The sequence below is a fragment of the Streptomyces sp. NPDC045021 genome, from assembly GCF_056432645.1.
In genome coordinates this window covers 1-55,720 of the sequence record NZ_JBWKIQ010000015.1, presented here as the reverse complement: position 1 = coordinate 55,720, position 55,720 = coordinate 1, and the positions used below count along the sequence as shown (strand labels likewise).

49 protein-coding genes and 7 pseudogenes (1 of these 56 cut by a window edge) are annotated in these 55,720 nt (G+C 68.7%); 33 read left to right on the top strand and 23 right to left on the bottom strand.

Features of this window, described 5'->3' with window-relative positions:
- A protein-coding gene (locus tag AC07DC_RS34410) for a SpoIIE family protein phosphatase (protein ID WP_478918430.1) crosses the window boundary here: on the bottom strand, positions 1–704 show its 5' end (the start). Its footprint begins 1,474 nt before the window's first position; the window shows 704 of its 2,178 coding nt (coding positions 1–704); its start codon is at positions 702–704; its stop codon lies off the left edge, out of view.
- A 342-nt stretch (positions 705–1,046) separates the two neighbouring features.
- Between AC07DC_RS34410 and AC07DC_RS34405 the strand changes: the two genes are divergently transcribed.
- From AC07DC_RS34405 to AC07DC_RS34395, 3 genes are all read left to right on the top strand, one after another.
- Positions 1,047–1,325, top strand: a complete 279-nt coding sequence (locus tag AC07DC_RS34405; RefSeq protein ID WP_478918429.1) for a polyprenyl synthetase — start codon at positions 1,047–1,049, stop codon at positions 1,323–1,325.
- Positions 1,318–2,370, top strand: coding sequence for a polyprenyl synthetase family protein (locus AC07DC_RS34400; RefSeq protein WP_478918428.1), 1,053 nt, complete (start codon positions 1,318–1,320; stop codon positions 2,368–2,370). Before AC07DC_RS34405 ends, AC07DC_RS34400 begins: the two co-directional genes overlap by 8 nt.
- An 88-nt stretch (positions 2,371–2,458) precedes the next feature.
- Positions 2,459–3,625, top strand: a complete 1,167-nt coding sequence (locus tag AC07DC_RS34395; RefSeq protein ID WP_478918547.1) for an oxygenase MpaB family protein — start codon at positions 2,459–2,461, stop codon at positions 3,623–3,625.
- Positions 3,626–3,692: 67 nt separating this feature from the next.
- On the opposite strand, the gene AC07DC_RS34390 is transcribed toward AC07DC_RS34395, so the two are convergent.
- Both AC07DC_RS34390 and AC07DC_RS34385 read right to left on the bottom strand, forming a co-directional pair.
- The gene (locus tag AC07DC_RS34390; RefSeq protein ID WP_478918427.1) at positions 3,693–4,640 is read right to left on the bottom strand and encodes an FAD-dependent oxidoreductase; all 948 of its coding nucleotides are present in this window, start codon (positions 4,638–4,640) and stop codon (positions 3,693–3,695) included.
- Positions 4,641–4,982: 342 nt separating this feature from the next.
- The gene (locus tag AC07DC_RS34385) at positions 4,983–5,399 is read right to left on the bottom strand and encodes a transposase (protein ID WP_478918426.1); all 417 of its coding nucleotides are present in this window, start codon (positions 5,397–5,399) and stop codon (positions 4,983–4,985) included.
- Between the two features lie 109 nt (positions 5,400–5,508).
- Here AC07DC_RS34385 and AC07DC_RS34380 point away from each other — a divergent pair, with 109 nt between their 5' ends.
- Positions 5,509–6,723, top strand: coding sequence for an RNA-guided endonuclease InsQ/TnpB family protein (locus tag AC07DC_RS34380; RefSeq protein ID WP_478918425.1), 1,215 nt, complete (start codon positions 5,509–5,511; stop codon positions 6,721–6,723).
- A gap of 61 nt (positions 6,724–6,784) precedes the next feature.
- Here AC07DC_RS34380 and AC07DC_RS34375 read toward each other — a convergent pair whose 3' ends face one another.
- Positions 6,785–10,519, bottom strand: coding sequence for a SpoIIE family protein phosphatase (locus tag AC07DC_RS34375; protein WP_478918424.1), 3,735 nt, complete (start codon positions 10,517–10,519; stop codon positions 6,785–6,787).
- 217 nt (positions 10,520–10,736) lie between these two features.
- Complete coding sequence (locus tag AC07DC_RS34370; protein ID WP_478918423.1) at positions 10,737–11,369, bottom strand: peroxiredoxin-like family protein; 633 nt, start codon at positions 11,367–11,369, stop codon at positions 10,737–10,739.
- A 70-nt stretch (positions 11,370–11,439) separates the two neighbouring features.
- On the opposite strand from AC07DC_RS34370, the gene AC07DC_RS34365 reads away from it, so the two are divergent.
- A complete protein-coding gene (locus tag AC07DC_RS34365; RefSeq protein ID WP_478918422.1) occupies positions 11,440–12,054 on the top strand; it encodes a TetR/AcrR family transcriptional regulator in 615 nt (204 codons plus the stop codon).
- A 171-nt stretch (positions 12,055–12,225) separates the two neighbouring features.
- Here the strand turns inward: AC07DC_RS34365 and AC07DC_RS34360 are convergent, their stop codons facing one another.
- Both AC07DC_RS34360 and AC07DC_RS34355 read right to left on the bottom strand, forming a co-directional pair.
- A complete protein-coding gene (locus AC07DC_RS34360) occupies positions 12,226–12,426 on the bottom strand; it encodes a DUF5988 family protein (protein ID WP_478918546.1) in 201 nt (66 codons plus the stop codon).
- A 72-nt stretch (positions 12,427–12,498) separates the two neighbouring features.
- Positions 12,499–12,618, bottom strand: a pseudogene (locus AC07DC_RS34355) (transcriptional regulator); the annotation flags it as partial.
- Positions 12,619–12,736: 118 nt separating this feature from the next.
- On the opposite strand from AC07DC_RS34355, the gene AC07DC_RS34350 reads away from it, so the two are divergent.
- From AC07DC_RS34350 to AC07DC_RS34315, 8 genes and pseudogenes are all read left to right on the top strand, one after another.
- On the top strand, positions 12,737–13,771 hold the full coding sequence (locus AC07DC_RS34350; RefSeq protein WP_478918421.1) for an MDR family NADP-dependent oxidoreductase: 1,035 nt from the start codon (positions 12,737–12,739) through the stop codon (positions 13,769–13,771).
- A gap of 84 nt (positions 13,772–13,855) precedes the next feature.
- Positions 13,856–14,953: a winged helix DNA-binding domain-containing protein gene (locus AC07DC_RS34345; protein ID WP_478918420.1), complete on the top strand. Its 1,098-nt coding sequence runs from the start codon at positions 13,856–13,858 to the stop codon at positions 14,951–14,953.
- 97 nt (positions 14,954–15,050) lie between these two features.
- Complete coding sequence (locus tag AC07DC_RS34340; RefSeq protein WP_478918419.1) at positions 15,051–15,677, top strand: alpha-ketoglutarate-dependent dioxygenase AlkB; 627 nt, start codon at positions 15,051–15,053, stop codon at positions 15,675–15,677.
- A gap of 20 nt (positions 15,678–15,697) precedes the next feature.
- A pseudogene (locus tag AC07DC_RS34335) lies at positions 15,698–15,926 on the top strand (RNA-guided endonuclease TnpB family protein); the annotation flags it as partial.
- A gap of 107 nt (positions 15,927–16,033) precedes the next feature.
- Positions 16,034–18,811 carry a protein kinase domain-containing protein gene (locus AC07DC_RS34330; protein WP_478918418.1) on the top strand — a complete coding sequence of 926 codons (2,778 nt, stop codon included), beginning with the start codon at positions 16,034–16,036 and terminating at the stop codon, positions 18,809–18,811.
- 1,066 nt (positions 18,812–19,877) lie between these two features.
- On the top strand, positions 19,878–20,336 hold the full coding sequence (locus tag AC07DC_RS34325) for a lamin tail domain-containing protein (RefSeq protein WP_478918417.1): 459 nt from the start codon (positions 19,878–19,880) through the stop codon (positions 20,334–20,336).
- 496 nt (positions 20,337–20,832) lie between these two features.
- Positions 20,833–21,507: a hypothetical protein gene (locus AC07DC_RS34320; RefSeq protein ID WP_478918416.1), complete on the top strand. Its 675-nt coding sequence runs from the start codon at positions 20,833–20,835 to the stop codon at positions 21,505–21,507.
- Between the two features lie 188 nt (positions 21,508–21,695).
- On the top strand, positions 21,696–23,735 hold the full coding sequence (locus AC07DC_RS34315; RefSeq protein WP_478918415.1) for a M48 family metalloprotease: 2,040 nt from the start codon (positions 21,696–21,698) through the stop codon (positions 23,733–23,735).
- Positions 23,736–24,051: 316 nt separating this feature from the next.
- On the opposite strand, the gene AC07DC_RS34310 is transcribed toward AC07DC_RS34315, so the two are convergent.
- Both AC07DC_RS34310 and AC07DC_RS34305 read right to left on the bottom strand, forming a co-directional pair.
- Entirely contained in the window at positions 24,052–24,513 is a 462-nt protein-coding gene (locus tag AC07DC_RS34310; protein ID WP_478918414.1) for a DoxX family protein, read from the bottom strand.
- 89 nt (positions 24,514–24,602) lie between these two features.
- Positions 24,603–25,394: an SDR family NAD(P)-dependent oxidoreductase gene (locus tag AC07DC_RS34305; RefSeq protein ID WP_478918413.1), complete on the bottom strand. Its 792-nt coding sequence runs from the start codon at positions 25,392–25,394 to the stop codon at positions 24,603–24,605.
- A gap of 63 nt (positions 25,395–25,457) precedes the next feature.
- On the opposite strand from AC07DC_RS34305, the gene AC07DC_RS34300 reads away from it, so the two are divergent.
- From AC07DC_RS34300 to AC07DC_RS34290, 3 genes are all read left to right on the top strand, one after another.
- Positions 25,458–26,942, top strand: a complete 1,485-nt coding sequence (locus AC07DC_RS34300) for an amidase (protein WP_478918412.1) — start codon at positions 25,458–25,460, stop codon at positions 26,940–26,942.
- A 4-nt stretch (positions 26,943–26,946) separates the two neighbouring features.
- Complete coding sequence (locus tag AC07DC_RS34295; RefSeq protein ID WP_478918411.1) at positions 26,947–27,516, top strand: TetR/AcrR family transcriptional regulator; 570 nt, start codon at positions 26,947–26,949, stop codon at positions 27,514–27,516.
- A gap of 302 nt (positions 27,517–27,818) precedes the next feature.
- The gene (locus AC07DC_RS34290) at positions 27,819–28,034 is read left to right on the top strand and encodes an e9imm peptide (RefSeq protein ID WP_478918410.1); all 216 of its coding nucleotides are present in this window, start codon (positions 27,819–27,821) and stop codon (positions 28,032–28,034) included.
- Positions 28,035–28,195: 161 nt separating this feature from the next.
- Here the strand turns inward: AC07DC_RS34290 and AC07DC_RS34285 are convergent, their stop codons facing one another.
- Positions 28,196–28,894: an SDR family oxidoreductase gene (locus tag AC07DC_RS34285; protein WP_478918409.1), complete on the bottom strand. Its 699-nt coding sequence runs from the start codon at positions 28,892–28,894 to the stop codon at positions 28,196–28,198.
- 160 nt (positions 28,895–29,054) lie between these two features.
- On the opposite strand from AC07DC_RS34285, the pseudogene AC07DC_RS34280 reads away from it, so the two are divergent.
- Together AC07DC_RS34280 and AC07DC_RS34275 are read left to right on the top strand one after the other, a co-directional pair.
- Positions 29,055–29,327 (top strand): annotated as a pseudogene (locus AC07DC_RS34280) (IS5 family transposase); the annotation flags it as partial.
- A 69-nt stretch (positions 29,328–29,396) separates the two neighbouring features.
- Positions 29,397–29,648: pseudogene (locus AC07DC_RS34275) on the top strand (transposase); the annotation flags it as partial.
- Positions 29,649–29,873: 225 nt separating this feature from the next.
- On the opposite strand, the gene eno reads toward AC07DC_RS34275, so the two are convergent.
- The gene (eno, locus tag AC07DC_RS34270; protein ID WP_478918408.1) at positions 29,874–31,181 is read right to left on the bottom strand and encodes a phosphopyruvate hydratase; all 1,308 of its coding nucleotides are present in this window, start codon (positions 31,179–31,181) and stop codon (positions 29,874–29,876) included.
- Between the two features lie 161 nt (positions 31,182–31,342).
- Between eno and AC07DC_RS34265 the strand changes: the two genes are divergently transcribed.
- Positions 31,343–31,765 carry a MarR family winged helix-turn-helix transcriptional regulator gene (locus AC07DC_RS34265; RefSeq protein WP_478918407.1) on the top strand — a complete coding sequence of 141 codons (423 nt, stop codon included), beginning with the start codon at positions 31,343–31,345 and terminating at the stop codon, positions 31,763–31,765.
- A 116-nt stretch (positions 31,766–31,881) separates the two neighbouring features.
- The gene (locus tag AC07DC_RS34260; RefSeq protein WP_478918406.1) at positions 31,882–32,505 is read left to right on the top strand and encodes a hypothetical protein; all 624 of its coding nucleotides are present in this window, start codon (positions 31,882–31,884) and stop codon (positions 32,503–32,505) included.
- A gap of 136 nt (positions 32,506–32,641) precedes the next feature.
- On the opposite strand, the gene AC07DC_RS34255 is transcribed toward AC07DC_RS34260, so the two are convergent.
- Positions 32,642–32,947, bottom strand: coding sequence for a hypothetical protein (locus AC07DC_RS34255; RefSeq protein WP_478918405.1), 306 nt, complete (start codon positions 32,945–32,947; stop codon positions 32,642–32,644).
- Between the two features lie 372 nt (positions 32,948–33,319).
- On the opposite strand from AC07DC_RS34255, the gene nadE reads away from it, so the two are divergent.
- Complete coding sequence (gene nadE, locus AC07DC_RS34250; protein ID WP_478918404.1) at positions 33,320–34,159, top strand: ammonia-dependent NAD(+) synthetase; 840 nt, start codon at positions 33,320–33,322, stop codon at positions 34,157–34,159.
- A gap of 124 nt (positions 34,160–34,283) precedes the next feature.
- Here nadE and AC07DC_RS34245 read toward each other — a convergent pair whose 3' ends face one another.
- Positions 34,284–34,823, bottom strand: coding sequence for a hypothetical protein (locus tag AC07DC_RS34245; protein WP_478918403.1), 540 nt, complete (start codon positions 34,821–34,823; stop codon positions 34,284–34,286).
- A 151-nt stretch (positions 34,824–34,974) separates the two neighbouring features.
- Between AC07DC_RS34245 and AC07DC_RS34240 the strand changes: the two genes are divergently transcribed.
- Positions 34,975–36,696, top strand: a complete 1,722-nt coding sequence (locus tag AC07DC_RS34240) for an ABC transporter transmembrane domain-containing protein (RefSeq protein ID WP_478918402.1) — start codon at positions 34,975–34,977, stop codon at positions 36,694–36,696.
- Positions 36,693–38,441 carry an ABC transporter ATP-binding protein gene (locus AC07DC_RS34235; RefSeq protein ID WP_478918401.1) on the top strand — a complete coding sequence of 583 codons (1,749 nt, stop codon included), beginning with the start codon at positions 36,693–36,695 and terminating at the stop codon, positions 38,439–38,441. Before AC07DC_RS34240 ends, AC07DC_RS34235 begins: the two co-directional genes overlap by 4 nt.
- A gap of 210 nt (positions 38,442–38,651) precedes the next feature.
- Here the strand turns inward: AC07DC_RS34235 and AC07DC_RS34230 are convergent, their stop codons facing one another.
- The 3 genes and pseudogenes from AC07DC_RS34230 to AC07DC_RS34220 form a co-directional block, all read right to left on the bottom strand.
- Positions 38,652–39,272 carry an L-threonylcarbamoyladenylate synthase gene (locus AC07DC_RS34230; RefSeq protein WP_478918400.1) on the bottom strand — a complete coding sequence of 207 codons (621 nt, stop codon included), beginning with the start codon at positions 39,270–39,272 and terminating at the stop codon, positions 38,652–38,654.
- A 104-nt stretch (positions 39,273–39,376) separates the two neighbouring features.
- A pseudogene (locus AC07DC_RS34225) lies at positions 39,377–39,490 on the bottom strand (transposase); the annotation flags it as partial.
- A gap of 81 nt (positions 39,491–39,571) precedes the next feature.
- The gene (locus AC07DC_RS34220; RefSeq protein WP_478918545.1) at positions 39,572–40,552 is read right to left on the bottom strand and encodes a zinc-binding dehydrogenase; all 981 of its coding nucleotides are present in this window, start codon (positions 40,550–40,552) and stop codon (positions 39,572–39,574) included.
- Positions 40,553–40,961: 409 nt separating this feature from the next.
- Between AC07DC_RS34220 and AC07DC_RS34215 the strand changes: the two genes are divergently transcribed.
- Entirely contained in the window at positions 40,962–41,429 is a 468-nt protein-coding gene (locus AC07DC_RS34215; protein ID WP_478918399.1) for a hypothetical protein, read from the top strand.
- A pseudogene (locus tag AC07DC_RS34210) lies at positions 41,426–41,578 on the top strand (IS982 family transposase); the annotation flags it as partial. The gene AC07DC_RS34215 and the pseudogene AC07DC_RS34210, both read left to right, overlap by 4 nt.
- A 689-nt stretch (positions 41,579–42,267) precedes the next feature.
- Here the strand turns inward: AC07DC_RS34210 and AC07DC_RS34205 are convergent.
- The 4 genes from AC07DC_RS34205 to AC07DC_RS34190 all read right to left on the bottom strand — a co-directional run bounded on the left by AC07DC_RS34205 (position 42,268) and on the right by AC07DC_RS34190 (position 45,450).
- Positions 42,268–42,771, bottom strand: coding sequence for a DinB family protein (locus tag AC07DC_RS34205; RefSeq protein ID WP_478918544.1), 504 nt, complete (start codon positions 42,769–42,771; stop codon positions 42,268–42,270).
- Positions 42,772–42,773: 2 nt separating this feature from the next.
- On the bottom strand, positions 42,774–43,175 hold the full coding sequence (locus AC07DC_RS34200; protein WP_478918398.1) for a VOC family protein: 402 nt from the start codon (positions 43,173–43,175) through the stop codon (positions 42,774–42,776).
- A gap of 148 nt (positions 43,176–43,323) precedes the next feature.
- The gene (locus AC07DC_RS34195; RefSeq protein WP_478918397.1) at positions 43,324–44,274 is read right to left on the bottom strand and encodes a virginiamycin B lyase family protein; all 951 of its coding nucleotides are present in this window, start codon (positions 44,272–44,274) and stop codon (positions 43,324–43,326) included.
- Between the two features lie 360 nt (positions 44,275–44,634).
- Entirely contained in the window at positions 44,635–45,450 is an 816-nt protein-coding gene (locus tag AC07DC_RS34190; RefSeq protein ID WP_478918396.1) for a dienelactone hydrolase family protein, read from the bottom strand.
- Between the two features lie 97 nt (positions 45,451–45,547).
- Here AC07DC_RS34190 and AC07DC_RS34185 point away from each other — a divergent pair, with 97 nt between their 5' ends.
- Together AC07DC_RS34185 and AC07DC_RS34180 are read left to right on the top strand one after the other, a co-directional pair.
- A complete protein-coding gene (locus AC07DC_RS34185; RefSeq protein WP_478918395.1) occupies positions 45,548–46,558 on the top strand; it encodes a GlxA family transcriptional regulator in 1,011 nt (336 codons plus the stop codon).
- 205 nt (positions 46,559–46,763) lie between these two features.
- Entirely contained in the window at positions 46,764–47,426 is a 663-nt protein-coding gene (locus AC07DC_RS34180) for a maleylpyruvate isomerase N-terminal domain-containing protein (protein WP_478918394.1), read from the top strand.
- 122 nt (positions 47,427–47,548) lie between these two features.
- Here the strand turns inward: AC07DC_RS34180 and AC07DC_RS34175 are convergent, their stop codons facing one another.
- Positions 47,549–48,850: an alpha/beta hydrolase family protein gene (locus AC07DC_RS34175; RefSeq protein WP_478918393.1), complete on the bottom strand. Its 1,302-nt coding sequence runs from the start codon at positions 48,848–48,850 to the stop codon at positions 47,549–47,551.
- Positions 48,851–49,239: 389 nt separating this feature from the next.
- Here AC07DC_RS34175 and AC07DC_RS34170 point away from each other — a divergent pair, with 389 nt between their 5' ends.
- The gene (locus AC07DC_RS34170) at positions 49,240–49,974 is read left to right on the top strand and encodes a hypothetical protein (RefSeq protein WP_478918392.1); all 735 of its coding nucleotides are present in this window, start codon (positions 49,240–49,242) and stop codon (positions 49,972–49,974) included.
- Positions 49,975–50,197: 223 nt separating this feature from the next.
- Here AC07DC_RS34170 and AC07DC_RS34165 read toward each other — a convergent pair whose 3' ends face one another.
- Positions 50,198–51,322 carry an NADH:flavin oxidoreductase gene (locus AC07DC_RS34165; RefSeq protein WP_478918391.1) on the bottom strand — a complete coding sequence of 375 codons (1,125 nt, stop codon included), beginning with the start codon at positions 51,320–51,322 and terminating at the stop codon, positions 50,198–50,200.
- Between the two features lie 532 nt (positions 51,323–51,854).
- On the opposite strand from AC07DC_RS34165, the gene AC07DC_RS34160 reads away from it, so the two are divergent.
- The 5 genes and pseudogenes from AC07DC_RS34160 (at position 51,855) to AC07DC_RS34140 (ending at position 54,893) form a co-directional block, all read left to right on the top strand.
- On the top strand, positions 51,855–52,415 hold the full coding sequence (locus AC07DC_RS34160) for a dihydrofolate reductase family protein (RefSeq protein WP_478918390.1): 561 nt from the start codon (positions 51,855–51,857) through the stop codon (positions 52,413–52,415).
- Between the two features lie 257 nt (positions 52,416–52,672).
- Entirely contained in the window at positions 52,673–53,260 is a 588-nt protein-coding gene (locus tag AC07DC_RS34155) for a pyridoxamine 5'-phosphate oxidase family protein (RefSeq protein ID WP_478918389.1), read from the top strand.
- A gap of 132 nt (positions 53,261–53,392) precedes the next feature.
- On the top strand, positions 53,393–53,890 hold the full coding sequence (locus AC07DC_RS34150; protein WP_478918388.1) for an SRPBCC family protein: 498 nt from the start codon (positions 53,393–53,395) through the stop codon (positions 53,888–53,890).
- A gap of 241 nt (positions 53,891–54,131) precedes the next feature.
- Positions 54,132–54,275 (top strand): annotated as a pseudogene (locus tag AC07DC_RS34145) (IS1380 family transposase); the annotation flags it as partial.
- A gap of 189 nt (positions 54,276–54,464) precedes the next feature.
- Positions 54,465–54,893: a DUF4265 domain-containing protein gene (locus AC07DC_RS34140; protein ID WP_478918543.1), complete on the top strand. Its 429-nt coding sequence runs from the start codon at positions 54,465–54,467 to the stop codon at positions 54,891–54,893.
- A 147-nt stretch (positions 54,894–55,040) separates the two neighbouring features.
- Here AC07DC_RS34140 and AC07DC_RS34135 read toward each other — a convergent pair whose 3' ends face one another.
- A complete protein-coding gene (locus tag AC07DC_RS34135; RefSeq protein ID WP_478918387.1) occupies positions 55,041–55,502 on the bottom strand; it encodes an N-acetyltransferase family protein in 462 nt (153 codons plus the stop codon).
- Positions 55,503–55,720: the final 218 nt, after the last annotated feature.

The following is a 55,720-nucleotide window of genomic DNA, read 5'->3' as shown; positions in this document are numbered from 1 at the left end:
AGATAGCCCTCCGGCCACGCCCTGTCCGGCATCAGAGCCGCCCGCCGCAGCCGGATGCGCCCCTGCGCCTGGTCGGTCACGGCCTCGCCCGTCCACACGGCGTAATCGAGGTCGACGGCGGCCACGTCTCCCCAGACCAGCAAGGACTGGGCCAGGGACTGCGCCGTCTCGCCGATGTCCAGCGACGTCCCGATGGCGGTCTCGGAAGCGTACAGATGCAGCCTCTTGGCCATGGCGATCAAGGAGACGGTCAGGCCCTCCTGGGGCGCCGCGGCGGGCAGGATGCTCATGGAGACCACCAGCTCCGACCCGTCGTCCCGCCGCAGGCGCTGGACCCGGGCGACGTGCGCCTCCCCCGTCTCGATGACCTGCCGCAACCGCCTCGTGACCGTCGGTATGTCTCCGGGAGGCAACAGATCGGCGAACACCCCTCCGAGCGTGACCCTCAGCCCCTCGAAGGCGGGGGCGTCCAGATTGCAGCGAGTGATGCGCAGATCCCGGTCCAGGTTGACGGCGCCGAGGATCTGCTCCTGTCCGGTGGTCGCGCGGTCTCCGTTTTTGGACTGAGGAACGGAGCGGTCGCCCCCCTGCGGGGCGGCGGGATCGGCTGCCGCTGCCGGTCCGTCCCGCGGAATGTATTCCCCCAAGGCACGGCTGACCTGCTCGAACGGCGACGAGGGCAAGGGGGATGATGTGGAGTCCATGCGGCTCTCTCAGCTCGCTCGCCGACCCCGGCACATGACCGGAGGCGTACTCGAGTCTCTCGTGCGGTGAAGCCCCGAGATCCCCTACGCACACCCATTGAATAACACTCGCGCCCTCTTCGCCTGCAAGGGCTGATCGCGCGATGAGAGCGGACCGTCACAGAAAGTATCCGCACGCGTCCGCCATGGGCTTGCCGGACGAGGTCCGGCCGGAGACTCGGTGCGTCATGGGATCTGTCACTCGTTCGTGAGTTCCTCAGCCGCAGGGACCTCGAAAGCCCCACGCTCACACAGGGCGACATCGACCACACCGCCCGAGCACTGTGCCTACAGGGGGAGAGCATGGCCCAAGCTGGAAACGCCGTCGGCCCGGGGGAGCAGGCGGTTCTGCTGCTGGCGGGGCTGGCCGACCTGGCGGCGGAGACACTCGGTTCCGCCGCGAACACCCTCCGGACGCTGCTCGGCCGGTCGGACATGCCCGAACTTGCCGCTGACGCGAAACACGACCTCACAGCGCGCGGCCGACTGGTGGTCGACCGGTACGCGGCGGTGCCGCCCGCCTACTTGGAGGTGCTCGCGCAGCACGCCGTAGCGCGCCGGGCCGCCGGCATCGATGTCTGACCGGTACGAGGCGGCCGCGTTCAAGGCCCGCATCGACGAGGTACTGACGGGATTCGTGGCGCGAGAGGCCGACGAGCTGCTCACCATCGACTCTGATCTTCGCCCGATCGCAGACCAGTTGGAGGCGGCGGTGGCCGACGGCAAGCGGCTCCGGGCGGCGTTCTGTTACTGGGGCTGGCGGGCGGCGGGTCAGCCGGACAGCGACGCGCTCGTGCGGGCGGCGGCATCCATGGAATTGGTGCACGCGGCCGCAGTGGTGCACGACGACATCATCGACGACAGCCCGTTGAGGCACGGCAGACCCACCGCGCACGTCGCTCTGGGCACGGCACTGCGCTCCCGGCCCCAAGCGAGGAGCGCGGCTCGTTCGCTGGCGATGCTGGTGGGTGATCTGCTGATGTCGCTGGCCGGGCAGCTGTTCGTCACCAGCGGCCTGCCCGCCGCCTATCTTGCCCGGGCCCGTCCGCTGTGGGCGGCTCTCGCCCGTGAGCTGGTCGCCGGAGAGTGCCTGGAGATCCTGCGCACCGGCGCGGTCCCGGACACCGATGAGTCGCTGAAGGTGATCCGGTACAAGACCGCGAAGTACACCGTCGAGCAGCCGCTGCTCATCGGCGGTGTCCTGGCCGGCGCCGGCGAGCGACTGCGGGAGGGCTATTCGTCCTACGGGCTGCCGCTGGGCGAGGCGTTCCAGCTGCGTGACGACCTGCTCGGCCTGTACGGCGATCCGGCCCGCACCGGCAAGGACGGCCTGGACGATCTGCGCGCCCATCGGCCGACTGCCTTGCTCGCGGAGACCTGGCGGCTGGCCAACGACAGGGAACGGGAGCAGTTGAGCGGCCTGTTGGGGCGGCGGGACGTCGGCGCGGACGGCCTGGAGGCGGTGCGCGAGGTGATGAGCCGGCTGAAGGCGCCCGACCGGATCGAGCAGATGATCCGTATGCGCGTCGAGGAAGCCACGCGCGCCCTGCACGAGATGCACATCCCTGAGTACGCCCAGCGGGCCCTGGCCACCCTGGCGCGTTCCGCGAGCGCCCGCTGCCGCTGAACCCGCACCACGCCCGGCGGGCAGTAACGCGCTCTGCCGGGCCTGCGTGCGTCCCGTACCTGTTCCGCCATGAGACAAGGGGCCGATGATGATCCGCACAGAGTCGTCGATGAACGCGCTGCGGCAGGCGGGCGACGAACTCGCCGACGCCACCGTGGCCACGTTGTTCGAGCGTGGGGAGGTCGCCAAGTTCAACGCCCTCATGCGCTGCGTGTCCACCACGGGGAGCCCATTGCCCGACGGACTGCCCGAGGTGGCGCTGGAGTACCTGCACGTGACGAGCACGCCCCCCGCGTGGGTCGACTGGGGCGAGATGGAGAAGGCACGGCTGTTCTTCATCGACAACAACGTGCACATTTCCACCGCCCTGTCCTTCGCCTCCATGCCCGCCTGCTACGTCGTCCCGCACGTGGCAAAGCTGCTGTCGGCCACGCACTCGCTGCAGTACCCCTCCAAGCGCATGGCGGAGACCGGGCAGTTCACCGTCTACCTCATGCAGCCCGACGCGTTCGAGGCCGGCGGCCGCTTCATCCCCGCCGCCCAGAAGGTCCGCCTGCTGCACGCCTCCATCCGCCACCACCTGCGGCGGGAGGACCGCTGGGACACCGGGACGCTGGGGACGCCGATCTGCCAGGAAGACATGATCGGCGGGCAGATGTTCTTCTCCCTGCTCGTGCTGGACACCTTGCACCGGCTGAACATCCACATGAGTGTCGACGGCGCCGAAGCCTACTTCTACGCGTGGCGCGTGGTCGGCGCGATGCTCGGCGTCGATCAGGACCACGTGCCCGCGGATCTCGACTCCGCCCGGCAGTTCCTGGACCTGTACATGGCCCGGCACATGGGACCCAGCGAGGAGGGCGCCCACCTCACCCGGCAGCTGATCGACCTCTATGAAGAAGTGGTCCCCGGCACCTTCTTCGACCCGATCGTCTCGGCGCTGATCCGCCATCTCATCGGCGACACCTGCGCGGACTGGCTGGACGTGCCGCGCACCGCCTGGGACACCGTGGTCAAGACCGTGCCCCACCTGCTCGGTGCCCTGGAGTCCCTTGAGGACCGGTCCCCGGTCGGTGCGTGGGCACTGGACCGTCTCGGGCACCTCACGACCATCCTCGAACTGTCGTCCCTCACCCGCGGCCGGGTCATGCACTACTCCATCCCGGAGCAGCTCAAGAAGGACTTCGGCGTCTCCTCCACCCTTTCCCGCACTCGCCGCTGGACTCCTCCCGCCCCCACGGTCAACCCGGGCTGACCTCAGCGTCCGGGCGGTGGACTCTGCCGCCCCCGCGGACGAGGACGGGTGCGCGAGCAGGGTGAGTTCAGATCCGATCGGCGAGGTCCGCGACGGCCTCGGCGCAGCCCCACGACAGAGTGACACCCGCACCGCCATGGCCGTAACAGGCAATCACGGGGACGGGAAAACCATCGACGTGTTCCAGGCGAATGGTGTCCCGAGCCGGGCGGAGCCCAGTGGCGCGCGAGAGAACGGGCAGCCCGCCCAGCGCGGGCATGAGGGAGACCACGCGGCGAAGGATCGCCTGCTCGATCTCGGCCACGGGTTCCGTCGCCCATGAACCGACCTGCGCCACGCCGCCGCAGACGATGTCTTCACGACGGGGAACGATGTAGGTGAGGCCCTCGGGGTTTTCGGTGTCAGTGATCCACTCGGTGATTCCCGGGTTGGCAAGGCGGACGATCTGCCCTTGGACGGGATACATCGAATCGTCGTCGAGGAGGACACCGGAACCCATCCCGGCGGCGACGACAACCAGGTCAGCATCGCCGGCGACGTCTTCGACGGAAGTGACCTTGCGCTTGATGAACGTCACCCCGAGGCCCGTGCAGCGCTTCTCCAGCCACGGAAGGTAGTGCGGCATGGATACGACGGGCACGGTCGCCCGCACCCCCGCCACCGCCCCAGCGGGCAGCTCGTCCGCTGCGGCCTCGTGGTGGTGAGGGACCGCGTCGGTCCATGAGCGATCCGCCCCGACGTGTCGCTCGACCACGAGGCCGTCCCGGAGATCGACACCGGTGGCACGGTCGGTGGAAAGCTGCTCGAAACGCTCGCGGGCTCCCAGCAACCAGCCCATGAGCGACGGCGATGTCCCGCTCCGGTAGGGAAACCACACGGCCGCCGCGACGCTGGACACGCTCTCCTCCGCCCGCTGATGAGCGATCACCGTGACGGCATGGCCGCGCAGGGCCAGATCATGCGCGACGCTCAGACCGACGATCCCCGCTCCCACGACGCTGACACGTTTCGACACCACCGCAGCACCCCCCAATGCCTCGAATTCGCTACGGACTTCACCGCGCGATGCTCCTCGTCGCTGCACTCACGTCAATGCTGCTCTGCCACAACCAGTCGCGTGATCACCCAATGCGGGCGCAAACCCGGGCCTTCCCCCGTGAGGGTGGGCACGTGGTTATTGATCACGCGGCGGTTGTGAGTTTAGCGGTGTGGTGTTGGCGTTCGTATGCGTTGGGGCTGAGGTGGTCGTTGGTGGAGTGCCGGCAGTGGGTGTTGTGGCGGGTCAGCCAGGTGACGACGGTCCTGCGGCAGGTGTCGGCGTCGCCGTAGTCGTGGGCGCCCTGGAGGGTCTTGCGTTTCAGGGATGCGTGGAAGCTTTCGCAGGCCGCGCTGTCGGCGCTGGTGCCGCCGCGCCCATCGAGCGGGTGACGGTAGCCAGCTTGCACTCACTGGCCTCGAGCTCAGCCACCCGTCCCTCCAGCTGCCGGACCCGCTCGTCCGGATCAGCGGACGGCACCGCCGCCCGGTGTCGGGCGACCGGCTTCGCAGTCGCGGCGGGGACGCCACGGCGTTCGTGGTCCCGCAGCACCCACTCGCGCAGGGTCGCCCGGTTGATACCCAGGTCAGCGGCGATGCTCTTATATGTCGCACCGGGTGTGGACTCGTACAGGGCCACGGCATCGGCCTTGAACTCGTCCGAGTAGTCCTTCATCGCCATCGGCGGTCTTCTCGCTTCCTCCGGATCAAGCAGATCCAGTATCAGCGTGTCCACCACTCAGGGGGAGGCCCCCCGTCCTTCAGGGCGGGGATAGCCCGAACGGTCGGCACCGTTGTCAGTGGCGTGCACTACGTTGATCACACCAGTCGAAAGGGGGGTGTTTCGCATGCTGTCCGGACGGAAGTACCGCTTGGACCTGACCGGCGAACAAGCCGCGCAGGCACAGGGGTTCGCCGATATTTGCCGGTCGGTGTGGAACACCGGACTCGAACAGCGTCGTGCGTACCGCCGTCGCGGCGGGTGGATGAACTACGTGCCGCAGGCAGCCGAGTTGGCCGACGCCAAGGGTGAGCACGAGTGGCTCAAGGATGCACCGTCGCACGTGTTGCAGCAGACACTGAAGGATCTCGACACGGCGTGCCGGGAGCACGGCACGTTCACAGTGCGGTGGCGGTCGAAGGCCCGCTGGTCCCCGTCGTTCAGGTTTCCTGCCGGGAACATGATCACCGTGGAGCGGCTGGGACGTCGGTGGGGCCGGATGAAGCTTCCGAAACTGGGATGGGTTCGCTTCCGCTGGTCACGCCCCCTCGGTGGTGAGATCAGGTCCGCCACCCTCTCGCGTAAGGGCGGTCACTGGTTCGTGTCGATCCTCGTGGACGATCGGGCCGTCACGCCTGAGCGGCACGCCATGCCGTCCACGGCGGTCGGCATCGATCGGGGTGTGAAGGTCGCGGCCGTCACATCCGATGGAGAGTTCTTCGACCGGACGTTCATCACCGCCGGCGAGAGTGTCCGATACCGGCGGCTGCAACAGCAGCTCGCCCGCACCAAGAAGGGCAGCGCCAACCGGCGCAAGACGGTCACGGCCATGGGCCGGATCATGTCCCGGGTCAGCGACCGGCGCGCAGACTTCTGCGCACAGAGCGCGCGTCTCCTGGTGACGAAGAACGCCCTCGTCGTCCTCGAAGATCTCAAGACCCGGAACATGTCGAAGTCTGCTGCGGGCACCCCGGCTGCTCCGGGCGTGCGCGTCGCCCAGAAGCGTGGCCTGAACCGGGCGATCCTCGACAAGGGATGGCACCGCCTGGAACTCGCCCTCACCAACGCGGCCCGGTACACGGGCACCCGTGTTGTCAAGGTCAATCCCGCGTATACCTCGCAGCGCTGCCACGCCTGCGGGTTCATCACCGAAGACAACCGTGAGAGCCAAGCGGTCTTTAGGTGCAAGAACCCCGGATGCGACAACGCAGATCATGCGGACGTCAACGCGGCGAAGAACATCAAGGCGGCCGGACTGGCCGTCTCGGCCTGTGGAGACCTCGGCATCAGCCGGTCCGTGAAGCAGGAACCCGGCAGCCGGACGACCGGCCAAGCCACCTGAAAAGGAATCCCTGCCCTTTAGGGCGGGGAGGATGTCAACACGATATCTTCCGGAGCCGAGGTCAGGCGCCGCCAGGGGTGAAGGTGCCCAGGGGCAGTTCCAACTCGATCCAGACCACCTTGCCGTGGTGGGTGGCGCGGCTGCCCCAGCGGTGGGCGAGTTCATTGACCAGATGCATACCGCGGCCGCCCTCGTCCTCCTCGGAGACGCGGCGCACCCTGGGCACCTGGCTGTCGGTGTCGGCCACTTCGAGCGTGAGGACCCGGTCGCGGAAGAGCCGTAGCTCGGTGGGCATTCCGGTGTGCAGCAGGGCGTTGCTCACGAGCTCGCTGACCAGCAGCTCGGAGACCTCGGACAGCGACGGCAGCCCCCAGGAGAGCAGCTTCGTCCGGGTGAACTGGCGGGCCTCGCGCACCACGGACATGTCGCCGGACAGCGGCAGCATGGCGATCCAGTCGTCATGTACCGGCAGCGCCCGCGCCATGATGATGGCGATGTCGTCCTCGCTGTCCTTGGCCGACAGCGCGTCGAGCACCGCGTCGCAGCTCGCCTCCAGGGAGGGGCCGCGATTGGCCACCACCTGCGACAGCAGCAGCATCCCCTCGTCCAGGTCCCGGTCGCGCCGTTCGATCAGGCCGTCGGTGTAGAGCACCAGAACACCGTCCTCGGGGAGGGTGAACTCCATGTTCTCGAAGGCCACTCCGCCGACACCGAGCGGGACGCCGGGAGGAAGGTCGATCAGCCGCGTCGAACCGTTCGGGTCCTGCACCACGGGTGGCGGATGGCCGGCGCAGGCGATGATGCAGCTGCGGTCGACGGGATCGAACACCGCGCACACACAGGTGGTGAACTGCCCGTCCCCGATCGCCGACGCCGTCTCGTCCAGGCGCCGGAGCACCCGGTCCGGGGATATGTCCAAGGTGATCAGCGTGCGGGCCGCGGTGCGCAGTTGGCCCATGGTGGCGGCTGCGCGGATGCCGTGGCCCATCACGTCGCCGACGATGAGGGCGACCCGCCCGCAGGACAGCGGCACGACGTCGAACCAGTCGCCGCCGACCTCGCTGACGACGCTGCTCGGCAGGTAGCGGTAGGCGATCTCAAGGCCCGGTGTGAGGTGGACCTCCTGCGGCAGCAGGCTGCGCTGGAGGGTGAGCGCGGTGTCGCGTTCACGCCGGTAGAGCCGCGCGTTGTCGATGCACACCGCGGCGCGGGCCGCCAGCTCCTCGGCGAGCGCCACATCGGCCACCGTGAAGGGCTCCGGGTTGCGCAGCCGGATGAACTCGGCCCCGCCGAGCACCACACCGCGGGCGAGCAGCGGCACCATCAGATACGAGTGGACGCCCGCGTCGAGGCCCGGCTGGACGCGGTCGGGGTGCGCCACGATCCGGTGCAGGGCGGCCTCGTCCACCTGCGCCACCAGGATGGACCGACCGGTGCGCAGGCTCTCGGCGTAGAGCTTGGCCGACCGGGAGGTCCCGCCGACCTCGTCGGCCGCGCCGATCATGCCCGCCTCGTCGATCTCGCCGACCGCGACGGCACGCAGCAGGACCCTCCCGTCGGTCGGTGCCGGGGTCTGGTCGCCCTCCTCCTCTCCGCCCTGGACGACCGATTCCAGCAAATCGACCGTGGCGAAGTCCGCGAACCGCGGGATCACCAGTTCCACCAGTTCTTCCGCGGTCCGCTGCAGGTCGAGTGTGGTCCCGATCCGGGAGCTGGCGTCGTTGAGCAGTGCCAGCCGCTCCTGCGCGGTGTGGGCTTCCTCCAGCGCCTGCTGGCGGGCCTTGGACGCGTCGCGCTCACGGGTGTAGAGCAGGGCGTTGTCTATCGAGACCGCGGCCCGGGCCGCCAGCTCTCCGGCGAGTGCCAGATCTTCCTCGTCGTAGGGCCGGTCGGTGATATTGCGGTAGAACGAGACCACTCCGACCACGGCGCCGCGTGCGATCAGCGGCACGACCATGAAGCTGCGGACACCCTGCTCGCGCACCGCGACGCGCCTGGCCGGATCGTCGCTGAACCAGTTCAGGCCCTTGTCGTCCAGTTGCGGCACCAGCACGGGCCGACGGTGCGCCAGGCTCCAGGCGTACGGCGTGGTGGGATGGAACCGGTGGACGTCGCCGACCGGGGCCACCGGCACCATCCCCGTACCGGCGACGGTGTGGAAGGCCAGACGGCGCAGGAGCGCCGACCGGTCGGGCGGGCCGGGGGGCTCCTCACCGCGCAGCAGAGCGTCCACGACCTCGACCACGACCGTGTCGGCGAGTGTCGGAGTGGCGACTTCGGCCAGTTCGCGCGCTGTCTGCGTCAGGTCCAGCGTCGTGCCGATGCGGGCGGACGCCGCATTGATCAGCGCAACCCGCTCACGGGCGGCGTTGGCCTGGCGCAGGGCCTGTTGCCGGGACTCTCCGGTCTCGTGCTCCCGCCGGTAGAGCAGGGCGTTGTCGACGGCCACAGCGGCCCGAGAAGTCAACTCGTCACCCAGTGTGACATCCTCCGCGCCGAACGCGTCCGTGCCGCCGCGCCGCGAGTACACGACCATGCCCAATACCGCTCCGCGCACGACCAGCGGAGTCACCCGCACCGTCCGGGACACCTGGCTCTGGTAGGCGTGGACCCGTTCGGCGGCCTCCGTCGGGGCGAGCGGGGGGAGATCCACCGAGGGCACGATGACCGTCCGGCGCGTCTCCATCGCCTCGGCGTACGGCGAATCCCGCGGCACCCGGTGGACCGCGCCGACGGGCAGGTCCTGTACCGGATAGCCGGGGTCGGAGCTGGCGATCGCGAGGCGGCGGACCTCCTCCGTCCCGCCTGGTGCCGAGGATTCCGTCTCCTGCCCGGTGAGCAGGCGCTCAAGGACGAAGACGCCGCTCACATCGGCCAACCGGGGGACCATGGTGTCGGCCAGTTCCTGCGCGGTCCGACCGAGGTCGAGTGTGGTTCCGATCCGAGAGGTGGCGTCGACGAGCACTTCCAGCCGTTCGCGCGCTGTGGCGGCCCGCGACTCCGCCTGAAAGCGCTCGGTGACCTCAATGATCGTGGAGCTCACCCCGAGGATCCGGCCCGTCCGTTCCTCCAGCCGGAAGTAGGAGGCCGACCACGCGCGTTCCTTCGTGGGGTCCGCGGGGGTGATGCCGTGGGATCTGGCGTCGACGACCGGTTCCCCGGTCTCCAGCACATGCCGCATCACCGCCTCGATCTCCGCTCCGTTGAGCCCCGGCAGCACCTCGGTCATGCGCCGGCCCAGATGCTGCTCCGCGGGCAGGCCGTTGATCCGGGCGAGGGCGTCGTTGAGCCGTACGAAGCGCAGGTCCGTGTCGTAGACGGCCATGCCGACGGGTGACTGGGTGAAGAAGCTGTCCAGGACGGCCAGGTCGGACTCGATGCGGCGGATCTCCCTGACGTCCGATGCCACGGCGAGGACGAGGGGCCGACCGGACTCGGTCGGGATGGGATGGGTGCGGAACTCCAGGTTCACCGAATGGCCGTCGCGGTGCTTCACGGGGAAGACCCCGGACCACGCCTCGCCGCCCAGGATGCCGGCGAAGAGGTCCATGACGCGCTCTTGCTGTTCCACGTCCACGAGCAGATGAGAGGCGAAGGCGCCGACGGCCTCCTCGGCGGTGTAGCCGAGCAGCACCTCGGCGTCGGCGCTCCAGTGAATGATGCGTCCGTCGTCCTGAAGCAGCGCTGTGGCGATGGGAATGAACAGCAGGCCGCGTGACAGCGCCTCGCCGCCCGCCGCGTCGCGTCCCACGTCGGCACCAGTCGTCGGCCCGTCGCTGTGCCTCTCGATGTGCATGGTCAGGAGACCGCCCGGAGGTCGTTTTTCCGCTCTGCCATCTTCCCACGTCCGCCGCCGCTCGCTCGCGGAGGAGCGAAGACTACTCCTTGCTGGGCCTTTCACCCGGGTGGGTCATACGTGCCTGGATCGTCGCTGGTCAGCGGAGAGATTCTGCGGGCACAGGGCGACATCGCGCGGACAGTGTCACTGATGCGGCGTCCTGGGGGACGCCGCATCAGGGGTGTGAGTCGGAGGGCGGCCGTCGGGCGGGTGTCGGCGGATTCTGCTGGGTCACCAGGTCCAGCAGTTCGTCCACCGACCACTGGTCGTAGGCGTGCTCGCCGTACTTGGCCGCCAGGACGCGGCCGTCCGCCGCGATCAGAAAGTCGGCCGGTAGGCCGAGCCGGCCGCCGTCCTGCCGGGTTGCCGGTGTGTTTTCCCGCCTGCGGACCACCTCCCAAGTGCTGCGCAGGATCGCCCGGACGATCGGTCCCCAGGCACGCGGACTGAGCAGAGCACGGCGTGCGGACTCCACACCGAACTCGCCGTACAGCCGCTTGCCGGGGTCGGCGACGACGGCGAAGGGGAGGTCGGCCGTGTACTTCCGCAGTTCGTCCGCGGACGAGTGGAAAACCACGACCTCGCGGACGCCGGCCGCCTCGATCTCCTCGTGCCTGCGGACCACGGACCGAAGGTGCAGGTTGCAGACGGGGCAGCCGGCGAAGCGCCGGAACTGCAGATGGATCAGCCGATCGGGGCTGGGAACGGTGAGGGATGGACCGCTCACGGGCGTGAGGTCGCGGGCGGCGACGAGGGAGCCGGGCTCTATGGGCCTTCGGGTGTTGCGCGGCCTGCGGGTCTTGCGCATCTGAGAACCCTTCGTAGGCGTACGATGTACGCTCACTAGAGTAGGCGTATGCCGTACGCTGTCAATCGTCATGCCGCGCCCACGTTCACTCACCCAAACCGAGCCGGCCTCGGCCGCCCTCGCCGTCCTGGACCGCGACGGGCTCGCCGCCCTGTCGATGCGCGCGGTCGCCAAGGAACTCGGCATGAGCACGATGGCCCTCTATCGGTACGTGAGGGACCGCGAGGAACTCGAAGGGCTCGTCGTCGAACTCGTGCTGTCCTCCGTCGACCCCGAGGCGCCTGCTGCGGACACGTCATGGCAGCAGCGGATCGAGATCATGGTCGGGCGCCTGCGCGACAGCGTGGGCGCCCATCCATCGGTCATCCCGCTCACGCTCACCCACCGGCACCGGTCTCCCGCCGTGCTGCGGTGGTCGGAGGCGGTGCTCGGCATCCTCGCCGAGGCCGGTATCGACGGTGAGCGGCGGGTCATCGCATTGCGCGGTCTGCTCAGCTATGTCATCGGGGCTCTCCAGCTCGAACACCTCGGGTCCCTGGCCGGCGAGGGCACGGTCGCCATCTCGGAACTGCCCCCGACGGAGTTCCCGCACATGTCACAGGCCGCGCGGCTCGCGCGGAACATCGGTGCCGACCAGGAATTCCTCGGGGGGCTCGCCATGCTGCTGCGGGGCATGGAGGCATGATGCGTTCCCTGGCGTTGAGCAGTTCGGCCGCCTCATCGTGGCAGGGCTTCGTGAACTGCCCGTTGCCCATATCGTTCAACACGGCTGCCTGATGGGGGCGGCGGCCCGCTCGCGTGTGGCTCCGCTGGCGGCTCGGAGAAGACGGATCCACCAGGCCCTGCTCACCAGGTGCTACTCCGCGATCTCGGTCCGTTCCCACCATTCGTAGACAGGCAACTGTCCCTCAGCGCTGTCCTGATGCCGGGACGTGACCTTGAAGTGTTCGTATCCGCCGCGGTGCGGAATCTTCAGCTCTTGTCCCGGAGGGGTGATCGGAACGATCCGGTCGCGCAGATCATCCGGGCCGCCCTCGAGGAATGCCTTGCTAGTCATAGCTCCAGTCTTCCTACGCCTCTGGACATTCGCACGTTGGACAATCTGCGCCGGCCGCCCGCCACTGCGGGCATCGCGGTTCAGGGCGCGAGCGGAGACTCCGAGCCGGTCGGCCGGCTCGCCGCCCGGCCAGTGCCGGTGGGTCTGGAGCAGGGACAGCAGCCGCAGGGGCCGTGAGCTTGTGTTCGCCATGAACACTGGACGGCGGCAATTGAGGTCAGAAGGTGACCGCTATGACTCATAGCGTCGGTCTCACAAGAACGGCAGGTGCCCGGGCCCGCTGCGCCGACTGGTTGAACCGAGGAGAACCATGACCGACAGCACGATGTCGACGATCCCCGACACGATGTGGGAAGTGCGGCTGGCCAAGCACCTGAAGGGAGACCTCGCGCTCGACAACTTCGACCTCGTGCAGGTGCAGACGCCCGAACCGGGCCCGGGGGAAGTGCTCGTCCGCACGGACTACCTGGGGCTGTCGGTGGCCTACCTGGAGATGATGAGGGCCGACTCCCATCTGCCCATCCCGCCATGGGAGGTCGGCCGGCGCATCGGCGGCGGCGTGGTGGGCACAGTCGTGCACTCCAACAGTGCGTATCTGGCCGTCGGCGACCTGGTACGCACGATGGCCGGCTGGTGCGAGTACTCGGCCGGGCCTGCCGACCAGTACCCCAAGTTGGACCTCGACCTGTTCCCGAGCCCGGTCCACCACCTCAGCCAGGGGCCCACCGCCTACTACGGGATGGCCGAGATCGCCAAGGTCGGAACCGGCGATGTCGTCTTCGTCTCCGGAGCGGCGGGCGGCGTCGGATCGCTGGCCGGGCAGATTGCCAAGTGCCGCGGTGCCGCGAAGGTGATCGGCAGCGCGGGAAGCCAGGCGAAGATCGACTACCTCGTCGACGAACTCGGCTTTGACGCAGCATTCGACTACCACGACGGCCCCGTCCTCGCTCACTTGCGGGAACTCGCCCCCGGGGGCATCACCGTGTACTTCGACAACGTCGGCGGAGAGCAGTTCGAGGCGGCCGTCGAAGCGGCGGCGCCGGGTGCCCGCTTCGCGCTCTGCGGCGCGCTGGCCACCCAGATCGGCGACCACGAGGACCGGTTCCCCGAGCCGGACCTCACTGCGGCGACCGTGAAGGAGATCGAGGTCCTGCCGTTCTCCACCCACCACACTCCGGAGCAGATCGCGGCGTGGACCGAGCACTTCAGCACCTGGCTGAGCGAGGACCGCTTCGTGTTTCCCCACACCATCGTGGACGGCGGCATCACAGCAGCTCCCCAGGCGCTCGTCTCCCTATTGGGGGGCAGCTACCAGGGCAACGTCTCCGTAAAGGTCGCCGGCTGAGGCTCGAAGGGAGTCGCCCGTCACGCGCGGACGGGCGGCGCGCCCCGGCAACGTCCCTACCTATCCAAGGAGATTCGGCACCATATGACCGACGCCTCCGTGCTCTCCACCCGCACGCTGAACCGAACACTGCTCCAGCGTCAGTTCCTGGCCGCTCCAACCTCCCGCCCGGCGCTCGACGTCGTCGAACACCTCGTTGCTCTGCAGGGACAGGAGCCGAACTGGCCGTACGTGGGCCTGTGGACCCGGCTGGCCGACTTCCGTCACGACGACCTGACGGCACTGATCCGGGACCGGAAGGTGGTGCGCTCCGCGGTCCTGCGTAGCACCCAGCACCTGACCGGCAGTGACGACTTTTGCTGGCTGCGGCCGGTTGTCCAGCCTGTCCTGGACCGCACCGCGCGGGCGCAGTACTTCGCCGCACAGACCGCCGGCTTGGACCTTGCCGAGCTCGCCGATGCCGGCCGCGAGCTGCTGGCCGGCCAGACGATGCCCCGGCGGCAGCTCGGCCTGTCGCTCGCCGAGCGTTTTCCCGGCCGCGACGGCCGCGTGCTCGCGGGGGCGGTAGAGCTGCGGGTACCGATGGCGCACGCCCCGGCCACCGGAGTGTGGGGGGCGTGGGGCAACCGCCCCGACATCGCCATCACCCTCGCGGAGCACTGGATCGGCCGACCGATGGCAGCGCCGCGCGTCGAGACGATGATCTGCCGCTACCTGGCGGCGTTCGGACCGGCCGGCGTGATGGACATCCAGGCATGGTCGGGGCTGACCCGCCTGCGCGAGACCGTCGACGGGCTGCGCTCGCAGCTCCGCGTCTACCGCAGCGACCGGGGCACGGAGCTCTTCGACCTTCCCAACGCGCCGCTCGCCGACCCGGACCTGGCGGTCCCGGTGCGCTTTCTGCCCGCCTTCGACAACCTCCTCCTCGGGCACGCGGACCGTACCCGAGTGATCAGCGAGGCGGACCGCAAGCGGGTGATGCCGGGTCAGGCGATGGTACGGCCCACCTTTCTCGTTGACGGATTCGTCCACGGCACGTGGTCGGTGAAGGACTCCGTACTGCGCATCTCCCCGTTCCGGCCGCTGTCGCAAGCGGAGACTGCAGCAGTGCTCGACGAGGCCGAGCGACTTCTCACCTTCGTTGCACCGGACGCCGCCAACCGCAGCGCCACGTTCACCTGAGAACGGCGGGGTGTTCCACGGGCGCCTCTTGCCGCACGGCGAGCGTCCCCCTTGACCTCAAGGACAGCCTGACCGTGGGGCTGGTTACTCTTCGAGCATGGCTGAGGGTTCTGGACAACTGTCCTTCGACGCGGGTGCCGAGGCGAATACGGTCCTGGTTCCGGGACTGCGCTACATCACCAACTGGCTCGACTCCGACGCGTGTCAGGAGATGCTCTCGCAGATCGAGGCTGCGGAATGGTCAGCGGAGCTCAGACGGAGAGTCCAGCACTACGGCTACCGGTATGACTACGGTCGGCGCAGCGTGACAGCCGATCCTCGGACGACAGCAGCTGCCCCGCCGCTTCCGCCGTGGGCGCTCCACCAGGCAGCGCGCCTGGCCCGGGAGGGATTCATGGACCAGGGAGCGGACCAGGTCATCATCAATGAATACGAACCAGGTCAGGGCATCAGCGCTCACGTCGACTGCGTGCCCTGTTTCGGTCCGGTCGTCGCCGCGATCTCCCTCGGCTCTGGCTGTGTCATGGACTTCACGCACCCCAAGGACGGCAGGAAGGTCGGGGTATATCTCGCTCCCGGCAGCCTGTGCGTGATGACCGGCCCGGCCAGGTACGACTGGCGCCACAGCATCGCCGCGCGCGAAAGTGACCCAGGAGCGGGAGCCAGGGTCCCCCGCAGCCGACGGGTATCGGTGACGTTCCGCACCGTCCTCAGCCCTGCCTGACGAGAAACCTCGACACACCACTCCACCACCCGACCCACAGCACTGACCCGCCCATGCCCCCGACCCGCCCGCCCGCCGTCCGCCCGGAGAATGCGTGCACCGCGTGCGGAGCGGCATCCCCCCGGGGAGAAGAACTCCGCCCGCGTGATGCTCGTCCGGGCTGGTCTCAACCCGGCTGGTGCTGATCGTGTAGGACCTGACGGGCCGCAGGCCCGCATGCAACGTGAGCCAGGAATCCCCGCCCTTTAGGGCGGGAGGATGTCAATATTGAGGAACGGTACTTTGCCGTGTACGGGCTCTTCATCCGGTCTGTCGGCAGGGCGGGATGTCGGCCGATCGACTGCTCCGGGGGCTGTATGCGTTGGATCGGCAAGCGACGGGACGGCACGCCGGAGTCCGGTGATCCGGCGGCCGAGGTGCTCGCGCGGCTGCGGGAGGGCAGTGCCTCGGCCGAGCAGGACGGCCGGCAGGGCAGGCCCGGCAAGGCGGTGAAGCGGTATCGCGAACTGGTCGATCGGGCGACGGCCGCGCCCGGACCCGACGACCCCGCCACCCTGGCCCTGCAGCACCAACTCGCCCACTGGACAGGAGAGTCGGGCGACGCGGAGGGCGCGGTGCAGCTGTTCGCGCAGCTCCTCTGCGACCGCGAGCGGCTCCAGGGATCCCGGCATCAGGACACCGGACTGGCCCGCCACCAGCTCGCCCACTGGCACGGCCGGGCAGGGCGGGCCGAGGAAGCCGTACGCCGCTACGAGGAGATGCATCGCTCGGCCGAACAGGAGGGGCGTACCGAGGCCGCGCTCAACCTGCTCTGCGACATGGGCCACTGGCAGCAGCAGGCCGGCGACAACGCCGCCGCGCTGCGCACCTACACCAGGATGCTGAAGACCGCCGAGGGCGAGCTCGGCGGTCGGCACGCACTCACCGGTATCGCACGCCAACGCTATGCGGAACTCGCCGGCGGGCTGCCCTTCGGTCACGAGCGGGGGCACGACAGCCTGGAGGACCTGGTCGCGGCGGCCGCGGAGATCGAGCGGAGCGGCGACCTTTCGCGGGCGAGCCGCATGTACGGTCAAATCGCCGATAAATGCGAGCAGTTGTACGGCGCGGGCAGTGACCAGAGGCTCAGCGCGCTGGTCTCGCAGGCGAAGGCGGCCATGCAGACGGAGGACCTGGACGAAGCCGTCGTCTGTTTCGGGCGAGTGCTCGCGTGCATGGAGCTACGAGGGGAGGGCCCGGGCTCGCCCGAGTACGACATGCTGTCCGAGCAACGGGACGGACTCGCCCGGTCCGCCCGGAGGACAACACTCCACATCGGTGACACGGCGGGAACCCTGCTGGCTCGGCAGGTGGAAGCGGCACCCACCTCGGCCTTCGGGCTGCTGGCCCGTGAAACCCGCGCCCGTCACCTCACTCAGGTCTTCCCGGTCAGCGACGGAACCGGTGGTCCGCAACCGCACAAGGTGAGCATCGAGCAGTGGCTCGGCGTGATCCAGCGCGTGGCCGACCAGGGATGCCAGGCCCACGCCTTCTACTTCGCCCGTGCGGACCGTCGACCGAGGCCCGAGGAAATCGCTCTGTGCGAGCGGCTGGGGCTGCTCGGCGTCTACGTCTCCAACGAGGGTGCCGGCAATGTGAACGTGGAGGCGTACTCCTTCCGGGACGGCACACCCTACGAGGTGTCGATCGTCGTGGTGGATGACGAGCAGGCGGCGCCGGAACCCGCGCCGGCGCGCGGCCCGGGCGGTGCCACGGCCGTCCATGCCGAAGCCGAGGCCCTGGGGGAGTGGCGGCAGGTGGGGTGGGCCACGTCCGCGCGGACGGTGGAGGATCCGGCGGCCTTCGGTTCCTACGAGGTCCTGGAGCGCGTCGGGGAGGGCGGGTTCGGCCGCGTCTACCTCTGCCAGGATCCGGACGGCGTCATGGTGGCCGTCAAGACCCTGCACGCGGAGTACGCGGCCGACTCCTCGATCCGTGAGGGGTTCACGCACGAGGTGGCGGCGGCCCGTAGGGTCAGTGGCCGCTTCACCGTGCCCGTGATCGCGGCCGACACGAGCGGCGAGACCCCCTGGATGGCCGTGCCGTTCGTGGCCGCCCCCTCGCTGCAGGAGGTGGCCGAGCGGTGCGGCGCCCTGGACACCGCCACCGTCCGCGGCATCGGCGCGGGCATTGCCGCCGCGCTCAGCGCCATCCACGCCGAGGGCATCGTGCACCTCGACCTCAAGCCCGCGAACGTGTTGCTGACCGAGGACGGCCCCCGCGTCATCGACTTCGGTATCGCGCAGATCGAGCGGCTGACCGAGCCCCGGAGCGGGTTCGCCGGTACCTACGCCTACGCCTCGCCGGAACAGATACGGGAGCACGAGCAGTTCACCCCGGCCAGCGACGTGTTCTCCCTCGGCACGCTCCTCGCCTGCCTCGCCCTGGGGCGCCTTCCCTGGGGCAGGAAGGTCCTCGCCGTGATGACCAACATCTGCGACGGCACGCCCGACCTGGCGGGTCTGCCGGCCGAACTGGAGGAAGTGGTGCGGTCGTGCCTTCAGGCCGATCCGGGCCTGCGGCCGACCCCTGCCGCGGTCGCTGCCGCCCTCGCGGCCGGCCCGGCGGGGGCAGCCCTCGGACCGGAGGCGGAACGGTTCGCCCCGCCGCCCCTGCCCGCCGAGGCGACGACCCTCATCCGCGAGCACGCCGCCCTCCCGGCCACCCGGCACTTCGAGACGCTCGTTCACACTCGGGTCGAGGGGCCGGACGACACCACGGTCGCGGCAGGGCCGGCGATGGGCGGCGACACCAGTGACACGCCGCGCGAGGACCGCACCCCCGACACCGCGGCCCGGGACCTCGAAGCCCAAGTCCTCGCCTGGGAGCGCGAAGGCGGCTCGAAGCCGACCGAGCAAGTACGGCGGGAATGCGGCGCCTTCGCCGCGGAGGCGCGCTCCCGACTGGGCGAGGACCACCCCCTGGCCCTGCGTCTCAAGGTCTCCCACGCCATGCTCGGCTACGACGGGGCAGGCGGTACGGCCTACGTCGAACGCGTCGTGGACGAGGTCGCCGTACGTCTCGGTGATGGCCATCCCACGGTCCGGGACGCCCGTGCGCTGTTGGCGGCGCTGAGGTCCGCCCAACCGGGCTGAGATCCCTCCTGCGGTGTCGGGCGGTTCGGGCGGCCCTGGTCCTGCCGCTCGACCATGACGCCGTTCGCGATCCTCTAGGGGGCTCAGGCCCGCCGTGGCCCGTGCCTGTTCGCTGGGCTCAGTGGGTAGCCGTCAGCCACCGCCGAAGGGCGACGTGGGTTGCGTCGTCGAGAAGGGACAGGGCTTCGATGGCTTGACGGTCACCGGGCGCCGGGGCGATACCCGCTGCGGTCAACGCCACGTTCAGCTCCAGGCGGCGTCGGTCCACCGGGGGCAGCAACATTTCCAAGCGCTGACGCGGGTCTGGAGCCGCCAGGCCGATCGGCCCGTCGTCGCAGGCCGGCGGAGGCGCAGGCCAGTCACCACCGCCGAGTCCGCCACCCGCGGTGGAAGGGGATCCCGCGGCGTCGAATGCGTCTGCACCGGGGCAGCGGTACGGGTCGACAACGAAGTGCGCGACTGTCGTCGCGGACGGAGAGTGCTGCCAGGAATCCACACGAACCTCCCAAGTAGGTGCGTTGCTGATTCCACCCAAGAGACCTGACGGACCAGGACAGTTCCACCACAGCGTGCACATCACCCGGATGCTCCTAAAGCACTCTCTTCACACATGCCGCCATGCGAGGCCCTCCTGGGCGCCGTGTCAACACGCGGCGGCACAGCCGACGGCGTGCCCGGGACAGACCGGGGCGACGCCCCTCGGCATCAACACCAACTGGTGTTCGAAGAGGTGGCACCACCGGCTGTTACAGGTCCTTGAACCCGTTCGGCGCAGCGACGATGTGCAGCAGGGAGCCGGATGCGCAGATCGGAAATCCGTACTCCACGTGACTGGCACGGATTGGGGGGAGTTCCCGCCGCCTGCGGGTCAACGCGGCCTTGACCGGTGCGCGCTACAGGGGAGAGTTACAGATATATCCGGATTAGGCAACATAGGCTCAATTGGGGGATTTCGGGGGCGAACGGGAGCCAGAGTGTGACTCCTCGGCAGGACGCCGGGACCTGTTCCAAGCCCGCCCGACCTGTACTAGGCCGGGCCGGGCTGTCTGCTGAAGGGGTCATCTTCATGTCTGCTTCTCTCGCCACTCGCCGCGCTCTCGCAACCATCCTGGCCGCCGGCGCCCTGGTCGGCGCAGCGGCTCTGCCGGCCGTCGCCGACGACCACCGCGCGGCACACTCCCCGATCGTCCTCGGCGACGTCCACTGGGAGAGCCGCGGCCACGACAACCGCACTCTGAACGGCGAATGGGTCGAAGTGAAGAACACCAGCCGCCACAGCATCGACCTGCGCGGCTTCACCCTCACCGACCAGCAGGGCAACCGCTACCGCTTCACAGGCTTCCGCCTCGACGGCCGCTCCAGCGTCAAGGTCCACACCGGCCACGGCCGCGACACCCACCACGACGTCTACCAGGACCGCCGCCAGCAGATCTGGGACGACCACGACACCGCCACCCTCCGCGACAACCACAACCACGCCATCGACACCGAATCCTGGGGCCACCGCGGACACCGCCACGGCTGACCCCAGCAAGCAGCCACATCAACGGGGCAGTGAGCTGACAGCCGCGGGAGCGGAGCGCCTTGCACACCGCGACCGGCCGACACCCTCACTGAAGCATCGCCGTGCCGTCACCCGAAGCAGGTGAGAACGGTCGAGAACCATCGCAGGCCGCTCCGAGAGATCCGGAGCGGCCTGCGATGGTTCTGCGTCGTGTCCCACGACAGGGCACGTGTCGACCGGGACGTCGTCACCCGGCCCGGTCGCCCCGCCCCGCAAAGAGCCTCGGAGGGCAACTGATCTAGGTATCCGGCATTCGACTCTGACGGTTTCGCTTCTGGCAATTTCCGTTCTGTGTATGCGAGAAATTGACATGAATCGGGGCCTGGTGAGGTTGCGTCGCAATCTCTGCGCCGTTTTCCTGAAAGGTCATAACTGAGGCTGTGTCAGTCACTACGTTGTCTGTTGTGTGACGTTGTGGCTGTCAGGGGATGGCGGTCTTCCAGTAGGGGGTCGGCGAATGTTCAAGTGGGCGCGGAACAAGGCATTGATGGATCCCATTCCGGTGCCGTCCGATGCGAAGGGAGCTGGCGGCGTAGGAGGCTGGGAGGTCTTCGCGCATTTCGGCTCGGAGGTGTTCGCGCTGGCGCATGCGGAGGACCAGGACGTGTTCGAGAGCGCGCTGGCCGAATTCCGTAACAATCCGCAACGGGTGCGCCGGACCCGGGAGTTTGCGCCTGCGGTGGGAACGGGCGTGACGCTGTTCTCTGCTATCCCTTATCTGCTGCCTGTGGTGTCGATGCTGCTCGGGGTCGTGGCGGAGCGGGCCTCGAACAGTGCGATCGACCTCATCGAGAGCACCACCCGCCGTAAGCTCGCGAGCCTGCTCGAGAATCGCCGCCAGGAGCCGGCAGATCCCGTCACGTCCGATCCCGTCACGTCCGATCCCCTCGCGTCCGAACCCGTCACGTCGGACGAATCCACGCCCGGCCTCACGGTTCCCTCCCCCCGGGATCGTGCCGCCTTGACGGACGCGCAGGGCGGCCCAGAACGACTGGGCGTGGATGAGGAACGTGAGCTCCACGCCGTGCTGCTGGGCTGGGGAGTCGGGATGCGCATGGAGGCGGCCGCGGCCGGTCATCTGGCTGACTCGGTGATCCAGGCGCTGCGCCTGCGGGGGAGTGAGGACCGTTGAAGGACCCGGCCGGCGCCGTCGCACCTGCGCCGCCACCTGATTCCGAGGCCGGATCGCCGACTCCCGCAGAGGAAACGCCGACACGCCCGTCACCGGAGAACACGTCGGGGATCTTCTCACCGACCCGGGCGCGGTACCTGCTGCTCGTGGCCGTGCTGCTGCTTGCCGGTGCCTTTGCCGGACAGATCATGCACAACGTGCTTCTGGGCGGCTCATGGGGTGCCGCGACATCCCGCTGCCTCCGTGAAGCGCCGGCCAACACCACGGCAGCGGCAATCAGCGACTACCTGCAGAACTGCACCGGACCGGCGGAGCGGCGTCGTGCACTGGTGTCACTGGCGGGGGCGTTGGCGGTGATGGCGCTGGGAGTCGCGTGTCTGTGGGTGCTGCCGCTGCGACTCCTGCGCCGCGCTGGACCGATGACCGTGGCCTCCGCACAGTGGCAGGAGCGCGCCGCATCGGTGGCGGCGGAGATGAGAGTCAAGCGGGTACCCGAGGTGATGTGGGGCTCGGTGTGGCTCAAAGAGCCCTTCACCGCGGGCCGCCCGGGCCGGATCAGGATTGTCCTGCCGCTCGGGGTGCGCGCCTTGCCACCGGCGCAGGCTGACGCCATCGTGCGGCACGAGGTCGCACATGTTGCCGCGGGTGATGTGACCCTGGTCTGGCTGACCCGCGGAGTGTGGTGGGCCCTTCCGCCGGTCCTGGTGGTGCCGGCGATCAGCATCGTGCTTCAAGTCTGGCTGCAGACGCGAAGGAACCCGCTCATCCCCACGTTCAGCCACGGATTCCTCTGGGAGTACGCCGTCCGGGCAGCCTTGCTACTGGCGGTCGCCGCCCTGGTATCGCAGTTCGTACTGCGCTCACGGGAGCACGAGGCCGATCTGCGGGCCGTGCGAGGGCGGACCACCGCGGGATTGGAGGCGGTGCTGGCCGGGCAGCCATCGCGAACCCGGACGTGGCTGCAGCGGGGCCTGGACAACCACCCCTCGACGGAGAGACGGCTGGCCGTCCTGGGACGCGCGCATCTCCCGCTGCGCGTCTCGCTGCTCGACGCCGCGGTGGTCGGACTGCTCAGCGCCATGACCATGGACGCGGTGACGTACATGGCCGAGACCGGCTTCACGGGCACGCCCCTGATCTCCTACGCCCGTCTGACCGGCGCGCTGGTCGCCGGATCGCTGCTGGCCGTCGGCTGGGGTGTCGCGGTCTGGCGCGGCATCCTGGCCGACCGCGAGGCGTCCCCGCTGCCGCGGTTGGCCCTTCTGGTACTCGGAGTCAGCATGGCGGCGGGACTGCTGGTGCAGGTCGAGCGCACCGGAACCGCCGTGAGCGGGTCGTTGTTCGGCTGGAGCCTGCTGGGCACCGTGCCGTTGCTGACGCTGGGTGCGGCGACATTGAGCGTGGCGCTCGCCCGGCTGTGGGGGAGTCGGCGCGGGGGCTCGTACGGGTCCTTGTGGGCATGGGTGGCCGTTGTCGGCGCCAATGTCGCGCTGTTTGTCGGTGCGTTGCGGATCGGGCAGGACGGTGCCCTGGCCTTCACGATGCTGGGCTGGAGCCACGCGATCGACGTGATCGAGCTCAGCGGCCTGTACTCGGTGTCGGCGACAACGACGGCGCTGGGTCTCGGTGCTGTCGCCCTGCTCGCGCTCCGGTCGGCCCTGCGTCGCGATCATTCGAGCGCTGTGGCCGCCCTGCCCGGACAGACGATCGGTCTGCCCGCCCCGCCCGGCCAGGAACAGCGGCTCACCTTGTACGCGGTCGCGATGAGCGGGGCGGCCGCCGCTGCAGCGGCGGCGACCCGCTGGGCCGTGGAACCACCGCTTGGCCGGCACAGCGCCCTGTACAGCACGCAGTTCGACTGGTGGACCGCGGTATGTGCCGGTCTCGCCTGCCTGGCGGCTCTGCTGATCCTGCAAGGTGCCACCGGACTCGGCGACGCTCTGTACGCGGCGCCGCTGGCAACGATCCTCGCGGCGGGCCCGTTGTGGGCACGTCATGCCACCTCGTGGCACCACCCCTGGCAAGCGGCCGAGCACTACGCGAAGGGGCCGCTGGCGCAACTCGCCGTGTTCCTGCTGGTTCTGGCGGCCTCGGCCGCGCTCCTGCCGACCCGCAGGATCCGGCAGCGTCGGGCAACCGTCCTGGACCCCCTGCTGACCGCCGCCCTCACCGCCGCCGCGGTCCTCGCGCTGCTCCACTCCGGGACCTGGCTGCTGGAGCTGACATAGCCCTCCGGGGCCCGTCGCGCGGCGGGCCCGTCTGCGGTCGAGGAGTTCAGCGAACCGACTTGGAACGCCCCACCGGACGGCGGGGGTCCTCGGCGTCGGTGTCACCGGTCGCACCCTCGGGAAGCCGGAGCCGTGCCGTACCGAGCTGCTGAACGCGGCGATGTTGGGTTCGCGCTCACCCGGGAAGGGTGGAAGCAGCCGTACGGGCGGATCGGTTCCCGTGGTCGGTCACCTGAGAATACGGGCGCGGCCGGGCGCCCGCCGGGGGACGGCCCCGGCGGGCGCTGGCTGCTGCGACGGCTTCCGTGCTGGGTGTTCACGCCCGGTGGCGGACCAGCTGGACCAGTTCCGCGTTGTGGTGGCGGCGGGCCCAGGCGATCAGGGCGAAGGGGATGATCAGGATCAGTGGTGTGGCCGCGTAATGGCCGCCCAGTGCGGTCACGTTGGTGATGAACGCGCCGATCATCAGGCCGATGAAGGCGGTCGATGCGACGCCGGACAGGACCGGGATCAGCAGTGCGATCCCGCCGGCCACCTCGAGGCTGCCGACGAAGTACATGTACCAGTCGCCGAAGCCGATTTTGTCGAAGCTCTCGACGGCGGCGCTCACCGCGAACAGCTTGGGCAGCCCGCTGGCGACGATGAAGAACAACGCGAGCACGACCTGCAGCGTGCGAAGTGCGATGCGGGCCTTGCGCCCCGGAGCGGCGGTGCGGGGCGCGTCAGTTGCGGCGGTGGTGGCGGTGGCGGTCGTGGTGGACAGGGCTGCCTGGGACATCGTGATCTCCTCTGCGGGAAGCACCCGTTGTGCTTTCACGGAGGTAGACGGCACTGCCCCACTGAACTCATCGGCTACAGCGAACTTTCTCAGCGCTTGTGGCGCTGGGCCTGAGTGATCTGCCCGACGAAGGACTCGAGCGCGGCCCTGCGCTGGACGGCGGCGCCCAGCGAGGGGAAGAGGCCGCCGATGGCGCTGCCCAGCCGCAGTTCGACCGGCGCGACGTTCACTTCGGCCCTGTCACGTTCGAGCGCACTGACGGCACCCGCCGCCACGCGTTCGGGGGTGACGGTACGAACCCCGGCGGGCGGTGTGGCACCGGTGTCGGCGAACATCCCCGCGCCGCGGACGAATCCCGGCTGCACGATGGACACACCGACGCCCGTGTGGTGCAGATCCTGCCGCAGGGCATGGGCGAATCCGCGCAGGCCGAACTTCGCGGCGCTGTAGAGCGAGGTGGCGGGGGACGAGGTCCGTCCCGAGATCGAGCCGATCATCAGCAGGTGACCGCGGCCGGCTGCCACCATGTGCGGCGCCAGCAGCCGGGAGAGCATCAAGGGGGCGCGCAGGTTCACCTCCAAGGACCGGTCGATCTGCACGGGGGTGAAGTCGAGCAGGGCGCCACTGGAGGGCAGCGCGGCGTTGGCGACCAGGATGTCCACGGGGCCGGCCTCCTCGGCCAGGCGCACGACCGCGTCGCGGTCGCTGAGATCCGCCAGCAGCACCCGTGCGCCCAGGGACGCTTCGAGCCCCTTGAGCGATTCGGCTCGCCGGCCGGTGATCACCAGACGGGCGCCCTTGGCGGCCAGAGCTTTCGCCAGGGCATGGCCGATGCCGCCGCCCGCGCCGGTGAGAAGAACGGTCGATCCTTTGATGTCCATGGGACCCATCCTCTACTACTGTTCGTTCGAACGAACAGTAGTAGAGGGCGAAGGGAATCAACGATGGCCGATTCTGCACGCACGAGCCTGGCGGCGCAGAGCGCAGCCCTGCACGGCGGGCACATCTCGTCCCGGGCCCTCGTCGAAGAGGCTCTCGCCCGCATCGAGGCGACGCAGCCGACCCTGAACGCGTTCCGCCGGGTGCGCGCCACCGCTGCTCTGGCGGAAGCCGACGCAGCCGACCGGCAGCTCGCCGCCGGCCACCGCCTGCCCCTGCTCGGTGTCCCGATCGCCGTCAAGGACGACACCGACGTGGCGGGCGAGCCCACCGCCTTCGGCTGCGCCGGTGATTTCCCTGCCAAGACCACCGATGCGGAGGCGGTGCGCCGGCTGAAGGCCGCCGGAGCGATCATCGTCGGCAAGACCAACAGCCCCGAGCTGGGGCAGTGGCCGTTCACCGAGGGAGCCGCGTTCGGCGCCACCCGCAATCCGTGGAATCAGGATCACACCCCGGGCGGCTCATCCGGCGGGTCGGCCGCCGCCGTGGCAGCGGGCCTGGTCGCCGCGGCCCTGGGCTCCGACGGGGCCGGCTCCGTCCGCATCCCCGCCGCATGGACCCACCTGGTCGGCATCAAACCGCAGCGCGGCCGGATCTCCACCTGGCCGGACCCCGAATCCTTCAACGGATTGACGGTGTTCGGAACGCTCGCCCGCACCGTGGCCGACGCGGCACTGCTCCTGGACGCCGCGGCCGGCAACCACCCCCGCGACCGCCACCAGCCCCCGCCCACCGCGATGGCGCCCGCCGCAGACCGCGACCCCGGCCGACTGCGCATCGCGCTGTCGCTGCGCAGCGCCTTCGCCGCCACACGCACCCCGCTGCATCCCGAGGCCCGCAGCGCCACCCTGCGTCTGGCCGGGGCACTGACCGCTCTCGGCCACGATGTCATCGAAGCCGAACCGCACTTCGGTCTGATCGGACTGACCCAGGTACCGCGGGCGACGGCCGGCATCCACGCCTGGAGCCGGCGCGCACCCGACCGCGCCCTCCTCGATCCGCGCACCCGCAGCAACGCCCGCCTCGGCCAGGTCCTCGCCGGCCCGGCACTGCGCGCGGCACGCAGCACCGAGGGACTGCTGCAGCGGCGGGTCGGTGCGATCTTCCAACGCGTGGACGTGATCCTGACCCCCACCACAGCCACCCCTCCACCACGCATCGGCGCCGGCGCGGGCTTGTCCAACGGCCGGACCAACCGGGCCATGATCGCTTCCTGTCCCTACGCCTGGCCCTGGAACGTCCTGGGCTGGCCCGCCATCAGCGTCCCGGCCGGATTCACCACCGGTGGTCTGCCGATGGGAGCTCAGCTGCTCGGTCCCGCAAACAGCGAGCCCCTCCTGATCTCACTCGCCGCCCAACTGGAAGACGACCAGCGATGGTACGAGCACTGGCCCGTTCCACCCGGCACCGGGCGGAACTCCCGGCACCCTCCCTCCATCGAAGACGCCGCAGCGGATGGCCTGACCAACGGGCCGCCCATGGGACGATGAGCACATGCCGAATCCCACCCCGACGCGTGACCGCATCGTCGAGGCCACGCTGCGGATCATCGGCCAGGACGGCGTCGCCGCGGTCACCAACCGCCGTATCGCCAAGGAGGCGGGCGTCTCCCTCGGCTCGATCACGTATCACTTCGCCACCCAGCACGACCTGCTGCGCGAAAGCCTGCGCTCCTTCGTCGACCAGGAGACCCGCCGCTTCACCGACCTCGCCGCACGTCACATGACCGACTGCGTCACCGCGGAACAGGCCGCCACCATCGTCGGCCAGGTGTCCGCGGACACCGCCTTCGACAGCGAGCACATCGCTCCCTTCGAGCTCTACATCCACGCCGGCCGCGACCCCCAGCTGCGCCCGGCCGCCGCAGAATGCTTCATTGCCTATGACCAGCTGGCCGCCTCCATCCTCGGCGGCCTCGGCGTACCGGACCCCGAACGCCTGGCCGGACCCGTCGTCGCACTCGTCGTCGGCCTCCAACTGCGCCGCCTGGCCACCGGCTCCGCCTCCGACGACCTCGTCACCGCGCTGCTGCTGCTCACCGGCGGTTCCACGCCCGGGCCCTGAGCGCGCCCCGCCGATCACCTCACCTCACCTCACCGAACGGGCACGCAGCGGCCACCGCTCCCGGGTCGCGGACAGGGGCGCGTTCGGCTCGGCCCAGCTGGCGACCGGATCACCGGCGGGGACCTGGCCGGTCGGCGCGCCCTTGTCGACGTTGAGGTAATCGCCAGGAAGATGTGTCTCCCGGCACGCGAGCGGCCCCCGGATCCTGATCGGGGGGCCCGCGTGGCTGCTACCGGAACTCGGGGTTGTCCGGTCGATCACGTAAGTCGCTAAGCTGCCACTTCTTCTCGAAGGAGGCGGTGATGGCACCCGAAACCGCCGTCGCAATGGTGCAGAAGATCACGGACGGGGACTACGCCGACGATGTCGAGGCCAGCGGCATATTGGAGGCGCTTGACCGGGCCCTTGCCTGTCCCAGCGGATATGTGAGCGACTTGATCTTCTGGCCCAAGAGCCGGAATCCGACAGCGGCACAGGTGGTCGATCAGGCTCTGGCTTACCGTCCCCTTGCGTTGTGAGATGACTCAAGTCCAAAGTCAGATGATCAAGGCAACGGCGGTAACGGTGCTTGGGAACGCCGCGGGGTGGCGGCCCAGATCCGAAGGCGCCCCCGGCCCGCGCCACACCATGCTTGGCGGAGCCAAAGGCGTCTCCCCGTACGACCCTTGGGAGCTCTACCTCAGCCAACCTGCCCCGTCGGCCGTACCGTGATGTGGTTGATGTCCACGTCCGCGGGCTGGTTGATGGCGAACACAATGGTGTCCGCGATCTGCTCGGCGGTCATCGTGGCGGCTGCCTCGGGGGTGCCGCCGCGGGCGTGCCAGAAGGGGGTGTCCACGATGCCGGGGGCGACAACGGTGACGCCGACTCCGTCCTGGCCGACCAGAAGGCGGGTGTTCTCGGCGAGGGCGTGGGCGGCCCACTTGGTGACGGAGTAGAGGTTGCCGGGGGTGTGGCGGACGCCGGCGACCGAGCCGATGATCACGATTCGGCCCTTGGAAGTCCTCAGGTGGGGCAGGGTCTCCTGGATCAGCAGGGCGGGGCCCAGGACGTTGGTGAGGATCATGGCGCGCATGTCCTCAGGGGCGTGGGTCTCCAGGTTGCCGGGCAGGGAGAAACCAGCGTTGGCTATGACGTTGTCCAGCTGGCCCCAGGTGTCCAGCACGTGGCGGACGGCGGCGGCGACGTCATCCGCTTCGCTGGCGTCGCCGGTGATCATCAGCAGCCTCTCGCCCGCCCTCGCGGTGGTGGCGAAGGCGGCCAGCTTGCCCGCGTCGCGTCCGGTGACGGCCACGCGGTGGCCCTGCTTGAGCAGGGCGCGGGCGGTGGCGGCGCCGATTCCGGTCGAGCCACCGGTGATCAGCGTGACGGGTTCCATGGGACGGCCTCCTCGGCGACGGGATCATCGGGGCAAAGCGCCTGCACTATACCCAGCGATCTTCGACGCTCGCTCCCGGCTTTCTCCGACGGCTCCGCTCCTGACTGTGGATCAGGAGTTAGGCAGTGTCATGCCGATCAGTTGAGTCGTTGATAGGACTGTGGGGCATAGGGGTGATCTGACTGACGCCCACTGGGAGCGACTTGAGCCGCTCCTGCCAGTGAGCAACCGACGCTGCGGCCGATGGCGGGACCATCGGCAGGTAATCAACGGAGTGCTGTACCGGATCCGGACAGGCGTGCAGTGGCGCGATCTGCCGGAACGCTACGGGCCGTGGAAGACGGTGCACGAGCGGCATCGCCGCTGGTCAGCGGATGGCGCCTGGGAGTTTCTCCTCCAGCGGGTCCAGGCCGAGGCTGACGCCGCCGGTCGCCGCAGGCGCGGCAGCGCCGGTGGCCGACCGCCCGGCTTCGACAAGGAGCGGTACAAGAAGCGCAATACCGTCGAGGACAGCGCGGGCCGGCACTTCGCGTCCTTCGTCATCGAGAGCGGCCCGGAACAGGCGCCGCCGGACGCTGCGGGCGAGGTCGGTATCGACCTCGGGCTGACGCACTTCGCGGTCCTGTCCGACGGCCGGAAGATCAGCTCACCCCGGCTCCTGCGCCGGGCCGAGAAGAAGCTCAAGCGCACCCAGCAGGCCCTGTCCCGCAAGCAGAAGGGCTCCGTGAACCGGGACAAGCCCCGCCTGAAGGTCTGAACGCCGCGATCAACATCCGCACCGAAGGACGCAAGGTCGCCGCCGGACAGGCGGAGACCCAAAACGCCCGTGGAGCGCAGGTAAGACCGGGAGCAATCCCGGCGCAGCGCGCAACCCCCACACCCGTGGGACAGAAGCAGGAACCCACCGAGACGGCCACCCGGCCGCAGTAGGAATCCCCGTCCCATCAGGGCGGGGATGGACGTCAACTCTGCCTGCTGTTCATGCCCGACGCAGTGCGGAGCGGCCCGCGAAGCGCGCCGAGTCGCCCAACTCCTCTTCGATCCGGATCAGTTGGTTGTACTTCGCCGTGCGGTCGGAGCGGGAGAGCGAGCCGGTCTTGATCTGACCGCAGCCGGTCGCCACCGCCAGATCCGCGATGGTGGTGTCCTCCGTCTCGCCCGAGCGGTGCGACATGACAGCCGTCCAGCCCGCCTGGTGGGCCGTGGCCACCGCGGCCAGCGCCTCGGTCAGGGTCCCGATCTGATTGACCTTGACCAGGACCGAGTTGCCGACGCCGGTGCGAATGCCCTCGCGCAGCAGCGTCTCGTTGGTGCAGAACACGTCGTCGCCGGTGAGCTGACACCGGTCGCCGACACGGGCGGTCAGCTCGCGCCAGCCGTCCAGGTCGTTCTCCGCCATCGGGTCCTCGATGGAGACGACCGGGTAGGCGTCGATGAGCTTGGCCAGGTAGTCGGCGTTCTCGGAGGGGGTGCGGCGCACTCCCTCGCCCGCGTAGTCGTACACCCCGTCGCGGAAGAACTCCGACGACGCCGGGTCCATCACCAGGCCGATGTCCGTGCCGGGGCGGTAGCCGGTGCGCTCGATGGCGGTCATCACGAAGTCGAGCGCCTCCTCGGCGGTACGCAGCGCGGGCGCGAAGCCACCCTCGTCGCCGACGCCCGTGGAGTGTCCGGCGGCCAGCAGATCGCGGCGCAGGGTGTGGAAGACCTCGCTGCCCATACGCACGGCTTCGGCGAAGGTCTCCGCGCCCACGGGCGCGATCATGAACTCCTGGAAATCCAGCGGATTGTCGGCGTGGGCGCCGCCGTTGACGATGTTCATCATCGGCAGCGGCAGGAGGTGGGCGTCGGCGCCGCCGAGGTAGCGGTAGAGGGGCTGACGGTGAGCCGCCGCGGCGGCCTTGGCGGTAGCGAGGGAGACGCCGAGGATCGCGTTGGCGCCGAGCCGGGACTTCGTGGTGGTGCCGTCGAGGGCGACCAGCGCGGCGTCGAGACCCTCCTGGTCCGCCGCGTCCCGGCCGCGCACGGACGCCGCGATCTCCCCGTTGACGTGGGCCACCGCGCGGTCGACGCCCTTGCCGTGCCAGCGCGCGGAGTCCCCGTCGCGCAGTTCCACGGCCTCCCGGGCACCGGTGGAGGCGCCGGAGGGGACAGCCGCGCGTCCCAGGGACCCGTCCGCCAGGACGATGTCGACCTCGACCGTGGGGTTGCCCCGGCTGTCGATGATCCGGCGGGCGGTGACGGTCTCGATGGCGGCGTCGACGGTTCCGACTGCCTTTGCGGACATGGGAGGTCCTTCCCGTTGTCGTGTGCCGAGGCCCGGCTGCGACAACGCTGGCGCTGAGCCCGACAAGCCAAATCATACAGCAATGCTGCTCAGTTATGCTGTACAGCATTGCTGTTCAGGTCAGGTGCACAGCTATGCTGACCAACGGGGTAAAGTGCCCTATGCCCACCTCGGAAGCCGCCGCCATCGCCGCCGAACTGCGCACCGCGATGGGCAAGCTCACCCGACGCGTCAAACACGAGGACCGCATCCCGCTGGGCCAGGCCGCCGTGCTCGGTGCACTCGACCGCAACGGCGCCATGACCACCAGCGACCTCGCCGCCGACCAGCGCGTACGCCCCCAGTCGATGGCCCGAGCGGTCGGGCTGCTCATGGAACAGCACCTGATCACCCGCCGGGCGCACCCCACGGACGGCCGCAAGTCACTGGTCGAGCTGTCGGAGGCCGGCCGAGCCGCACTCGAAGCGGAGCGGGGCCGCAGGGCCGGATGGCTCGCGCAGGCCATCGAGGCCGAACTCACCGATGAGGAGCGCACGTTGCTGGCACGCAGCGCCGCCCTGCTGGACCGGCTCGCCTCACGCTAGAGGCGTCGTTCCGATGTGATCAGTGGTTGCAGGTCTGGCAATGCCGGGTGTTGCGCAGTGCCGCGGCCCGGGCCGCCTGCGACACTCGCGGGAACCGATCAACCCGAGGAGGCGGCATGACGGCTGAGGCAGTGGCTCTGACCAGGCGATCCCTGCACGGCATCGCCGAGCTGGTACTGGCCGGGCCGCAGCATCGGGAGGTCGGCCGCATCCGGCTGCGGATCGTCGGGGGCGGTTTCGGCACACTCAGCGAACCGTCGTTGCGTGTCGAAGGCGGCGACCTCGTCACCGGAACGGCCCGCATCCCGCTGTCGGGCCAGACCTACGCGTCGCTCGCGGATGCGGCCGGGACCGAGGCAGGCGCTCCCGAGGGGCTCTACTCGGACGGGTCCGGAGTGAAGCCGGACGAGGTGATCACGTTCGATCCCGAAGCCGGAGCCGTGATCCTGCGCGCGTTCGCCGCCGGAGACGAGGCGTTGCGCGCTTTCGCTCCCGAGACCGAACCGGTGCTCTGGCCCGAACACTTCGACCTCGCCATCACTCTCGACGAGGTGAACTACGGGGTCTCACCCGGTGATGGCCACCTGCCGGAGCCCTACGCCTACGTCGGGCCGCACCGGCCACGCGAAGGCGAGTTCTGGAACGCCCCCTTCGGCGCCGCACGCACCCTGCGGGAACTCGGCAACGCCGACGCGATCCAGCGGTTCTTCGAGGAGGGCAAGCGCCGCACGGATTCCTGACGGACATCGGGTTCTTGGTCCCAGCCTCATGGGTTGCTTTTCCGGTGGCTTCTTCCCGGGCGTGCGGAAAAGTGAGTGAGAAGGAGAACGCCCCGTCGCGGCCCATGAGGGCCGCGACGAGGCAGGACATCGGGAATCAACTCTTCCACTGGATGTCGGTGGCCATGAGCGCGTACTTGCCGCACTCGCCATTGAACTTCCAGTACCCGCTGCCGACCCACGTGCCGTAATAGGTCTTGCCGTTGGCGCACTCGGTCACCGTGCGGGCCTTGCCGCGCGTCACGTGGCAGTCGGCGCTCCAGCTGTGGCTGGTGTCCTTCCAGTTCTTACAGGTGTACCCGTAGTCGTTGGCGCTCGCCGCGCCCGGCAGGGCGACGAGCAGACCCCCGGCGAAGACGGCGGTGACGGCAGCGGCTCCGAGGCCGCGTATGGCGCGCTTCATTGTTCTGATCCCTCTGTGTTGCCACCCGCTCAGACGTGCACGGCGCAGGACGCAGCGGGTGAGGCGTCCGGCGCCGCCGAGTAAATGATCTTACATGTGTGCCGCGCAGTGGGGTTGGCGCCCGAGCGTATGGGCCGTCAGGCCCGCAGTCACCAGTGCGGGTTGCGACGTTGGCCGGGTGTGGCAGTCCCGATCGGGGCCGAGCTGCCCATGCCCGCGTTATCAGGTCCGCTGTGGCGTGCGGCGACTCGGCCGGGTTGCGCCGCGATGGGGCCGTCGACCTCGCTGCCTGCTGTCACCTGCAGGCCGCAGGAGGTGGCAGCAGGTGGCCAGCATAGAATCTGCACCCCGAACCGACCCCGAGGAGTAGTCGTGACCGATCCGGCGCCCATAGGCCTGCAGCAGGAGATCGCCCGGGATCTTCACGTCGCCGCGATCTTCGATGCGGAGGTGGAGATCGAGCGCCGGGTGGCGTTCCTGGCCGAGCGGCTGACGACCACCGGACTGCGGTCCTTGGTGCTCGGGATCAGCGGAGGGGTGGATTCCACCACCGCGGGGCGGTTGTGCCAGCTGGCCGTGGAGCGGGCCCGTGGCGCCGGGCACGACGCGACCTTCTACGCCATGCGGCTGCCGTACGGCGTCCAAGCCGATGAGCAGGACGCTCAGCTCGCCCTCGGCTTCATCCGGGCCGACCAGGTCCTGACCGTGAACGTCAAGGCAGCGAGTGATGCCGCGCTTCAGGCCTGTCTGGCCGGTGGGGTAGCTTTCCGCGACGAGCGGCATCAGGACTTCGTGCACGGCAACGTCAAGGCCCGGCAGCGGATGATCGCGCAGTACGCGGTTGCGGGGGCGCATGCGGGGCTTGTCGTGGGGACCGATCACGCGGCCGAGGCGGTCTCCGGGTTCTTCACCAAGTTCGGGGATGGCGCGGCGGACGTGCTGCCCCTCGCGGGGCTGATCAAGCGCCGGGTGCGTGCCGTCGCGGAGGCGCTCGGGGCACCCGCCTCGCTGGTGTGGAAGACGCCGACGGCTGACCTGGAAACGCTCGACGAGGGCAAGGCCGATGAGGATGCGCTCGGGGTGACGTACGACGAGATCGACGACTTCCTGGAGGGCAAGCCGGTGAGTGAGCCCGCCTTCGATTCGATCGTGGGAAGGTACCAAGGGACCGAGCACAAAAGGCAGTTGCCGGTGACTCCCCCCCAGAGGTGACCTTGACTCCGCCCCAGAGGTGACCTTCGCGGTCGGCGTCACCATCAGCGTCATCGCCGCTGGGGTTGCTCCCGGTCACTCGGCCCTGGCCCTGGGGCGGGAGATCGGACCCAGGCGCAGCTCTCTACTGAGCGGGCTGCGCCACCGGCGCGGGATGGGGGCCGGCCGCGTCATCCAGTGCCGCGAGTCGTTTGATTCTTCTGTGCACGACGTACAGCGGGATGACTCCGAAGGCGCCGAACGACATGTCGATGATCGACCACCAGAGGGGAATGCCGCGCAGGGGCCCGCAGATCAGGGCCAGCGGGATGATCCCGGCGCAGGCGATCATTCCGAACTCGACGACCCAGATGTTGCGTACGGGGTCGCGGTAGGGCCCGTAGAACGCCACGGCGATGACCAGGTGGGCGAAGGCCAGCCAGTCGGTTCCGTACAGCAGGAACGGGTAGTCGGCGTCCGCTGTGTCGAGTCCGGTGCGGACGCGGGTGATCCAGCGGGTGAGCGCGGGGAACCAGTCCCCGAGAGCGGTGGACCCCAGCAGACTGTCGGCCCAGCGCAGTTCGTGGACGAGTGGAAAGGCCGTCAACCCGCTGAGCGCGAGACAGATGATGAACAGGATGAGCCAGGCGCGTATCTGCCGTAGGGCGGTTCTTCGTTCGCTCATGGCCGTAGTATACAGCTAATTTGAACGTGTTCAATAAAGCGGGATTGTGGCTGCATCATCGCCGGTGCACCGGCGTTGGAGATTTCGTGCCGTCGCCGGTAGCGTCCCCCTGGCTGCCGGGCGCCGACCTGCTGGTGGCTAGGGTGCGGGCATGGCCGACACCTTTTGCCCGCCCGCTCCGAAGGAACTCAGGAGCCCCCTACGGTTCCTGCTGTGGCTGGTGACCAGCCAGCGGCGGCGGGTCACCGCCGGGGCGCTGCTGGGCAGCCTGTGGATGGTCGGGCTGGCCGTTCCGCCCTACCTGCTGTCCCGTGCGATCGACGACGGGCTGCGGGCACGGGACAGCTCCGCGCTGCTGGGCTGGACCGCGGCGCTGTTCGTCATGGGAGTGGTCAACGCGGTCGTGGGTATCCTTCGCCACCGGACGATGACGAAGGTCCGCATGGACGCGTCGTTCCGCACTGTACGAGCGACCGTACGACAGGCCACGGTGCTCGGCGCTGCCTTGCGCAGTCAGGCCGGCGCCGGTGAGGTCGTCGCCATCGGGATGGGAGACGTGCAGGTGATCGCCATGTCCCTGACCGTGATGGGGCCGGGTGTGGGGGCTGTTCTCGCCTATCTCGTCGTTGCGGCCCTGCTGCTGTCGATCTCACCGGTGCTGGCCGTGGTGGTGCTGGCGGGGGTGCCGCTGCTCGCTGTCACCGTCGGACCGTTGCAGCGGCGGCTGCTGGGCGTCGGATCCGGATACCGGGAGCGGCAGGGTGCGCTGACCGAGCTGCTCGTCGATGTGGTGACGGGACTGCGGGTCCTGAACGGTCTCGGTGGCAAGGACGTCTACGCGTCCCGCTACGAGCGCCGGTCCCGGGAACTGTGCGAACAGGGCTACCGGGTGGGTGCCGTGACCAGTTGGATCGGCGCGCTGGCCATCGGTCTGCCGGCACTGTTCCTCGCGCTGGTCACGTGGCTCACCGCCCGGATGGCGGCCGAGGGTTCGCTTGCCGTAGGCGACCTCGTGGCGGTGTACGGATACACCGCCATGCTCGTCACGCCGGTCTACGCCTTCATCGAGGGCGGCGCCGACGTCGCCCGGGGTCTGGTGGCCGCGCGGCGGGTGATCGACTTCCTGGGCCTGCGGCCCGATCACCATCACGACACGGGCCGGCTCGATGCCCCGCCGGGGCCCGCGGTCCTGCACGATCCCGCCTCCGGCGTCCAGGTGCCTCCCGGCGCGCTGATCGCGTTGATCGGTGACCGGCCGGCCGACGCGCCCGCCGTGGTGGAACGGCTCGGCCGTTTCACCCCCTCGGACGCCGAATGGGGCGGCAACCGTGTCGATGCGATGGCGCTGGACCAGCTCCGGGCGCGCATCCTGGTCGCGGACAACGATGCCCATCTCTTCAGCGGGACCCTGCGCGACGTGGTCGCCGGAGGGCAGGCGATCGACGACGAGGCGATCCTGGCCGCGATCGGGAACGCCGCCGCCACCGACATCGTCCAGGCGATGCCCGAAGGACTGGACTCCACGATCACCGCGCAGGGCGCCAACCTTTCCGGTGGCCAGCGCCAGCGACTGCGGCTGGCCCAGGCCCTGTACGCGCGACCCGAGGCCCTGCTCGCCGTCGAGCCGACCTCCGCCGTCGACGCGCACACCGAGGCCGCGATGGCCGCCGGACTGCGCGCGGCCCGTACCGGCCTGACCACCGTGGTGACCAGTACCTCGCCGCTGGTCCTGGAGCAGGCGGACACGGTCGTCTATCTCGTGGGCGGCCAGGTCGAGGCGACCGGCACCCATCAGGACCTCCTGCACACCCGAGCCGACTATCGCGCGTTGGTCTCCCGGGGCGCCGAAGAGGAAGAGGAAGTATCCCGATGACCGCTCCGCTCCCCGTCGCCGACACCGGGCACGTCCGTCGCACCGCAGGCACCGACATCGCCGTGGAAAAAACCGCGTTCGCGGGAATCCTTGCCCTCAACGCTCTCGCCGCAGCTGCCGGACTGGTCGGCCCCTGGCTGCTGGGCACCATCATCAACACCGTCAAGGCATCGACCGGCCCGGACAGCGTCGGCACCGTGGACCGGCTCGCCCTCGTCATCGTCGCCGCCGTGCTGGTCCAGATCGTGCTGTCGCGCTCCGCACTGCTGCTCGCCGCCCGGTTCGGCGAGCGTGCCGCAGCCCGTATCCGCGAGCGGTTCCTGGCCCGCGCTCTCGCGCTGCCCCCGACCGTTGTCGAGCACACACCCACCGGCGACCTGGCCGTACGCGGCACCACGGACGTCGACGCCGTCGCCACCGCGCTGCGCACCACCGCACCCGAGGTGCTCATCGCCACGACGCAGGCGCTGTTCATCATCGGCGCGGTACTTGTCCTCAATCCGCTGCTGGGCGTCTGCGGACTGTCCTGCCTGGCCGTCATCGTCGTCGTCACGCGCTGGTACCTGCGCAGGGCGCGTACCGGCTATCTCGCCGAGGGCACGGCCAATTCCGAACTCGCGGAAATGCTGGCCACGACCGCCGGCGGCGCCCGCACGGTCGAGGCGCTGCGGCTGCGGCAGCAGCGGTTGCACGTCGCCGAGGCGGCCATCTCGAAGGCCAGAAGCGCCAGGCTGCATACGCTGTGGCTGCGTTCGGTGTTCTTCCCTTCCGTGGACATCTCCTACACGCTGCCGGTCGTCGGCGTGCTCCTGGTCGGAGGCGCGCTCTACAACCACGGCGCGGCCGACCTCGGCGAGGTGGTCGCGGCCGCCGTCTACCTGCGCCAGCTGATGGGACCGCTGGACACCGTCCTGCTGTCGGTCGAACAGCTGCAGAGCAGCATGGCGTCGTACGCCCGGGTGGAGGGCCTGGCCGCCGTCCCCGCGGGCCGCCCGGTCCCGACGACGGTCGAGCCGGCCAGTGACCGCATCGAGGCCGTCGCAGTCACCTATGCGTACCCGAACCTGGGCGACGTCCTGCACGGCATCGATCTCGACGTCCAGCCCGGCGAACGGCTCGCCATCGTCGGACCATCCGGTGCGGGAAAGTCCACACTCGGCCGGCTCCTGGCGGGCATCGACCGGCCCGGCACTGGCCGCGTCTCGGTCGGCGGCGTACCCGTCGCCGACCTCCCACCGGACCGGATGCGCCGCCAGATCGCCCTGATCACCCAGGAACACCACGTCTTCCGCGACACCCTGCGGAACAACCTCATCATCGCGGCCCCGTCCGCGACGGACCTCCAGCTGTGTGCCGCGTTGGAGGCGGTGCATGCCACCTGGATCGACGACCTGCCGTCCGGTCTGGACACCGATCTCAGCGGTGGCGCCCACCGGCTGGACGAGCCACAAGCACAGCAGCTCTCCCTGGCCCGGGTGATCCTCGCCGACCCGCACACGGTGATTCTCGACGAGGCGACCGCCCTGCTGGATCCGGCCGCGGCACGCATGACCGAGCGTGCCCTTGCCGCCGCCCTCCAGGGCCGTACCGTCATCGCCATCGCCCACCGTCTCCAAACGGCCCACGACGCGGACCGCATCGCCGTCATAGAGTCCGGCGTCCTGACCGAACTCGGTACCCACGACGCACTCGTCGCGGCCGACGGCGGCTACGCGGCGCTGTGGCGATCCTGGCACGGCGACTGACCGTGGCGGGTAGAAGCGACTGCCGCCAGGCATTCAGCACCCGCGGCGAGTGCTGACGAAGGCACCGGACGGACGCTCGGGGGCGGGGGGGATGGCGGTGGGTCGACGTCGACCGGCGGCGGCTCTGGACGCGCGCTCTCCGGGCACCTTCGCCGACCCACGGGCTCGGCTACGCACTGAGCAGCAGCTGTCCGGGGGCAAGACGCGCGGTTACTCGAATCGTGTGGGGTCGCCCGCCCCGCGGCGGAGGATCTCGGTCTCGCCGCTGGAGAAGTCGATGACGGTGGTGGGCTCGGTGCCGCAGTCGCCTGAGTCGACCACGGCGTCCACCACGTGGTCGAGCAGTTCTTTGATCTCCCAGCCCTGTGTCATCGGCTCCGCCTCGCCGGGCAGCAGCAGGGTGCTGGAGACGAGCGGCTCGCCGAGTTCGGCAAGCAGCGCCTGCGTCACGACGTGGTCCGGGATGCGCACGCCGACGGTCCTCTTCTTGGGGTGCTGCAGCTGGCGCGGTACTTCCTTCGTCGCCGGCAGGATGAAGGTGTAGCTGCCCGGTGTCGCCGCCTTGATTGCCCGGAACACGTCGTTGTCGATCTGTACGAACTGCCCCAGTTGCGCGAAATTCTGGCAGATCAGAGTGAAGTGGTGCCGGTCATCGAGGTCCCGGATGGACCGGATGCGGTCGATGCCCTCGCGGTTGCCCAGCTTGCAGCCCAGCGCGTAGCAGGAGTCCGTGGGGTACGCGACCAGCGCGCCCGACCGAATGCTGTCAGCCACACCGCTGATGATGCGCGGCTGGGGATTTTCGGGATGTACGTCGAAGTATCGTGCCATCGGGCAAGACTAGGGCGCTTCTTCGGATCGGTGTGCCAGCCGAAGGGGGACCTCGGCAAGGTTGACCTGCTGCGCAGAGTTTCCGATCTGTCCGAGTCGGGCAGGTCCCGCCAGGGTGAGCCGATGCGTGCCCGCCACCGGATGCCGTTGAACACCTGCCGCCGATCCCGGGGCGGACGCCCCATCGCCGGGATCGGCGGCAATAGCGGCTTCAGCCGCTCCCACTGTTGGCCCTGTCAGGTCTCCACGAGCCACGCCGAGATCGTTCCGCCGACCTGGATCAACGCTTCGAACAGGCCCTAATGCCGGACACGGACGACGAGTTTGCCGGTGGCGCGGTCATGCTCCATGTCGTCGTGGGCCTGAGGCACTTGCTCCAGGCCGTCGTAGACGCGGTCCACGGGGAAAGCCAGCCGGCCTGCCGCGACCGCGTCGAGGATCTCCTGGAAGGTTTCTCGGGGCAGATCGGCGGCGTCACCGAAGTAGCCCGCCAGGCGCACACCTCTGGGCAGGTACTCGTTCGGGGAGAAGTCCCGTACCGTCCACTGATTGGACAGACTGCCGCCGAAGCAGGCCGTGCCGTGCACGCGCACCGCGCGCAACGTGTCGGGCAGGGTCGGCGTGCCGACAAGATCAAGGGCGGCGTCGACACCGTCCGGGTACAGCTTGCGCACGGCGGGCGCGACCTCGCCAGTGTCGAGCAGAGGGTGGTCGACACCGTGATCTTTCAGCGAGGTGAGGCGGTCGGCCCGCCGGGTGGTGGACAGCACCGTGGCGCCGCGCCATGCGGCCAGAGCGGCGGCGGCCAGGCCCACCGAAGAGGTGCCGCCGCGGATCAACACAGACTGACCGGGCTTCAGGTCCAAGCCGATGGTGAGCGAGCCGTTGGCGGTCTGCACCATCTCCGGCAGGGCGCCCAGCACCTCCCAGGGCAGGTCGGTGTCGACGGGGATGACCTGCGACAGCGGCACCGAAGTGTATTCGGCATAGCCGCCGTCGAAGGTGCGCCCCATGTCCCCCATCATGGCGACGACCTTCTGCCCGCGAGCCAGCCCGCTGCCGGGCGGGGCCGCGTCGACGGTGCCCGCGGCCTCGATACCCGGTACCCGGGGAAAACTGACACCCACGCTCACACCCAGCCGCAGCTTCAGCTCCGAGCGGTTGAGGCCGAACGCCTCGACGCGGATGCGCACCCAGCCGTCCCTCTCGGGCGGGAGAGGGAGCGTGGCCAGCCGCAGGTTGTCGACGGGGCCAGGGGCGGAGAGTCGAACGGCGCGCATAGTGGCCGGCGAGGACGTCATGGGCCTGCCTTCTTCCCGAGCTAGGAGAGTCGATCAGCGGTCGTCAACACGCAGCCGCTGCGGCTTCATTCCCGACTCTCCTGGGCCACCGGGGTGTTCGACTGGGAGCGGTACAAGGCCCGCCACCGAATCGAGTGCCGGATCGGGTTGTTGCGGCAGACCAGGGGCGTTGCGAAGAGGTAGGACAAGCTCGCCGCCGCCACGAGGCGTACATTCAAGTCACTTTTCTACGGCCGTACCCGTGAACCCATCGAACGCACTTCAAACACGCCCTCGATGATCAATTCCAAGGGATGAAAGCTACGACGCAACCGCTACGATCAGGCATGGGATGGGGGAGCGCTGGGGGTGGGCTGTGGGTGGCATAGCGAGCCTCGGACGCCGGGGGATGCTCACGCTCGGCGCGGTGACGGCGCTGGCAGCGTGTACGTCGACTGCGAAAAGCGCAGACGGTGCCACGGTCCGCACAGACCTCGAACCTCTGAAGCGTCGGTTCGCCGCGCTCGGCGCGATGTCCGGCGCGCACTGGCTCGGGACCGCGATGGGCACCGATTCGAGGATGTCCGTTCCCGCTCCTACCGAGGTTCGAGTAGTGGGATCCGCCCAGTTGAGAGCCGGTACGGTCGCTGCCATCACGACGCCATCCCAACGAAGTTTTCATCTCGAGATGCCAAGCCAATGTCCGGTAGAACTGGCCGAGTTCATGCCCAAGGGCGCCAGGTGGGTTCGGAGCGACTCTTTCGACCGTGAAATGACGGGTGATACGTACACCGGCGTGTTCTATCTTGATCCGGGCACGGACACGGCCTACTTCGACACGCTCAATCCGCGCGTTTCCACCAGTTCGGGTCCGTGAGAACCGACGACCTGCTGAAGGCCTCGCCGCAGCTCCCTCCGTGGCAGCCGAGAATCGACATCGCCCCGCGGTTGAGTGACGCCGCATTGGTGACGCACACGATGATGCAGGACATGCTCGGGTTCACCTCCGAGGCCAGATGGCTGCGCCTGCACACACCCGCCGGCGTTGTCACCCGCGTCAAGGTGGCAGTCCTTCTCACCCACGATCAGCAGTCACAGGGCCCGGAGTTTGCTGACGGCCGGCTCGTGCCCGAGTACTGGGACGCTCCGCAGCTGCCCTACCCGGGTCCGTTCTGGCGTGTCCTGCTCCAGCAACACGCGGCGCTTCCAACGGTGGAGCCCGAACCGTCCGTATGCCCACTCCCGCTGACGCTTCGGCCCTTCGTGGACACCCCCAACCCGCGCGGCATCGGAGCCCAGACGTTCAAGGCGGGCGGCACACCCTCCTGGGCGCAGGATCCCGAGTACTACACGTGCGTGTGCGGCGCCGATCTGGAGTACCTCTGCCAGGTTCCGGAAGGCATGGAATTCGCCGTCCATCCTGGCCAACCAGAGCAGCCCTACAGCGTTGGGGCCGACACCTACGGACTGTTTCTTAGCAACTAGGTCTATCTGCTGGCGTGCCCGCCCACTGCAATCCGGCGGCGGTCTGGCCAGTGAACCAGAACTGAGATCAACGCATCACGGCCTGCACGATCCCGTCCGCGCCCTCACGGCGAACACGTCAGCGCATGTTCCGTGGATTGACTACGGGACAGCCCTTAAGGCTGTCCCGTAACTCTGTTCAGGTCCCTCGGGAACGCGTCGATCTCAGCGGCAAATGCTGCGAGGCGGCGCTAGGTCAAGACCATCCACCGTCGGCCGTCGATGAGTTCACGTGCTGCATCGAGGTGGCCGGCGTGGCATGCGGTCTCGGTGATGACGTGCAGCAGGACGTCTCGAAGGGTGTGTAGGTGTGGTTCGCCGAAGAGGTGGTGGGGCCACCAGGCCACTGCGGTATCCGCAGGCGAGGCGGTGACAGAAGCGTTCGCAAGGTCTATCTCCCGGCGATACCGGTCGATGACCTCGGCGGCCGGTACATCGGCCCCCACCTGCCAGGCATCGTCGATCTCGTCCAGGTCGTGGATGACGCCCTTGTCCCCGGCGAAGACGGCGCGGAACCAGAACCGCTCGACGTCCAGCGCGAGGTGCTGGACGAGTCCCAGGCAGCTCCATCCGGACGGCAGTACGGGCCGCCGCAGCGCGTCGTCGTCAAGTCCTTCGAGGATGCCGCAGACATGGCGCCGTTGTCCGTCCAGGGAAGACAGGAGCGCTCTGATCTCGGGGTCCGTTGGGGTCATGGTCACTTCGCGATCTCCCAGATGTGGCCGCCGGGGTCCTGGAAGCTGGCGGTCCGTATACCCCAGGGCCGGTCCATCGGGCCGTTCAGCAAACGCACGCCGCGTGCCACCAGCTCCTTGCACTTCGCATCCACGTCGTCCACCGGGAGGGTGAGCTGGATTCGGGATCCGGCCTCAGGGGCTGCCACGTTCGCGGGATCGATGAGGTCGTGCGCCGCAGTGGCCTTCAGCAGGTTGATGATGGTGTTGCCAAAGTCGAAGACGGCCGAGTTGTCGTTCTCATAGCGCAGAGGCAGTCCGAAGGCCTCCTGGTAGAACCGTTTTGTGGCGTCCAAGTCCTCGACGAACAAGGTGATGGCGCTGATGCTGGTGGGCCACGCGGGATCGTTTGCCTTATCGGTCATGGCTGTAAAGGATCTACGAGCGATCCAGCCGTGTATAGAGGGCGGCCGGAGGATTGTGGTGGCGAAGCGCGGCCAGGCAGGCCCGGGTGCCCGGCTGCCCCGGGGGTGCTCTCAGCTCCACCCGGGCCAGCCCGACTGCAGGGGGTACTCAGTTCCACCCGGGCCGTGTGCTCGTCGGCGGGAACGCGAGACCGGTCGGCGTGTTGAGGCCGGTGGAGGGAAGCGTGACCTGCCCGCCGCCCACCTCCCGGACTCGCACCACCCGGTTGTTGAACGCGTCGGCCACGTAGAGGCCGCCGCGGCTGTCGAGCGCCAGTCCCAGCGGATCGCTCAGACCGGTGATGGGCACCGTGCTCTGCCCACCACTGCCGGCGGCCACTTTCACCACGCGGTTGTTGCCGCTGTCGGAGATGTAGAGGTCACCCTTGGCGTTCAGCGCCAGCCCGGTCGGCTGGGAAAGGCCAACGGTGGGCACGGTGGTCTGACTGCTCCCGTCCGCGGAAACCTTGACGACCCGGTCGTTGACGAAGTCGGAGATGTACAGCTCCCCATCGGCCTTCAGCGCCAGTCCCCAGGGATGCAGCAACCCCGTGGTGGGGACGGTCGTCTGACCGCCGCCGGCGGATACCTTGACGACCCGGTCGTTGAAACTGTCGGCGATGTAGAGGCTGCCGACGGCGTCGACGGCAAGCCCCAGCGGGCGTGACAGGTCGACGGTGGCCACAGTGGACTGCTGCCCGCCATTCGGGGCCAGCTTCACCACCCGGTTGTTGCCGGTGTCGGAGACATAGAGATTTCCGGCGGCGTCCCACGCCATACCGGTCGGACGGACCAGGCCGTCGAACGGAACCGTCGCCTGACCGCCCCCACCTGCGGGCAGCCTCACCACCCGGTTGTTGCCGTAGTCGGACACGTACAGCGGCAGGCCGGCGGGCCGGCCTGCGTCACCGGCCTGCGTCGCGTCCGCCGATCCGATCGGCAGCGCACAGAGCAACAGCAGCCCCGATACGGCCGCCAGCCGCCGGGTCCACCCCCTGTTCGTGCGGCCGGCAGCTGCCGAAGGTTCGCCCGTTCGTGCTCCCGCTGTCCTGCGTTTCACGACTCACCCATCTGTTCTGGCGGTCGGCCCGTCGCCGTACCGGCCTGCGGAAACGGTCGGCACCGCGCGCATGCATGGAACGGCGCCGTTGCTATGACGGGCGGTCGCCGACGGCCGACAGGACCGTCGGACGCCCGCTCGGCCCGTCAACCGCCGACCCTAGGAAGCAGTGCCGGGGGAGTGCGGGAGCCACGCCATCGGCCGACGCGGCGGCCACTCCAATGCTCCGCGCCCCACGGTCGGGAAGCGGGGCCACTCGTCCGAACCCCGGACCATCCGCACGGGTCCGACAGCCGATCCCCGCGAACGTGACGTCGTCGTCTCAGCGCGAGGTGCCGGAGCGAGAAGGGCTGATCCGGGTCATGCCCCGAGTCGCTCGACGAGGAAGTCGATGATCTCGTTCTTGGCCTGCATGGTGGGGTGACCCTCCTGGTCGACGAGGTGCGCTGTGACGACGCTGTGGGCGCACCCGACGATGTCCTGGAAGAAGGGCGGAGGGTTTGGGTTCGCCGTCTCGGCCTTGAGTACGCGGCCGTCGAACGCGTCACCGAGTAGCGCCTGGTAGGCCGCGAACCGCCGGCCGGTGCACCACGTGTCGTTGTCGAAGCGGTAGGCGAGAACCTTCAGTCCGTCTCGCGTTATGCGTTCAGCCACGGCCGCCGCGTCCTCGTCGCTGATCTCCAGAGCGCCGGGGTCGTCGAGCGGAAGCGACGGATGGTTGACCACGGGCGCGATGACAGCGGATTCGAGCGCCATGGTCAAGGCGAAGTTGCCGGTGAAGCACAGACCGACGGCGCCGACGCCAGGCCCGCCGCACTCGGCGTGCGCCAGGCGGGCGAGGCCGCGCAGCCAGGTGACGACGGGGCTCGTGCCGCCACCGGCGAAGGCGCGGAACTCGGCGCTGACACACGCGCGTCGAACGATGGTCTCGCGTGCCTCCGCGAGCGGATAGGCGCCGTCGACGCCGAAAAGAGAGGGTAGGTACACAGAGAGGCCGGCATCGCGTACCCAGCGTGCGAACCGTGCGACGTCGGGGCTGATACCCGGCATCTCGGGCATGAGGATGACGGCCGGTCCTGACCCGGCGACGTACACGGTCTTGTCGACGCCATCGACGCTGACGGTCCTGCGTGAGAAGTCGTCCAAGGGGTCGCTCTGTCCTCGCATGATGGTCATGACCGAGATGATGATGCGTGGCCGCTGCCCGGAGAAGTGGCGGCATCGCCACCTACCCCGGTAATATCGCCATCCGTCAAATCGTCGGAGGGACTGCATGAGTCCGCTGCGCGTTGGGGTGCTGGCCTACCCCGGGTGCTTCGCGTCGGAAGTATTCGGAGTCCCGGACCTCCTGACGATGGCCACCCATGTCGCCGCGGCGCAGGGGTTGCTACAGCCGGCCTATGAGACGTCGGTCATCTCGCCCCGGCGGCGTGTGATCGCGTCCGGGGGCTCGGCCATCGACGTCTCGGCGGTTCGCCCCGTCGACGTCCTGATCGTGCCGGGTTTCGAGCTGTCGCCCACCCTCGATCTCGACGCCACACTCGCCGGCCTGGGACCGGAAGTAGCCGCGATCCGATCACAGGCGGCTGCGGGGACCGCTGTCGTATCGATTTGCGTGGGTGCCTTTTTGGTCGCTGAAGCCGGCCTGCTCGGCGGGCGCGAAGCGACCACGTCCTGGTTGTTCGCGGATCGGTTCGCCCGCAGGTACGCCGATGTGCGCCTGCGCCCGGAGAGGTTGGTCGTGACGGACCGGGGTGTGACGACCACAGCGGCGTTCAGCGCCATGTACGACTTCGCGCTGCACTTCATCCGCGAGCACGACGGGCCCCGCGTCGCCCGCAGCACCGCGCGGATCGCGCTGGTCGATGATGCGCGCTCCACGCAGGCCCCCTACGTCGACCCGGGGCTCATACCCACGGTGGGCCGGGAGTTCTCGCTCAGCGTCAAGCGGTGGCTCGACCAGAACCTGAGCGCCCGCTATGACCTGCCCGTCCTCGCCCGGGAGTTCCACGTGAGCACGAGAACCATGCTCCGTCGCTTCGGCGACGAAACCGGCCAGACGCCACTCGCGTACCTGCACACGGCCCGGGTGCGTCGAGCCAGATACCTGCTGGAGACGACCGACAGGGCCGTCGCAAGCATCGCCGCCGACGTCGGGTACCGCGATCCTGGGGCGTTCGGCGGCATCTTTGCCCGGCACACGGGCCGACGGCCGAGGGAGTACCGCGCGATATTCCATCGTCGGTGCGACCAGCACGAGCCAACCCGACGAAAGGAGACGTGAGACCTGCCCGCGACGGCAACCGGCGCGCCGTCCCCGGGGTCCCACATCACCCGGCACTCGCATTTCGCGGCGACCACACGTCGCCCGGTGGGCGCCGGCGGTGTGCACGACACGACACCCGCGAGGGCCTTGCGTGGCTGGTGGTGGGCGGGGTAGGTCAGGTCAGACATGGGCCAGGGTCCAGTGGCACGAGCGGGAGGGCACGATGGAACCGGTTGTGGGTCTGACGTCTGCATACGGGGCATTCGCGAGCGTGGTGGAGACACTCGGTGACGAGGAGTCCTGGCGCCCCAGTGGCTGTGCCGGCTGGGCGGTTCGAGACCTTGTTTTTCATTGCCTCGCTGACGCGCAGCGTGGGTTGGTGGCGTTGCATACGCCCGCTACGGGACGGGCGGACCGCGATGCCGTCACCTACTGGTCGGACTGGCAGCCGGACACGGTCGGGGCGGCGAACGGGCGGAGGTACACGCGAGTGTGCGCGAGCATGTTTCTGCGGTTCGAGCAGTTGCGCGACCTGTACCTGGAAACTGCCGCGGCCGTCGTCACGGCGGCTGAACGCGCCGATCCGCGGGCGCTCGTCGGTACGCAGGGACATGTGCTCACCTCGGGCGACCTGTTGGCGACGCTCGTCGTTGAAGCCACCGTTCATCATCTCGACCTGGTCGCGCACCTCTCCTCGGCTGCGCCGCCGGCGGCCGAGGGTCTGGTGTGTGTACGGGCCACCCTCGACGGGCTGCTGGGCCGTCCGGTCCCGGTGGACTGGAGCGACCAGCACTACGCGCTCGCCGCCACCGGCCGGATACCGCTGACGGCGGTGGAGAGAGACCAGCTCGGTGCGGACGTCGACCGATTCCCTCTCTTCGGATAGCAGCCAGAGCCGCAGGCGCGAGGCCGACCTGCTGATGGACGACCACGGACTGCCGGCCGCTACAGTGCCGGCGGGTCGTTGGTCAGCCGGCCGTGGCGTGCCCTTGCCCTGCCCGCGGGTCATCAGTTCACGAACTCCATGTCCGGGTACTGGTGTGACGGCCCGTCCAGGAGGTGCTCGCACCGCCCGCGCAGCCAGTGGTCGAAGTACGCGGAAACGTAGGCTTCATTGGTGCGGATCGCGGTGGCCGGGGCGATGGTGCCGATGTCCTTGCTCTGGGTGGTCGAGGGCAGCCGCAGCTGCGGGAGCAGGGCTTCCGCGTCCGTGAATGACGCGTGCTCCGAACCGCGCAGCGTGAGCTGGCGCGACCAGCCGGGTGTGTGGGCGCGGAACGCCTGCCAGCCGGGGCCGGTGTCCGTGGTTCCGTCCTTGCCCATGAGCAGGAACGGCCGGGCAAGCCCGTGCTCGGCGACCGGCATGAGGCTGCCGTCGAAGTTGGTCAGGTTGCCGTCCATGTTGATGCCGGCGCTGATCTGGGGGTAGGCGTCCATCGCCATGGCCGCGGCCGTGCCGCCCATCGAGTGGCCGAACATGCCCACGTTGGACAGATCGAGCGCTCCGGCGAGGCCGGTCGGCAACATCTGGCCGTCCACGTCGGGGTTCTGACCGGTGTTCAGCAGCCGCAGCTGGTTGAGTACGAAACCGGTGTCGTCAACCCGGATCCCGAGGGACTTCGCGATGAACGCACCGGGGTCGGTCGGCGTGATCATGGTGGTCAGCGAACCATTCGGGAACTGCACTTCCGATGACTCGTAAGTGTTGTCGACAGTGATCACGACATAACCCCGGCTGGCGAGATCCGTTACCAGGGTGGTGCCCCAGGTCCGGGGTTCGCCGAGCCCGGGGGAGTAGATCAGCACCGGTCGCTTCCCGTCCCGGTCGGCGACCGGAGCGCCCTGTACCGCGTGCGTGACGGTCCCGGCCCAGTTGATCTGCCCGGTGGGCAGGTCCATGCCGAGGTAGTCGTTGGTGGTCACGGTGTCGAAGTGCGCGGCCGCGCGGGGCAACATGTACGGGGCGGGTGGGTGACCGGCCGCATGCGCCGTGGGGTAGTACACGCTGACCATCAGCTCGCGGTACTTCCTGGCCTTCTGCCAAGGGCTGGGCCGGGTGTGGTCGACCAGATGCAGGGGCACCTCGCCGACCTGGTACCTGCCGGTGGGGGTGGGCAGGCTCAGCGGACCCGGGTCCGCACCCGGGTTCCGGTCCGGGTGCGCGGCGGGCGCGGGTGCCGTGGCGGCCTCGGTGGGAACAACGGCGGTCAGGGTGCTGATCGCGATGACCGCGCAGGTTGCGGCGGCCCGCAGGACAGGACGCCGGGTGGTGCGGTGCTTGATCGTCTGCTCCTTCGTCATATCGTTCATGCTGATGGATCATGAGCTGCTGGCACCATCGGGCTATCCCGAGTGTTTCGGGTGGGGATGTCCCCGAGAGCGTCCTCAGCGGGCCCCCTTCAACACCACCTCTGCCGCGTCAAAGACAAGAGGTGGAGGCCGGCCCCATGGCCCGGAGCACTGGAGTGATGCCCAGCCTGTTACCCGTGCGGTGCGGTGCGGTGCGGTGCCGTGCCTTCCGGCCCGGCGCCGTCGGCTACGGCGCTCGGAACGAGCCGCGGTATCGGCCGCGCATCGGGCTCCAGTCCGCAGGTGCCCGCATGGGATCGGCACCCTGACCGTGTGTCAGGGTGGGCTCAGGGTTGTGCGGGGGGCGCCCCGGACGTCGTGTGACAGCGTCCGAAGCCAAGCTGTGCGTCATGACCCGAATGAAGAGTCTCACCGTCGCTCTCGCCGCCACCGTGACCGCCGGCGCACTGACACTGGCCACGGCCACCGCGTCGAACGCCGCCGCGCTGCCGCCCAAACCGTCCGATCCTGGTATACCCACATCCTTCGACTACCGCGACTGTCCCCAGCTCCCGTCGGGCGCCGATCCCTCCGCCTGGCGATGCGAGGTGATGGTCGCCAACATCCGCCTCGCAGCCAGCAGGATCCCCGCTGTCGAAGTGCCGTTGACCGTCACCCATTCCGAGGGCCCACTGCCCGACGGCACCACCGGCCAGGTCTTCGGCGCGATGCACGCCCAGTCGGTCGCCGTTCCCGGCAGCCCCGGTCTCAAGATCCAGCCCGAGTACGGCGGTCACGCCGACTTCATCGGCAACGGCACCATCCGTGGCTCCATCGACATCAAGCTCCGCCTCCAGTACCCGGGCTCGCGGCGGACCTGTGCCATCGGCTCCGACCATGCGCCGCTGACCATCACCTCCACCGCTTATGGGCCCACGCAGTGGGTGTCCCAGCAACCGCCGATCATCAAGGGGGAGATGTATGACAGCACGTTCGCGGTACCTGGTGTGAACAGCTGCGGCCCGATCGCCGACCGGCTGCTGGACCGCGAGTTCGCGCTGCCGTCACCAGTCGGCCGCAATCAGTTCTCGATGGTCGGCTACTACAGCTTCCGCACCCACGCGGAGCTGACCGGTCAGGAGTGAGTGCACGCTTCGCAGGGCCGGATCTGAGATCACTGCCAAGACGCACAGCGACCTTGGGTGGCAGGGACCGGCGCGCACCGGCCCCGGCCCAAGGCCTCGGGGGCGATGGACGGGGCCGCCTCGTGCAGCAGGTCAGGGGACATTGTCGTGCTGAGCGGGACCTCGGCTCAGCTGAGCCGCTTCAACTGACCGACGTCACCTCACCGGCGTCACCTCACCGACGTCAGCTGAGCGACTTCAACGACGCTGCGTCGTAGGCCCCCAGCTCTCCGAATCGACCGTCCAGCACCTTCGCCGCCCATTCCGGGTCCTGGAGCAGTGCGCGGCCGATGGCGACCATGTCGAACTCGTCGGACTCCATGCGGTCGAGGAGGTCGTCGATGCTCTTGACGGCGGCGCCCTCGCCCTGGAAGGCCCTGTGGAAGTCGCCGTCCAGGCCGACCGAGCCGACCGTGATGGTGGGCTTGCCGGTGAGCTTCTTCGTCCAGCCGGCCAGGTTCAGGTCGGCGCCGTCGAACTCCGGAAGCCAGTAGCGGCGTGTGGAGGCGTGGAAGGCGTCCACGCCGGCCTCCGCCAGCGGGGTCAGGATCGCCTCCAGCTCCTCCGGGGTCGCGGCGAGGCGGGCGCGGTAGTCCTGCTGCTTCCACTGCGAGTAGCGGAAGAGTATGGGGAAGGAGGGGGAGACGGCGGCGCGGACCGCGGCCGCGATCTCGGCCGCGAACTTCGTACGGGCCACCGGGTCGCCGCCGTACGCGTCGGTGCGGCGGTTGGTGCCCGCCCACAGGAACTGGTCGATCAGATAACCGTGCGCGCCGTGCAGCTCGACCCCGTCGAAACCGAGGCGCTCGGCGTCGGCAGCCGCCTTCGCGAACGCCTCGACGACGTCGTCCAGGTCCTGCTGCGTCATCGCCTTACCGGTGACGTCGGCGCCCTCCGTGCCGATGCCGGACGGGCCCACAACCGGGGCGTGCGGGTACGGTTGGTCCCCCGCATTGCGCACCATGCCGATGTGCCACAGCTGCGGCACGATCGTGCCGCCCGCAGCGTGCACGGCGTCGGCGACCTTCGCCCAGCCCGCCAGTTCCGCCTCACCGTGGAAACGCGGAACGCGGTCGCTCTGCCCGGCCGACTCATGACCGACGTACGTGCCCTCGGTGATGACGAGGCCGACGCCTGCGGCTGCGCGACGGGCGTAGTACGAGGCCACGTCCTCGCCAGGAACACCACCGGGGGAGAACTTCCTGGTCATGGGTGCCATTGCGATCCGGTTCCGGACGGTCAGGCCGTTCAGCGAGACCGGCCGGGACAGGATGCGGGCCGCGCGGTCGGCAGAGGCGGTGAGGGTCACGAGGGCTCCATGTGGGACGAGGAACAGTAAGAGCAATGAGAAAAGGTGCATAACGGCAGGTATGTGCGCATGCATCAATGCCCCTCATGGCAACCGATTCGCCCGCCGCGGGATTCCGCCACCGCGCCCATACCTCGCTGTGATCCTCGATACAGCCAGGTGAGAAGGTGCAGGCGGAACCTGGAATCCGCAACCTACGCGACGGGACAGCGGCCGGGCGTCGAAGCGCGTCGATGCGGGGCCTGCCGCACCGCCAGTCCGCACCCAGAGGCCGGGATCCGCCTCGTCAGAAGCGGACCGGTCGGCCCCGGTCGGTCCTCGCTGCGCTGCAGGGCAGGGGCGTTAGATTGACAGGCGACCGGAAGTCACTCCTGGAGCAACGTCATGCCGCTGCTCACATCGACGAAGCGCGGGACCGTCGGGCCTGCGTCGGAACCGCGATCTGAGCGTGTGCAGCAGGGTGCGGAGCCGGTCGGGGCGACGGTCGGGACGACGGTCGGGACGACTGAATTGTGCGATGAGGAGACCCATTATGGGAAAGCTGATCTATTCCGCGATCGCCTCGCTCGACGGATATGTCGAGGACGATCAGGGCGGGTTCGAGTGGGCGGCGCCCGATGAGGAGGTGCACGCGTTCGTCAACGACATCGAGCGGCAGATCGGCGTCTACCTCTACGGGCGGCGCATGTACGAGACGATGGTGTACTGGGAGTCCGTGGACACCGGCAGCGATCAGCCGGCGGTGATTCGCGACTTCGCGCACATTTGGCGGGCGGCCGAGAAGATCGTCTACTCCCGCACGCTTCAAACGGTGTCCAGCGCGAGAACACGGATCGAACGCCACCTCGACGTCGATGCGCTTCACCGGCTCAAGGAGTCCTCAGAAACCGACATCAGCATCGGTGGTGCCGAGCTGGCCGGCCAGGCAATGGCCGCCGGTCTGGTCGACGAGCTGCACCTCCTTCTCGTACCGGTCGTCATCGGTGGCGGGAAGAGGGCGCTGTCGGACAACGTCCGCACTCAACTCCAACTCATCGGCGAGCGCCGATTCCCAAGCGGCGTCGTGCACCTCCACTACCGCATCAGCGCCTGATCCAGGCACCGACGCGACACCGAGTACGTATACGTAGGTGTCTTGTCGCCCCGCGTCCACCTTGCAGGTCGACCTGGCACAAGTGGTCTTGGTGCCGGCGCCAAGTGGGCTGCTCTTCCGTGCGCTGCCGAACCCGGGCGCTGCAGACCGAGTTGGAGCCGCCCCGATGTCCCGACGCCGGACCTCCGTTTCCAAGACTCGGGATCCGAGGAACATTAGTTAGACACGCGAAGCATTGTCGTGAATAATCTTTAGGTATGGGAAAGACCTACGAACGTATCGACGGCAGACTGCGCACGTTCATCGAGGCCCAGCCGATGTTCTTCACCGCGACCGCCCCGATGGCGGGGGACGGTACGATCAATCTATCGCCGAAGGGGCTCACGGGCTCGTTCGCCGTCCTCGACGAACAGACCGTCGCCTACCTCGACTTCGCGGGTAGCAACGCCGAGACCATCGCCCACCTGCGCGAGAACGGTCGGATCACCGTGATGTGGTGCGCCTTCCAAGGGCCGCCCAACATCGTCCGGGTGCACGGCCGGGGCGAGCCCGTCTTCCGCGACGACCCGCGGTTCCCGGGGCTCCTCCAGCACTTCCCCGACATCGACCCCGCTCTGCACGGGTTGCGCGCGATCATCGTCGTGAATGCCGAACTCATCCGGGACACCTGCGGATACGCGGTGCCCAACATGTCCTACGACGAGGACCGTGATCTGCACGGCAAGCGGTTCGGGCGCGAGGACGACGCCTCGCTGAGCGCGTACTTCGCCAAGAAGGAGTACATAGAGCACAGCATCGACGGCCTTCCCGGACTTCCGCTCCCGCTGCCGCCGAGTACCTTTTAGTACTCCAGCCGTAGATCTTGATCTTCGTTTGTCCACACAGCAGGCGATGATCATCGGTGGCCGTACCTGTCTTCGCATCGCCCCAGACCAGCGAGATCGCGGCCTATGGCTGGACTACTTAAGATAGGTGCGGTGGTCAATCTCGAGGCCTTCGGTTGGAGGAGGTTCGTGATGGCGCACGATGGCGGGTTGAGGCTGCATCTGCAGCGTGTCCTCCGCGCACCGCGCTCGGTCGTATTCCGAGCCTTGACCGAACCGCAGGAACTGGCCAAGTGGTGGGGCCCTGACGGATTCATCACCCCGAGTGTGGAAAGCGACCTTCGGCCGGGAGGTGGATATCGGATCGCGATGCAGCCTCCGGAAGGCGATCTGTTCTACCTGGTGGGGGAATTCGTTGAGGTCGACCCGCCGGCACGCCTGTCCTACACCTTCCGGTGGGAGGATCCCGATCCCGAGGACCGGGAGACGTTGGTGACGCTGTCCCTTCGCGATATCGGCGGTAGGTGGGCCGAGTTGGCCTTCAGTCAGGGCACCTTCGCCACTGAGCGGCGCCAGGCTCTGCACGAGGAAGGCTGGACTCAGAGTCTCAACAAGCTGGAGGAGCTGATGTCGTCGGCTGCGTCGGCCTGAGATCGTTACCGCAGGGGAGGGGCCCTGCCGGTGGCCGCACATGTCTTCGCATCGCTCTGACCAGCAAGATCGCGATCTACGGCTGGAGTAATCACCTTGGGCTTTCACCATGAAGTGGTTTCCGATAGGTGGCGGGGAAAGAAGCACTTCCCTGGTGAAGAAAAGGGTCGGGTCGTATCCGCCAGCCCGCGTTGAGGGCGTGGCCGCTCGGTGGTCTCGCAGGCCGGGTCGGTACTGCTGGTCGCTCGCGGCCGCTCTGGGTGGGGGGTGTCTCGCGGACGCGGCGAGGCTGCGGGCCGAACCCGAAGTGTTCGGCCCGGTGGTCTTCGATCCGACCATCTCGCGTCGGATCGACACGCTTGCCGCCGCCGGGCCGAAGGCCTTGGCGGTCGCATATGCAAGTGACTGTCGCGGTTTTCCCAGGATAATTCCAAAGTTTGAATGCAGCTGGCCATGCTGTGGCCCGCGGCAAATCCATTCCAGATTAGTAGTGGAGAATATCTTGCAGGTTACGATTGGCGGAGTTACATACGTCAGCCACGAGGCCCCTGTATGGAGGGGTGAGAAGAACTATATGGCGATGCTGGACCTCACTCCGTCCGACCTTCCAGGAATGCTCGAGCAGATTTGGCTTCGTGAGCTCGACGCTGAGGGTGGCTATGAGGTTTGTTGTATCCCATTTTACGCCTACGGTCTGGCGCTGGGCGATGTGGTGGGAAAGAGCGAGTCGGAAGCCGTTGACCGATTGATCAGAAGATCGGGTCGCCGTGTCCTTCGGGTTCTTTTTGGCGAGCCGCGACCCTTGGTGGACACTCGATCTGCGCTGCTTCGGGCTGTGGACTCCGCAGGGCTCTTGAGCGAATGGAACGACGATCGTCATGTCGCCATTGATGTACCAGACATCTCGATGATGCAGACGATCTTCGACTGTGTTGAGGGGGAGATCCAGAGCGGAACGGCTTTCTGGGAGTGGAGTGACTCCAGGAATTTCAGGCCTGCCTGATGGATCTACCTCGCGGCTCTCCAATCGTGATCACCACCGTCGGTGCGCGATCGTCGGAAAGCTCCTTAATCAACCCTGTGAGCCCCACAGGTGATCCGGCACGAGAAGGTCCACAATCCCCATTCCGATACAACGAACGACCCCTCGTCAGTCCACCTCCCGGTCGTCTCGTTCGATGTAGCGACGAAACCCTTGCGCAAGGGCCTGAAAGCCGCACGACTCGTAGAAGCTGTGGACGTATTCGTCGTCGGCGGCCAGCAGCTGCACCTTGTAGCAGTGGGCCGACTCACCCAGCTGCACGACAGCCTTCATCAGCTGGCGCCCTACGCCGCGCCGCTGAAAGGCGTCCGCAACCACGACGTTCTCCACGAAGAGGACGGCCCGACCACCACGGGTGAGATTCGGCAGGACCAGGCAGTCCGCGGTGCCGACCACGGCGCCGTCAGTGTCGGCCACCAGCACAGTTCGCCCTTGCTGACCGGAGATGGCCACCCATATGGCATCGGCCGCCTCCTGAGGCAGCGGTGCATCGTCAGGATTAAGCTCGCCGTAGAGAGCCAGCAGTGGCGACAGGTCCGCTCCGACAGCTGATCGCACAGTGATCTTCATGCGCCGAAGCATAAACCGAGGGAAACAGTCCAAGTCAGAGCAGTAAGAGACCGATCAAGACGACGACTAATAGCGGGCGGGCGGCTGGTACGAAAGCGGGTGGTGTCGCAGCGATGAGTCTGCGGGCGCCCACCGGTCTACCTTGCGACCGGTACATCCAATTCATTGGGAGCATGGCATGGGTCTCATCCACATTGAGCTGTTCACTACCCTCGATC

Excerpts from the sequence above, each read along its gene's own strand:
- AC07DC_RS34260 (WP_478918406.1), top strand. The coding sequence starts at position 31,882 with ATGACGGCTGAGGCAGTGGCTCTGACCAGGCGATCCCTGCACGGCATC.
- AC07DC_RS34235 (WP_478918401.1), top strand. The coding sequence starts at position 36,693 with ATGACCGCTCCGCTCCCCGTCGCCGACACCGGGCACGTCCGTCGCACC.
- AC07DC_RS34350 (WP_478918421.1), top strand. The coding sequence starts at position 12,737 with ATGACCGACAGCACGATGTCGACGATCCCCGACACGATGTGGGAAGTG.
- AC07DC_RS34400 (WP_478918428.1), top strand. The coding sequence starts at position 1,318 with ATGTCTGACCGGTACGAGGCGGCCGCGTTCAAGGCCCGCATCGACGAG.
- AC07DC_RS34360 (WP_478918546.1), bottom strand. The coding sequence starts at position 12,426 with ATGACTAGCAAGGCATTCCTCGAGGGCGGCCCGGATGATCTGCGCGAC.
- AC07DC_RS34320 (WP_478918416.1), top strand. The coding sequence starts at position 20,833 with ATGTTCAAGTGGGCGCGGAACAAGGCATTGATGGATCCCATTCCGGTG.
- AC07DC_RS34245 (WP_478918403.1), bottom strand. The coding sequence starts at position 34,823 with ATGAGCGAACGAAGAACCGCCCTACGGCAGATACGCGCCTGGCTCATC.
- AC07DC_RS34330 (WP_478918418.1), top strand. The coding sequence starts at position 16,034 with ATGCGTTGGATCGGCAAGCGACGGGACGGCACGCCGGAGTCCGGTGAT.
- AC07DC_RS34170 (WP_478918392.1), top strand. The coding sequence starts at position 49,240 with ATGACCCGAATGAAGAGTCTCACCGTCGCTCTCGCCGCCACCGTGACC.
- AC07DC_RS34300 (WP_478918412.1), top strand. The coding sequence starts at position 25,458 with ATGGCCGATTCTGCACGCACGAGCCTGGCGGCGCAGAGCGCAGCCCTG.
- eno (WP_478918408.1), bottom strand. The coding sequence starts at position 31,181 with ATGTCCGCAAAGGCAGTCGGAACCGTCGACGCCGCCATCGAGACCGTC.
- AC07DC_RS34180 (WP_478918394.1), top strand. The coding sequence starts at position 46,764 with ATGGAACCGGTTGTGGGTCTGACGTCTGCATACGGGGCATTCGCGAGC.
- AC07DC_RS34365 (WP_478918422.1), top strand. The coding sequence starts at position 11,440 with ATGCCGCGCCCACGTTCACTCACCCAAACCGAGCCGGCCTCGGCCGCC.
- AC07DC_RS34340 (WP_478918419.1), top strand. The coding sequence starts at position 15,051 with ATGGCTGAGGGTTCTGGACAACTGTCCTTCGACGCGGGTGCCGAGGCG.
- AC07DC_RS34405 (WP_478918429.1), top strand. The coding sequence starts at position 1,047 with ATGGCCCAAGCTGGAAACGCCGTCGGCCCGGGGGAGCAGGCGGTTCTG.
- AC07DC_RS34305 (WP_478918413.1), bottom strand. The coding sequence starts at position 25,394 with ATGGACATCAAAGGATCGACCGTTCTTCTCACCGGCGCGGGCGGCGGC.
- AC07DC_RS34380 (WP_478918425.1), top strand. The coding sequence starts at position 5,509 with ATGCTGTCCGGACGGAAGTACCGCTTGGACCTGACCGGCGAACAAGCC.
- AC07DC_RS34295 (WP_478918411.1), top strand. The coding sequence starts at position 26,947 with ATGCCGAATCCCACCCCGACGCGTGACCGCATCGTCGAGGCCACGCTG.
- AC07DC_RS34395 (WP_478918547.1), top strand. The coding sequence starts at position 2,459 with ATGATCCGCACAGAGTCGTCGATGAACGCGCTGCGGCAGGCGGGCGAC.
- AC07DC_RS34370 (WP_478918423.1), bottom strand. The coding sequence starts at position 11,369 with ATGCGCAAGACCCGCAGGCCGCGCAACACCCGAAGGCCCATAGAGCCC.
- AC07DC_RS34315 (WP_478918415.1), top strand. The coding sequence starts at position 21,696 with ATGCACAACGTGCTTCTGGGCGGCTCATGGGGTGCCGCGACATCCCGC.
- AC07DC_RS34175 (WP_478918393.1), bottom strand. The coding sequence starts at position 48,850 with ATGAACGATATGACGAAGGAGCAGACGATCAAGCACCGCACCACCCGG.
- AC07DC_RS34230 (WP_478918400.1), bottom strand. The coding sequence starts at position 39,272 with ATGGCACGATACTTCGACGTACATCCCGAAAATCCCCAGCCGCGCATC.
- AC07DC_RS34160 (WP_478918390.1), top strand. The coding sequence starts at position 51,855 with ATGGGAAAGCTGATCTATTCCGCGATCGCCTCGCTCGACGGATATGTC.
- AC07DC_RS34310 (WP_478918414.1), bottom strand. The coding sequence starts at position 24,513 with ATGTCCCAGGCAGCCCTGTCCACCACGACCGCCACCGCCACCACCGCC.
- AC07DC_RS34285 (WP_478918409.1), bottom strand. The coding sequence starts at position 28,894 with ATGGAACCCGTCACGCTGATCACCGGTGGCTCGACCGGAATCGGCGCC.
- AC07DC_RS34325 (WP_478918417.1), top strand. The coding sequence starts at position 19,878 with ATGTCTGCTTCTCTCGCCACTCGCCGCGCTCTCGCAACCATCCTGGCC.
- AC07DC_RS34215 (WP_478918399.1), top strand. The coding sequence starts at position 40,962 with ATGCTCACGCTCGGCGCGGTGACGGCGCTGGCAGCGTGTACGTCGACT.
- AC07DC_RS34205 (WP_478918544.1), bottom strand. The coding sequence starts at position 42,771 with ATGACCCCAACGGACCCCGAGATCAGAGCGCTCCTGTCTTCCCTGGAC.
- AC07DC_RS34135 (WP_478918387.1), bottom strand. The coding sequence starts at position 55,502 with ATGAAGATCACTGTGCGATCAGCTGTCGGAGCGGACCTGTCGCCACTG.
- AC07DC_RS34185 (WP_478918395.1), top strand. The coding sequence starts at position 45,548 with ATGAGTCCGCTGCGCGTTGGGGTGCTGGCCTACCCCGGGTGCTTCGCG.
- AC07DC_RS34200 (WP_478918398.1), bottom strand. The coding sequence starts at position 43,175 with ATGACCGATAAGGCAAACGATCCCGCGTGGCCCACCAGCATCAGCGCC.
- AC07DC_RS34265 (WP_478918407.1), top strand. The coding sequence starts at position 31,343 with ATGCCCACCTCGGAAGCCGCCGCCATCGCCGCCGAACTGCGCACCGCG.
- AC07DC_RS34140 (WP_478918543.1), top strand. The coding sequence starts at position 54,465 with ATGGCGATGCTGGACCTCACTCCGTCCGACCTTCCAGGAATGCTCGAG.
- AC07DC_RS34375 (WP_478918424.1), bottom strand. The coding sequence starts at position 10,519 with ATGCACATCGAGAGGCACAGCGACGGGCCGACGACTGGTGCCGACGTG.
- AC07DC_RS34190 (WP_478918396.1), bottom strand. The coding sequence starts at position 45,450 with ATGACCATCATGCGAGGACAGAGCGACCCCTTGGACGACTTCTCACGC.
- AC07DC_RS34240 (WP_478918402.1), top strand. The coding sequence starts at position 34,975 with ATGGCCGACACCTTTTGCCCGCCCGCTCCGAAGGAACTCAGGAGCCCC.
- AC07DC_RS34155 (WP_478918389.1), top strand. The coding sequence starts at position 52,673 with ATGGGAAAGACCTACGAACGTATCGACGGCAGACTGCGCACGTTCATC.
- AC07DC_RS34255 (WP_478918405.1), bottom strand. The coding sequence starts at position 32,947 with ATGAAGCGCGCCATACGCGGCCTCGGAGCCGCTGCCGTCACCGCCGTC.
- AC07DC_RS34220 (WP_478918545.1), bottom strand. The coding sequence starts at position 40,552 with ATGCGCGCCGTTCGACTCTCCGCCCCTGGCCCCGTCGACAACCTGCGG.
- AC07DC_RS34290 (WP_478918410.1), top strand. The coding sequence starts at position 27,819 with ATGGCACCCGAAACCGCCGTCGCAATGGTGCAGAAGATCACGGACGGG.
- AC07DC_RS34345 (WP_478918420.1), top strand. The coding sequence starts at position 13,856 with ATGACCGACGCCTCCGTGCTCTCCACCCGCACGCTGAACCGAACACTG.